The organism is Pseudomonas sp. 1912-s, assembly GCF_029269205.1.
Lineage (GTDB): Bacteria > Pseudomonadota > Gammaproteobacteria > Pseudomonadales > Pseudomonadaceae > Aquipseudomonas.
The window spans coordinates 1-57671 of record NZ_JARIXR010000010.1 but is presented as its reverse complement, the minus strand read 5'-3'; the positions used below and the strand labels follow the sequence as shown (position 1 = coordinate 57671).

General features: G+C 61.7%; 50 protein-coding genes (1 of these 50 running past the window's edge). 21 read left to right on the top strand and 29 right to left on the bottom strand.

Going from position 1 to position 57671, the window contains the following annotated elements; genetic code table 11:
• Both P3C29_RS14935 and P3C29_RS14930 read right to left on the bottom strand, forming a co-directional pair.
• On the bottom strand, positions 1–1091 hold the 5' portion of the coding sequence (locus P3C29_RS14935; protein WP_275964890.1) for an OprD family outer membrane porin. 238 nt of this gene lie to the left of the window's left edge; 1091 of the gene's 1329 nt are visible here — the first part of the coding sequence; the start codon lies at positions 1089–1091; the stop codon falls past the left edge of the window.
• Positions 1092–1252: 161 nt separating this feature from the next.
• On the bottom strand, positions 1253–2143 hold the full coding sequence (locus P3C29_RS14930; RefSeq protein WP_275964814.1) for a LysR family transcriptional regulator: 891 nt from the start codon (positions 2141–2143) through the stop codon (positions 1253–1255).
• Positions 2144–2262: 119 nt separating this feature from the next.
• On the opposite strand from P3C29_RS14930, the gene P3C29_RS14925 reads away from it, so the two are divergent.
• Together P3C29_RS14925 and P3C29_RS14920 are read left to right on the top strand one after the other, a co-directional pair.
• Positions 2263–2994 (top strand): SDR family oxidoreductase, encoded by a 732-nt coding sequence (locus tag P3C29_RS14925; RefSeq protein ID WP_275964813.1) that lies wholly within the window; start codon positions 2263–2265, stop codon positions 2992–2994.
• A 176-nt stretch (positions 2995–3170) separates the two neighbouring features.
• Positions 3171–3419 carry a hypothetical protein gene (locus P3C29_RS14920; RefSeq protein WP_275964812.1) on the top strand — a complete coding sequence of 83 codons (249 nt, stop codon included), beginning with the start codon at positions 3171–3173 and terminating at the stop codon, positions 3417–3419.
• Between the two features lie 3 nt (positions 3420–3422).
• Here the strand turns inward: P3C29_RS14920 and betT are convergent, their stop codons facing one another.
• Together betT and epsC are read right to left on the bottom strand one after the other, a co-directional pair.
• A complete protein-coding gene (betT, locus tag P3C29_RS14915; RefSeq protein WP_275964889.1) occupies positions 3423–5384 on the bottom strand; it encodes a choline transporter BetT in 1962 nt (653 codons plus the stop codon).
• A gap of 426 nt (positions 5385–5810) precedes the next feature.
• Positions 5811–6737, bottom strand: coding sequence for a serine O-acetyltransferase EpsC (gene epsC / locus P3C29_RS14910; RefSeq protein ID WP_201125880.1), 927 nt, complete (start codon positions 6735–6737; stop codon positions 5811–5813).
• 166 nt (positions 6738–6903) lie between these two features.
• Here epsC and P3C29_RS14905 point away from each other — a divergent pair, with 166 nt between their 5' ends.
• The 12 genes from P3C29_RS14905 (at position 6904) to P3C29_RS14850 (ending at position 18698) form a co-directional block, all read left to right on the top strand.
• Positions 6904–7896 (top strand): D-cysteine desulfhydrase, encoded by a 993-nt coding sequence (locus P3C29_RS14905; RefSeq protein WP_169386642.1) that lies wholly within the window; start codon positions 6904–6906, stop codon positions 7894–7896.
• Between the two features lie 160 nt (positions 7897–8056).
• Complete coding sequence (gene tcyJ / locus P3C29_RS14900) at positions 8057–8851, top strand: cystine ABC transporter substrate-binding protein (protein WP_010168911.1); 795 nt, start codon at positions 8057–8059, stop codon at positions 8849–8851.
• Entirely contained in the window at positions 8851–9516 is a 666-nt protein-coding gene (tcyL, locus tag P3C29_RS14895; protein ID WP_010168909.1) for a cystine ABC transporter permease, read from the top strand. The genes tcyJ and tcyL overlap by 1 nt, the downstream gene beginning before the upstream one ends.
• Before the next feature lie 3 nt (positions 9517–9519).
• The gene (gene tcyN, locus P3C29_RS14890; RefSeq protein ID WP_010168907.1) at positions 9520–10266 is read left to right on the top strand and encodes an L-cystine ABC transporter ATP-binding protein TcyN; all 747 of its coding nucleotides are present in this window, start codon (positions 9520–9522) and stop codon (positions 10264–10266) included.
• Between the two features lie 337 nt (positions 10267–10603).
• On the top strand, positions 10604–11389 hold the full coding sequence (locus P3C29_RS14885) for a hypothetical protein (protein ID WP_275964811.1): 786 nt from the start codon (positions 10604–10606) through the stop codon (positions 11387–11389).
• 184 nt (positions 11390–11573) lie between these two features.
• A complete protein-coding gene (locus P3C29_RS14880; protein WP_201125878.1) occupies positions 11574–12815 on the top strand; it encodes an SfnB family sulfur acquisition oxidoreductase in 1242 nt (413 codons plus the stop codon).
• A 25-nt stretch (positions 12816–12840) separates the two neighbouring features.
• Positions 12841–14034 carry an SfnB family sulfur acquisition oxidoreductase gene (locus P3C29_RS14875; protein WP_008435819.1) on the top strand — a complete coding sequence of 398 codons (1194 nt, stop codon included), beginning with the start codon at positions 12841–12843 and terminating at the stop codon, positions 14032–14034.
• On the top strand, positions 14034–15386 hold the full coding sequence (locus P3C29_RS14870; protein WP_275964810.1) for an LLM class flavin-dependent oxidoreductase: 1353 nt from the start codon (positions 14034–14036) through the stop codon (positions 15384–15386). Before P3C29_RS14875 ends, P3C29_RS14870 begins: the two co-directional genes overlap by 1 nt.
• A gap of 81 nt (positions 15387–15467) precedes the next feature.
• Positions 15468–16283 carry a MetQ/NlpA family ABC transporter substrate-binding protein gene (locus P3C29_RS14865; protein ID WP_010168897.1) on the top strand — a complete coding sequence of 272 codons (816 nt, stop codon included), beginning with the start codon at positions 15468–15470 and terminating at the stop codon, positions 16281–16283.
• Positions 16280–17398 carry an ATP-binding cassette domain-containing protein gene (locus P3C29_RS14860; RefSeq protein WP_275964809.1) on the top strand — a complete coding sequence of 373 codons (1119 nt, stop codon included), beginning with the start codon at positions 16280–16282 and terminating at the stop codon, positions 17396–17398. Before P3C29_RS14865 ends, P3C29_RS14860 begins: the two co-directional genes overlap by 4 nt.
• On the top strand, positions 17388–18032 hold the full coding sequence (locus P3C29_RS14855; RefSeq protein WP_003211840.1) for a methionine ABC transporter permease: 645 nt from the start codon (positions 17388–17390) through the stop codon (positions 18030–18032). The genes P3C29_RS14860 and P3C29_RS14855 overlap by 11 nt, the downstream gene beginning before the upstream one ends.
• Before the next feature lie 39 nt (positions 18033–18071).
• Positions 18072–18698 (top strand): class I SAM-dependent methyltransferase, encoded by a 627-nt coding sequence (locus tag P3C29_RS14850; RefSeq protein ID WP_275964808.1) that lies wholly within the window; start codon positions 18072–18074, stop codon positions 18696–18698.
• Positions 18699–18809: 111 nt separating this feature from the next.
• On the opposite strand, the gene P3C29_RS14845 is transcribed toward P3C29_RS14850, so the two are convergent.
• Genes P3C29_RS14845 through P3C29_RS14830 form a run of 4 tightly spaced genes read right to left on the bottom strand, consistent with a single transcriptional unit; the run spans position 18810 to position 26228 of the window.
• On the bottom strand, positions 18810–21005 hold the full coding sequence (locus P3C29_RS14845; RefSeq protein WP_275964807.1) for a glycoside hydrolase: 2196 nt from the start codon (positions 21003–21005) through the stop codon (positions 18810–18812).
• A gap of 2 nt (positions 21006–21007) precedes the next feature.
• Entirely contained in the window at positions 21008–24061 is a 3054-nt protein-coding gene (locus P3C29_RS14840; RefSeq protein ID WP_201125874.1) for an efflux RND transporter permease subunit, read from the bottom strand.
• Positions 24058–25128, bottom strand: a complete 1071-nt coding sequence (locus tag P3C29_RS14835; protein ID WP_010168887.1) for an efflux RND transporter periplasmic adaptor subunit — start codon at positions 25126–25128, stop codon at positions 24058–24060. The genes P3C29_RS14840 and P3C29_RS14835 overlap by 4 nt, the downstream gene beginning before the upstream one ends.
• On the bottom strand, positions 25125–26228 hold the full coding sequence (locus P3C29_RS14830) for an efflux RND transporter periplasmic adaptor subunit (protein ID WP_169386650.1): 1104 nt from the start codon (positions 26226–26228) through the stop codon (positions 25125–25127). The genes P3C29_RS14835 and P3C29_RS14830 overlap by 4 nt, the downstream gene beginning before the upstream one ends.
• A gap of 122 nt (positions 26229–26350) precedes the next feature.
• Here P3C29_RS14830 and P3C29_RS14825 point away from each other — a divergent pair, with 122 nt between their 5' ends.
• The gene (locus P3C29_RS14825) at positions 26351–27511 is read left to right on the top strand and encodes an AAA family ATPase (RefSeq protein WP_275964806.1); all 1161 of its coding nucleotides are present in this window, start codon (positions 26351–26353) and stop codon (positions 27509–27511) included.
• 97 nt (positions 27512–27608) lie between these two features.
• Here the strand turns inward: P3C29_RS14825 and P3C29_RS14820 are convergent, their stop codons facing one another.
• The 10 genes from P3C29_RS14820 to P3C29_RS14775 all read right to left on the bottom strand — a co-directional run bounded on the left by P3C29_RS14820 (position 27609) and on the right by P3C29_RS14775 (position 38503).
• A complete protein-coding gene (locus tag P3C29_RS14820; RefSeq protein WP_201125870.1) occupies positions 27609–28484 on the bottom strand; it encodes a transporter substrate-binding domain-containing protein in 876 nt (291 codons plus the stop codon).
• Positions 28481–29257 (bottom strand): amino acid ABC transporter ATP-binding protein, encoded by a 777-nt coding sequence (locus tag P3C29_RS14815; RefSeq protein ID WP_010168881.1) that lies wholly within the window; start codon positions 29255–29257, stop codon positions 28481–28483. Before P3C29_RS14815 ends, P3C29_RS14820 begins: the two co-directional genes overlap by 4 nt.
• Positions 29254–29913 carry an amino acid ABC transporter permease gene (locus tag P3C29_RS14810; protein WP_010168880.1) on the bottom strand — a complete coding sequence of 220 codons (660 nt, stop codon included), beginning with the start codon at positions 29911–29913 and terminating at the stop codon, positions 29254–29256. The genes P3C29_RS14815 and P3C29_RS14810 overlap by 4 nt, the downstream gene beginning before the upstream one ends.
• The gene (locus tag P3C29_RS14805) at positions 29894–30559 is read right to left on the bottom strand and encodes an amino acid ABC transporter permease (RefSeq protein WP_275964805.1); all 666 of its coding nucleotides are present in this window, start codon (positions 30557–30559) and stop codon (positions 29894–29896) included. Before P3C29_RS14805 ends, P3C29_RS14810 begins: the two co-directional genes overlap by 20 nt.
• A 611-nt stretch (positions 30560–31170) precedes the next feature.
• Complete coding sequence (locus tag P3C29_RS14800; RefSeq protein ID WP_010168878.1) at positions 31171–31953, bottom strand: MetQ/NlpA family ABC transporter substrate-binding protein; 783 nt, start codon at positions 31951–31953, stop codon at positions 31171–31173.
• Positions 31954–32185: 232 nt separating this feature from the next.
• Positions 32186–33106, bottom strand: a complete 921-nt coding sequence (locus tag P3C29_RS14795) for a sigma 54-interacting transcriptional regulator (protein WP_003211821.1) — start codon at positions 33104–33106, stop codon at positions 32186–32188.
• 48 nt (positions 33107–33154) lie between these two features.
• The gene (locus P3C29_RS14790; protein ID WP_010168877.1) at positions 33155–33736 is read right to left on the bottom strand and encodes an alpha/beta hydrolase; all 582 of its coding nucleotides are present in this window, start codon (positions 33734–33736) and stop codon (positions 33155–33157) included.
• Between the two features lie 960 nt (positions 33737–34696).
• Positions 34697–36043, bottom strand: a complete 1347-nt coding sequence (locus P3C29_RS14785; protein ID WP_275964804.1) for an amidohydrolase — start codon at positions 36041–36043, stop codon at positions 34697–34699.
• A gap of 51 nt (positions 36044–36094) precedes the next feature.
• On the bottom strand, positions 36095–38254 hold the full coding sequence (locus P3C29_RS14780; protein WP_010166450.1) for a mechanosensitive ion channel domain-containing protein: 2160 nt from the start codon (positions 38252–38254) through the stop codon (positions 36095–36097).
• Positions 38255–38326: 72 nt separating this feature from the next.
• Positions 38327–38503 (bottom strand): hypothetical protein, encoded by a 177-nt coding sequence (locus tag P3C29_RS14775; RefSeq protein WP_010166452.1) that lies wholly within the window; start codon positions 38501–38503, stop codon positions 38327–38329.
• Between the two features lie 178 nt (positions 38504–38681).
• On the opposite strand from P3C29_RS14775, the gene yegS reads away from it, so the two are divergent.
• On the top strand, positions 38682–39584 hold the full coding sequence (gene yegS / locus P3C29_RS14770; protein ID WP_169385871.1) for a lipid kinase YegS: 903 nt from the start codon (positions 38682–38684) through the stop codon (positions 39582–39584).
• Here yegS and P3C29_RS14765 read toward each other — a convergent pair.
• The 3 genes from P3C29_RS14765 to P3C29_RS14755 all read right to left on the bottom strand — a co-directional run bounded on the left by P3C29_RS14765 (position 39568) and on the right by P3C29_RS14755 (position 41884).
• Positions 39568–40227, bottom strand: a complete 660-nt coding sequence (locus tag P3C29_RS14765) for a response regulator transcription factor (protein ID WP_010166456.1) — start codon at positions 40225–40227, stop codon at positions 39568–39570. The two genes, yegS and P3C29_RS14765, sit on opposite strands and share 17 nt — an antisense overlap.
• Positions 40224–41117, bottom strand: coding sequence for a sensor histidine kinase (locus tag P3C29_RS14760; protein ID WP_029615739.1), 894 nt, complete (start codon positions 41115–41117; stop codon positions 40224–40226). Before P3C29_RS14760 ends, P3C29_RS14765 begins: the two co-directional genes overlap by 4 nt.
• A 320-nt stretch (positions 41118–41437) precedes the next feature.
• Positions 41438–41884, bottom strand: coding sequence for a hypothetical protein (locus P3C29_RS14755; protein WP_201126220.1), 447 nt, complete (start codon positions 41882–41884; stop codon positions 41438–41440).
• A gap of 551 nt (positions 41885–42435) precedes the next feature.
• On the opposite strand from P3C29_RS14755, the gene P3C29_RS14750 reads away from it, so the two are divergent.
• Complete coding sequence (locus tag P3C29_RS14750; RefSeq protein WP_008430676.1) at positions 42436–43371, top strand: chemotaxis protein CheV; 936 nt, start codon at positions 42436–42438, stop codon at positions 43369–43371.
• Between the two features lie 39 nt (positions 43372–43410).
• Positions 43411–44217: an MOSC domain-containing protein gene (locus P3C29_RS14745; RefSeq protein ID WP_201124944.1), complete on the top strand. Its 807-nt coding sequence runs from the start codon at positions 43411–43413 to the stop codon at positions 44215–44217.
• A gap of 65 nt (positions 44218–44282) precedes the next feature.
• On the opposite strand, the gene P3C29_RS14740 is transcribed toward P3C29_RS14745, so the two are convergent.
• The 8 genes from P3C29_RS14740 to P3C29_RS14705 form a co-directional block, all read right to left on the bottom strand.
• Positions 44283–44567, bottom strand: a complete 285-nt coding sequence (locus tag P3C29_RS14740) for a pyrimidine/purine nucleoside phosphorylase (RefSeq protein WP_003183665.1) — start codon at positions 44565–44567, stop codon at positions 44283–44285.
• Positions 44568–44614: 47 nt separating this feature from the next.
• Entirely contained in the window at positions 44615–45157 is a 543-nt protein-coding gene (locus P3C29_RS14735) for an exonuclease domain-containing protein (RefSeq protein WP_169385869.1), read from the bottom strand.
• A 71-nt stretch (positions 45158–45228) separates the two neighbouring features.
• Entirely contained in the window at positions 45229–47157 is a 1929-nt protein-coding gene (locus P3C29_RS14730) for an acetyl/propionyl/methylcrotonyl-CoA carboxylase subunit alpha (RefSeq protein ID WP_275964803.1), read from the bottom strand.
• 854 nt (positions 47158–48011) lie between these two features.
• On the bottom strand, positions 48012–48785 hold the full coding sequence (locus P3C29_RS14725) for an enoyl-CoA hydratase-related protein (protein ID WP_275964802.1): 774 nt from the start codon (positions 48783–48785) through the stop codon (positions 48012–48014).
• Positions 48782–49939: a citronellyl-CoA dehydrogenase gene (gene atuD, locus P3C29_RS14720; RefSeq protein WP_169385866.1), complete on the bottom strand. Its 1158-nt coding sequence runs from the start codon at positions 49937–49939 to the stop codon at positions 48782–48784. The genes P3C29_RS14725 and atuD overlap by 4 nt, the downstream gene beginning before the upstream one ends.
• 21 nt (positions 49940–49960) lie before the next feature.
• Positions 49961–51577: a geranyl-CoA carboxylase subunit beta gene (gene atuC / locus P3C29_RS14715; RefSeq protein ID WP_275964801.1), complete on the bottom strand. Its 1617-nt coding sequence runs from the start codon at positions 51575–51577 to the stop codon at positions 49961–49963.
• Positions 51578–51580: 3 nt separating this feature from the next.
• Entirely contained in the window at positions 51581–52453 is an 873-nt protein-coding gene (locus tag P3C29_RS14710) for an SDR family oxidoreductase (protein ID WP_201124941.1), read from the bottom strand.
• Positions 52454–52465: 12 nt separating this feature from the next.
• The gene (locus P3C29_RS14705) at positions 52466–54244 is read right to left on the bottom strand and encodes an acyclic terpene utilization AtuA family protein (RefSeq protein WP_275964800.1); all 1779 of its coding nucleotides are present in this window, start codon (positions 54242–54244) and stop codon (positions 52466–52468) included.
• 153 nt (positions 54245–54397) lie between these two features.
• Here P3C29_RS14705 and P3C29_RS14700 point away from each other — a divergent pair, with 153 nt between their 5' ends.
• From P3C29_RS14700 to P3C29_RS14690, 3 genes are all read left to right on the top strand, one after another.
• Entirely contained in the window at positions 54398–55021 is a 624-nt protein-coding gene (locus tag P3C29_RS14700; protein ID WP_010166492.1) for a TetR/AcrR family transcriptional regulator, read from the top strand.
• A 99-nt stretch (positions 55022–55120) separates the two neighbouring features.
• Positions 55121–55909, top strand: a complete 789-nt coding sequence (locus tag P3C29_RS14695; RefSeq protein ID WP_275964799.1) for a transporter substrate-binding domain-containing protein — start codon at positions 55121–55123, stop codon at positions 55907–55909.
• Positions 55910–55975: 66 nt separating this feature from the next.
• Positions 55976–56989, top strand: coding sequence for a GNAT family N-acetyltransferase (locus tag P3C29_RS14690; RefSeq protein WP_275964798.1), 1014 nt, complete (start codon positions 55976–55978; stop codon positions 56987–56989).
• Positions 56990–57671 lie beyond the last annotated feature (682 nt).

The following is a 57671-nucleotide window of genomic DNA, read 5'->3' as shown; positions in this document are numbered from 1 at the left end:
AGCTTGCCGAAGTCATATTTGTACTGGGCCAACCAAGTGCGCTCGCCGGCGTGCTGGAACTTGTTCAGTTGCATGTTGGTGAGTGCCGGGGTGTCGGCACCCGAACCCGGGCCCTGGTTGCTGGCACCGCTGTTCAGGCCGGAATCCAGGTACGGGAAGTCGCTGTCGCCGCTGTTTTTCTGAATGCCCAGGCCGACGGTATGGCCGTCCAGGCTGTAGCTTTCCAGCAGGCTGACGGTGGACTGGTTGATGCGGCCCTTGGAGGTGCCGTCACCGTATAGGCCGGCAGCGGAATAGTCTTTGTCGCCGGCGGCGTTTTCACCCACACCCAGGCTGCGGTACAGGCGCACGTCGGTGTCGATCGCGCCGACAGGCAAGGCGTCATGGCGCTTGGCACCGAGGAAGAACTGTTGGTAGTAATCCTCAAGGTTCGAGTACCACAGGCTGACGGTGGTGTCCGGCAAGCCTTTGTAGTCCGCACCGCCGTAGAGGAAGCGATCACTCTCTTTGGTGCCGCCGGCGGTGATCATGCCCTGGTCGCCGGTTTCGTTGCGGATCTTGGTCTTGAGGATGTCACCGGCGGTAAAGGTGAAGTCGGTCAAGTCTTTGGAAACCAACTGCACGCCGGTGTTGGTCTGCTGGTACAGGCGGCCGTCGGTGTTGGCCAGGACCGGGTTGTTGCCGTAGAGCGTACCGACGCGCAATTCATCCTGGGCAAAACGCATCTTGAAGGTCGGACTGAGCACGCCGAACTGGTCGGCGGACTTGCCGTCATCCAGCGGGAACATACTGCCGGGGTAGCGGCCCTGGTGATCCTTGTCGTTGAGGTCGCCACCGGAATCCAGTTTCAAACCGTAGAACGCCTGCAGGTCCAGACCAAAACCTACGGTGCCTTCGGTGTAGCCCGACTTGAAGTTGAATTCAAAACCCTGGCCCCAGTCACGGATGCTGTGGGCCTTGTTATTGCTGTTCACCACATCGCGCCCCTGCTGATTGAGGTAGCGGTTCAGCAGGGTCACGTCGGCGTGGCTGTCATCGATAAAATCGGCGTGGGCGGACAGCATAAAGCTCGCCATGGCGGCACCCACCATGGGGCTTAATAACGTCTTCATTGGTACCGGTCTCCGTCACTGTTCTGAAATGAAAGCGTCAAACGCTTCACACAATTAGGCGATGGCCATGTGACAGTTCGGAGTCAGAACACCCTTTACCCGGATGAAATTAAATTTAAGAAACCCAGTAAGTACGCGGGTTAGCGGGCAGTGGCGAAGATTTCGGCGAGCCAATCGACGAACACTCGCACCCTCGGCGACATGTGTCGGTTCTGCGGGTAAAGCACCGACACCGGCATCAAGGGCGGCGGTGTATCGGTGAGGATTTCCTGCATCACGCCCTGGGAAATCAGCTCGGCCATGCGGTAGTGCGGGCACTGGATAATGCCCAGTCCGGCCACCGCGCTGGCGGAATAAATCTCTGCGCCGAACACCGACAGCGCCCCCTCGATCGTGACTTCCTGCACTTGGCCGTCGACCATGAATTCGAACGGAAACAGCTTGGCGGTGGTGCGCGAAACGTAGTTCACCGCCCGGTGCTCACCCAGGTCGGCGAGGCTTTTCGGCTCGCCGTATTTGCGCAGGTACGCCGGGCTCGCGCAGGTCACCTGGCGCAGCGTCGCGACACGCCTGCCGATCAACGCCGAATCCCCCAGGGTGCCTGCGCGCAGCACGCAATCCACGCCTTCGGCGATCAAGTCGACGAAGCGGTCCGCCTCGCTGATGGACAGTTCGATTTCCGGGTAGCGCGCCATGAATTGCGGGAGTGCCGGGATAACGAAGTACTTGGCCAGGGTGCCATGCAAATCCACGCGCAGGCGGCCCTTGGGCGCCACCGAACGGAACGCCAGTTCCGCCTCTTCCAGCTCGGCCAGCAGCTGCACACAACGCAGGTAATAGGCCTCGCCATCCAGCGTGGGGCGTACGCGGCGGGTACTGCGCTCCAGCAACCGCGTGCCCAACCACGCTTCGAACTGGTTGAGGGTGTGGGTCAGGGTCGCGCGCGGCAGGTTCAGGTCATCCGCAGCGAGCGTGAAGCTGCTGCGCTCGTAGATTCGTACGAACACCTTCATCGCTTTGACCTGGTCCACGTTGCGTCTCCATTGTTGGCGATTTTTGAACAGTCAAGGCAACTCTGGCGCATTTATCGGCTTGGGTAAACATGTGAATCTGCTTCCACACCCAGCCACTCCCCCAAGGAAATCTGATCATGACCACTCAAGTTGCTATCGTTACCGGCGCCTCCCGCGGCATCGGCGCCGTGATTGCCAAACAACTGGCCGCCGAAGGTTATGCCGTCGCGATCAACTACGCCAACAGCGCCACTGAAGCGTCGAAACTGGTGGTGGAGTTGCGCCAGGCCGGGCACCAAGCCATAGCGATCCAGGGCGACGTGGCCAGCGCCGCCGACGTCAAGCGCCTGTTCGACGAGACCGAAGCCCAACTCGGCAAGGTCGATGTGCTGATCAACAACGCCGGGATTCTCAAGGTACTGCCGCTGGCCCAGCACAGCGATGAGCTCTACAACCAGAACTTCGATATCCACACCCGCGGCACCTTCAATGCCCTGCGTGAAGCGGCGACCCGACTGAACGACGGCGGGCGCATCGTCAATTTTTCCAGCAGCACCGTCGGCCTCAACTTCCCCGGCTACGCGGTGTACATCGCCAGCAAGGCAGCCGTGGAATCCCTGACCCAAGTGTTCGCCAAGGAAATGCGCGGCCGTCGCATCACCGTCAACGCCGTGGCCCCCGGCCCGGTGGCTACCGAGCTGTTCCTGCATGGCAAAAGCGAAGAGCAGATCCAGGGCCTGGCCAAGATGGCGCCACTGGAACGCCTTGGCCAACCCGAAGATATCGCCCGCGTCGTGTCGTTCCTGGTGAGCCCGGCCGGTGCCTGGGTAAACGGGCAAATCCTGCGGGCCAATGGCGGCCTGGTCTGAAACCACACAACCACTCACTCTACGACGCACTAATATTGTGGCGAGGGAGCTTGCTCCCGCTGGAGTGCGTAGCGCTCCCAAGATTTTGGGGCCGCTTCGCAGCCCAACGGGAGCAAGCTCCCTCGCCACAGATTTGGTGTTCACTGTGAATCAGCGGGTATCAGGAGACTTCAGCCATGCACACCGCACTCGTCATCACCTCTGGCCTGATCCTGCTCGCACTGATGCTGTTTATCGGCCAAAAACTTGGCGTCAGCCGGCACATTCTGGCCTACAGCTTTGTCGGGGTCTGGCTGGTGGTGGCGGTGGTAAACGGCGCGGTAGGCGTAGTCACTGCCGGCCAGCCCCTGGTCTCGGAGCTGGTGATCGGCAGTGTGGTGTTTGGTGCGCCGTTGGTGGCACTGGCCCTGTTTATCAGGGCCTGAGCCTCAGCGAACCAGGTGCAGGAACTGCATGTGCCGTTCGTACTGGTCGAGGATGTCGTTGATGATCTGCTCCTTGGTGTAGCCCACCAGGTCGTAGTCCTGGCTACCCTCACTCAAGTGGACTTCCGCGCGGTAGTAGCGACGGTTGTTGAGTTGCTTGGAACCCATGCCGCCCCGTGCGAATGACGGTGTGAAATAGCCGCGCATCTGCACCTGGTACACGAACGGATGCTGTTCACCATGACCGATTTCCAGGCTGACGCTGTCGTTGGACGGGTCGGGCTGGGTGACCACACTCAGGCCCTTCTCGACAAACACCGCCGTCACTTCTTCGATCGCCGGACGCACCGTGGTCTCAAGGAAGCGATACACCTCATCCCGTGACGGGAAATGCACCGCCTGGCTCAAGCGCTGGCGCCAACCGCCCGTGCCTTTACGCGAGCCCGACACCGGTGCAAGGGAATGCATCTGCGCGATCTGCTTCTGCGACTCAAGGTAGAACGCCTTGTGCAGCCCCCACATCATCAGCAGCAAAATCATCGAGAACGGCAGCGAGGTCAGTACCACGGCCGACTTGAGCGAGTCGATACTGCCGGCAAACAGCAGCGCACTGGTGACCAACGCCGTCATCGCGCCCCAGAACACCCGCAGCCACTTCGGCCCGTCTTCATCGGCGTTGCCGCCTTTGGCCGACAAGGTCGAGAGCACCACGGTGCCGGAGTCGGCCGAGGTGACGAAGAACACGAAGCTGATAAACACCGTGACCGCGATGACCGTCTTGCTCCACGGGTAGGTTTCCAGCAGCAGGTACAGGCTCATCGATGGATCATCAATGGCCGACTGCCCCAGCGCCGTGAGGCCGTGGTTGAGCACCTGGTCGATGGCACTGTTGCCGAAGATCGACATCCACGCCAGGGTGAAACCCAACGGGATCAACAGCACGCCGAAGACGAATTCGCGGATGGTACGACCGCGGGAAATACGCGCGATAAACAGGCCCACGAACGGTGACCATGCGATCCACCAGGCCCAATAGAACACGGTCCAGCCGCCCAGCCAGTCGCTGGGTTTGTCGTAGGCGTAAAGGTCGAAACTCTTGGTCGGCAACGCGCCCAGGTAGTCGCCGATGTTTTGGATCAGGGTGTTCAGCAAGTGCTGGGTGGGCCCGGCGAACAACACGAACAGCAGCAGCGCACAGGCCAGCAGCATGTTGATGTCGGACATCACCCGCACACCCTTGTCGACGCCGGAGACGGCCACCAGGATCGCTGCGCCCATCATCAAGGTGATGAGGCCGACCTGGATCCACTGGGTGTGGGCCACGCCGAACAGGTAGTCGAGCCCGGAGTTGAGGTGCAACACACCGAAGCCCATGTCGGCGCCGAGGCCGAACACCGTGGCGATGATGCCGAAGCCGTCCACCGCGTAGCCGATGGGGCCGTTGATACGCTTGCCGATCAGCGGGTACAGCGCCGAGCGCAACGCCAGCGGCAGATTGTGCCGGTAGGCGAAATACGCCAGGGCCATGCCGACGAAGGCGAACACGCCCCAGCCATGCAGGCCCCAATGCAGAAACAGGATCTGCATGGCCTGGCGCGCAGCGTCGCCGTTCAAGGCTTCGCCCTGGGGCGGTTGCACCAGGTGCGTCAATGGCTCGGAAACGCAGAAGAAAAACAGCGTGATGCTGATGCCGGCGGCGAACAGCATGCCGGCCCAGGACAGGTAACTGAATTCGGGCTCGTCGTGGTCGGCACCGAGTTTGATCTTGCCGTAGCCCGATAACGCGGTGACCACCACGAAGACCAGATACAGGGTCATCGCCAGCATGTAGTACCAGCCGACCGTATTGGCCGCCCAGTTTTGTGCCGCCAGCAGCCAGGCGCCGGCTTGTTCGGGAATCGCGATGACGGTCAGGCCGAACAGCAGGATGAAGCTCGCGGCGAAGTAAAACACCGGCGGGTTCATGCGGACCAGACCGCTGGAAGGTGTGGACGATGCACTCATGTAGGGTGCACCTCAAGGGTGTGGGATGTGGCTGTGAAAAACAGACTCAGCAAAGGTAAGCCTCCTGTTGTGAGCGGGCAGCGAACCACCGATTTAACTTGAACGAACAGTCAAGTTAAACATGGATAGGGGTTTGAGGACTAATCGCAGGGCCGAGTGGTAGGTGTTTCCTACACTAGCTCAAGGAAAGGTATGACGTGTAGGGATGACAAAACGTTCAGCGATTGCTGAGTGAAATACTGGCCGAGACTGGAATGCGATCCATTGTGGGAGCTGGCTTGCCTGCGATTGCGGTGGGTCAGCCATACATCTGTTGCTGATACACCGCTATCGCAGGCAAGCCAGCTCCCACATTTGATCTGTGTGATCGTTAGAGAGAGTAGTGTTTTACTTCTGCGTCCCGTCATCATGCTGCAGGTTCGCCTGGGTCAGGTTCGCCCCCGCCGGCACGCTGCGCGTCAGCCACACGTTGCCGCCAATGGTCGACCCCTTGCCAATCGTGATCCGCCCCAGGATCGTCGCCCCGGCGTAGATCACCACATCATCCTCAACAATCGGGTGCCGCGGATGGCCCTTCTGCAACTGCCCGTCTTCATCCGCCGGGAATCGCTTGGCGCCCAGGGTCACGGCCTGGTAGATCCGCACCCGCTCGCCGATGATCGCGGTCTCGCCAATCACCACACCCGTCCCGTGGTCGATAAAGAAGCTCGGGCCGATCTGCGCGCCGGGGTGAATATCAATCCCGGTCGCCGAATGCGCGATTTCCGCACTGATGCGCGCCAGCAACGGCAAGCCCGCACGGTACAGGTGGTGAGCCAGCCGATGGTGAATCACCGCCAGGATGCCCGGGTAGCACAACAGCACTTCATCCACGCTGCGGGCCGCCGGGTCGCCGTGGTAGGCGGCGAGTACGTCGGTATCCAGCAGGCTGCGCAAGGAAGGCAACGCCAAGGCGAAATCCTGGATCAAGTGGATCGCATGGGCGTCCACCTCGCTGTCATCCTGGCCACCTTGTCGCGCGGCGTAACGCAACTCCAGCCGCGCCTGGGCGAGCAACGCATTCAGCGCCACATCCAGGGTGTGGCCGACGTAGAAGTCTTCACTCTCTTCACGCAAATCCACCGGCCCCAGACGCATGGGGAACAGCGCACCGCACAACGCCTCGAGAATCTGCGCCACGGCTTCCCGTGAAGGCAGCTCGCGCCCGCCCTGCTCGCCGCTGACCCGGCCGTTGCGGGTGCGCCACTGGTCCCGGGCGCTGCGCAGCTGGCTGACGATGGTCTGTAATTGCCAATGACTGGAACGCTCACTCACGGTCTTCACTCCTGACGAAATGCCCATCACTTTACGGCAAGGCACCTGAGCGCCCTTAAGAACCAATAGTGCAATGCTAATAACCCATCGACATAAGCGATTGACGGTTGCCCACGCAAAAGTGCCTGCCTATAGTCGGTGCATCTCTGACCACCCGTGCGTAGCCATGATCAAACAACAGCTCGACCGCTTTAACCGTCTGGAACTGCTGGGCGGCGCCACCGCCCTGGAAAAACTCGAGCGGCTGTCGGCCTGGCTGGGGCGTGATATCTACGTCAAACGCGACGACACCACGCCGCTGGCCCTGGGCGGCAACAAGCTGCGCAAACTCGAATACCTTGCCGCCGATGCGATTGCCCAAGGCGCCGACACCCTGGTGACCGCCGGCGCGATCCAGTCCAACCACGTACGCCAAACCGCCGCACTGGCGGCCAAGCTGGGTCTGGGTTGCGTCGCCCTGCTGGAAAACCCCACGGGCACCGAAGACCCCAACTACCTGGCCAACGGCAACCGCCTGTTGCTGGAACTGTTCGACGCCAAGGTCGAGTTGGTGGAAAACCTGGACGACGTCGACGCCCAACTCAACGCCCTCGCCGACCGCCTGCGCAGCAACGGCAAGAAGCCGTACCTCGTGCCCATCGGCGGCTCCAACGCCCTCGGCGCCCTGGGTTATGTACGCGCCGGGCTGGAACTGGCCGGGCAGATCGAAGACAGCGGTATCAAGTTCTCCACCGTGGTGCTGGCTTCCGGCAGCGCCGGCACCCACAGCGGCCTGGCATTGGCGCTGAGCGAAGTACTGCCGGACCTGCAAGTGATTGGCGTCACCGTGTCCCGTACCGACGAAGCCCAGCGCCCCAAGGTGCAAGGCCTGGCCGAGCGTACGGCCGAATTGCTCGGCGTGCCGGTACCGGACGCGTTCAAGGTGATCCTGTGGGATGAGTACTTCGCCCCCCGTTATGGCGAGCCGAGTGCCGGCACGCTGGCGGCGATCAAGCTGGTGGCCAGTCAGGAAGGCCTGCTGCTGGACCCGGTCTACACTGGCAAGGCCATGGCCGGCTTGCTGGATGGCATTGGTCGCCAGCGCTTTGAAGAGGGGCCGATCATCTTCCTGCATACCGGCGGTGCACCGGCGTTGTTTGCGTATGATTCAAGCTTTTGATATTCCATAAAAGAATATCAATCTGATTTTATATTATTTTCAAGTCTTAAAAACCGGCTTTATAGTCGCGCCGTAGGCGAAGACGCGCATCTCGCTTTAAGGCAGGATACGACTACCGCGTCACCTGCATCGCTCAACATAAAAAACACAGGGGCTCTTCATGACTATTTCTGTATTCCGTCGCACGTTACTGGTTGGCACGTTGGGGCTGGCGCTAGGCGCCGGGTGGCTCGGTCAGGCAGTGGCCGGCGAGCAGTTGGATAACATCAAGAAAGCCGGCGAAATCAAGATTGGCCTGGAAGGCACCTACCCGCCGTTCAGCTTCGTCGATGAAAGCGGCAAGCTCAGCGGTTTCGAGGTCGAGCTGTCTGAAGCCCTGGCCAAGAAGCTGGGCGTCAAGGTCAAGCTGCAAGCCACTCCGTGGGATGGCATTCTCGCCGCCCTGGAATCCAAGCGCCTGGACGCGGTCGTCAACCAGGTGACCATCTCCGACGCGCGCAAGGCAAAGTATGATTTCTCCACGCCGTACACCGTCTCCGGTATTCAGGCGCTGACCCTGGCGAAGAACGTCGACACCATCAAGACCGCCGACGACCTGGCCGGCAAGAAAATCGGTGTGGGCCTGGGCACCAACTACGAACAATGGCTCAAGGAAAACCAACCGAAAGCCATCGTCAAAACCTACAACGATGACCCAACCAAGTTCCAGGACCTGCGCATCGGCCGTGTCGACGCCATCCTGATCGACCGCCTGGCCGCGCTGGAATACGCCAAGAAAGCCAAGGACACCGCCGCTGCAGGCGCTGCCTTCTCCCGCCAGGAAGCCGGCATTGCCCTGCGCAAAGGCGAGCCGGAACTGCTGGCTGCGGTGAACAAGGCCCTCGACGAACTGCGTGCCGACGGTACCTTGAAGAAGCTGTCCGAGAAGTACTTCAACGCTGACGTTACTCAATAATGGAAGCAGGTTTCCAACTCGCGCTGGACTCCGCGCCCTTTCTGCTCAAGGGCGCGTATTTCACGGTAATTCTTAGCCTTGGCGGGATGTTTTTCGGCTTGCTGCTGGGCTTTGGCCTGGCCTTGATGCGCCTGTCGCGCTTCAAGTTGTTGAGCTGGATCGCCCGGGTCTATGTGTCGTTCTTTCGCGGCACGCCCTTGCTGGTACAGCTGTTTCTGATCTACTACGGCTTGCCGCAAGTGGGCATCGAGCTGGATCCGATCCCGGCGGCCATGATCGGCTTCTCGCTGAACATGGCCGCTTATGCCTGTGAAATCCTGCGTGCCGCCATCGGTTCCATCGAGCGCGGCCAGTGGGAAGCTGCGGCCAGTATCGGCATGACCCGTGCGCAGACCCTGCGCCGGGCCATCCTGCCACAGGCCATGCGCACGGCCTTGCCGCCGTTGGGCAACAGCTTTATTTCCCTGGTCAAGGACACCGCCCTGGCCGCCACCATCCAGGTGCCGGAGCTGTTCCGCCAGGCGCAACTGGTCTCGGCCCGTACCTTCGAAATTTTCACCATGTATCTGTCCGCCGCCTTGATCTACTGGATTCTTGCCAGCGTTCTGGCGCACGTGCAAAACCGCCTGGAAGCACGAGTCAACCGGCATGACCTGGAGTCTTGAAGCATGATCGTGGTTGAAAAACTGACCAAACAATTCAAGGGTCAGGTGGTGCTTAACGGGATCGACCTTGAGGTCAAGGAAGGCGAAGTCGTCGCCATCATCGGCCCCAGCGGTTCCGGCAAGACCACCTTGCTGCGCTGCCTGAATTTCCTCGAAGAACCCACCAGTGGCCGGATCAAGGTCGGTGACATCGAGATCGACAGCAGCCGCCCGCTCAACCAGCAGCAAAACCTGGTGCGGCGCCTGCGCCAGCACGTGGGTTTTGTGTTCCAGAACTTCAACCTGTTCCCCCACCGCACCGCCCTCGAGAACGTCATCGAAGGCCCGATCGTGGTCAAGAAGATGCCCCGGGCCGCCGCAGATGCCCTCGGCCGCAAGCTATTGGCCAGGGTTGGCCTGGCGGGCAAGGAAGACGCCTACCCACGGCGCCTGTCCGGCGGGCAGCAGCAACGGGTAGCGATTGCCCGGGCATTGGCGATGGAACCCGAGGTGATCCTGTTCGATGAACCGACCTCGGCCCTGGACCCGGAGCTGGTAGGCGAAGTGCTGGCGACCATTCGTAGCCTCGCTGAAGAAAACCGCACCATGGTCATCGTGACCCACGAGATGAGTTTTGCGCGGGACGTGGCCAACCGGGTGATCTTCTTCGACAAGGGGGTAATCGTTGAACAGGGCGAAGCCAAGGCACTGTTCGCCAACCCGAAAGAAGAACGTACCCGGCAATTTCTCAGCAAGTTCATCAACAACTAACGTGCGCCCATCACTTGTAAGAAACTTCGCTTTATAGAGTTGCCGAAAGGCAACTCGCCTCTTTAGTGTTTTTTGGGAAAAGCCCTTTATTCACTGGGTAAAAGTCACCTCGAAACACGCACTTGCAGCGCCCCGCCAGTCAGACCCTTCTGAATAATCCATAACCCCCTGTTTGCCCCGCCCAGCCTCTTGACGCCAACTAACCGAGCCTCTTATCTAACGCCCAGAGGATTGGATCCATTCTGGTTTTTCATTAAATCGTTCCTTTCGGACTACGTCGCCCGCCCGCGCTTAATGTCCGGAACGATTGCTGCTGGCTGCATCAAGGAGATTATTTATGACGCGTATTTCCCCCCCCGCGCTGCTCACTGCCCCGACCTTGCCTGAGGCCCATCGAGAGGGTATCAATGCCCTCGCCGCCACCCACCTGCAGGTCGATATCGCGCCTTACGATGGCATGGACGAGGGCGACCTGATCGAGTTGTTCTGGAACAACTGCTTTGCGGCTTCCCGACGCATCACTGCCGGCAAAATCGGCATGCCCACCCGCCTGCGGGTGCCGGAAAGCTTTGTGCTGGATGGCGAGGCACGGATTCATTACCGGGTCATGCAAGTCGGCCACGGCCCGGCGCGTTCGGCGATCACCCGGGTGCAGGTCAAGACTGATTATCCCGGCGGTCACCCTTCTGCATTGAGTAACGACGAAAACCAGAACCTGGCCGCCGTCGGCCTGCCCGAGACCATTCGCCGCCACGGCGTCAACAGCAGCCAGATCCGTCGTGGCGTACCGTTGACCATCGAGCCGTACCTGAACATGGCGACCGATGACGAAATCACCCTGCGCTGGGGTGACGTGCGCCTGGACCTGCCGAAGATCCAGGCCGGCGATGTGGGCAAGGCGGTGCAGGTGTGGGTGCCGTCGGCGATCATCATCGAGGCCGGAGATGACCATCGCCTCGAAGTGACCTACTGCATTCTCGACCGGGTCGGCAACAATTCGCGCTGGGCGCCAACCCGCACCCTGCGCATCGCTGCGCTCGTTCCCCAGGCCCCGACCAGCCCCGCCAAGGCCCCGCTGGTCTACCAACCCCGCCGCCCCGGCTCGCCTTGTGAACCCGGGTGACAGACCTTCTATGCATATTCCTAAAAGTTAGTTTATTAAAAAATTTAACACGCTTAGGGTATATGCACCGGACCACCGGACATTCCTGATTTTTTTATCTTTTCAACGGATGTGAGGTAGGTATGGTCAAAATTACCCCGGTGCGTAACGCCAGGGCATTGCGTGCAGCCAAGGAGCGGCGCTGATGTCTAACTTGGCACAAACACCCCCCCAGAGTGATCTGGACGTCGCCCCGCTGTTGTTGCCCGCCAAGGTGCTGCGCAACGACGCCGAGGCCCTGAGCGCAGCTCATGAGCTGGCACAGGCTGCACGCCTGCAAGCGGCCAGGCGCGATCAGCAACGCAAACTGCCCTGGGCTGAAATCGAGCATTTCACCCGCAGCGGCCTGGGCAGCATTTCCATTCCCCGTGAGTACGGCGGCCCGCAAGTGTCCTTCGTGACCCTGGCCGAGGTGTTCGCGATCATCAGCGCGGCCGACCCGGCGCTGGGGCAAATCCCGCAGAACCATTTCGGCATCCTGCACGTGCTGCAAGGGGCGGCCAGCGAGCGCCAGAAAAAGCAGCTGTTCCAGAGCGTGCTGGACGGCTGGCGCATCGGCAACGGCGGCCCGGAACGCGGTACTAAAAACACCCTGGACCTCAAGTCACGCATCACCGTCGAAGGTGACGGCTACGTCGTCAGTGGCCAGAAGTTCTACTCCACCGGTGCGCTGTTCGCCCACTGGGTGGCGGTCAAGGCGTTGAACGATGACGGCAAAGTCGTCATGGCGTTCGTGCGGCGTGGCACCGAAGGCCTGCGCATCGTTGATGACTGGTCGGGCTTTGGCCAACGCACCACCGCCAGCGGCACGGTGCTGCTGGATCAGGTGGCGGTGGACGCCGAACTGGTGGTGGAGACCTGGCGCCTCGGCGAATCGCCGGGTATCCAGGGCGCGGTGTCGCAATTGATCCAGGCGGCCATCGACGCCGGCATTGCCCGTGGCGCGATCGACGACACCATCAGCTTTGTACGCGAACGCTCGCGGCCCTGGATCGACGCCAAGGTCGAACGGGCCAGCGATGACCTGTATGTGATCGCCGATATCGGCAAGCTGAAAATCGAACTGCACGCGGCCGAAGCGCTGTTGCGCAAGGCGGGCCAGGTGCTGGACCAAGTCAGTGCCGCGCCGATCACCGCGCAGTCCGCGGCTCGTGCCTCGATTGCCGTGGCCGAAGCCAAGGTGCTGACCACCGAGATTTCATTGCTCGCGAGCGAGAAATTATTCGAACTGGCCGGCAGCCGCGCGACCCTCGCCGAATTCAACCTCGACCGCCACTGGCGCAACGCCCGGGTGCACACCCTGCACGACCCGGTGCGCTGGAAGTATCACGCGGTGGGCGCTTACCACCTCAACGGCACTTTACCTGCCCGACATTCCTGGATTTAACCGACCAGACCTCTGGAGAATACGCATGACCCTTTCTCATCACGTCGCGGTTATTACCAGCGATGAACAAGCCCTTATTGTCGCCAGTGACCTGGCCGAAGACTTCCGCCGCGACAGCGCCTTGCGTGACCGTGAACGCCGCCTGCCCTTGCCTGAACTGGACGTGTTTTCGCGCTCCGGCCTGTGGGGCATCAGCGTACCCAAGGAGTTCGGTGGTGCCGGCGTTTCCAACGTCACCCTGGCCAAGGTCACGGCACTGATTGCCCAGGCGGATGCGTCCCTGGGGCAGATCCCGCAGAACCACTTTTATGCCCTCGAAGTGCTGCGCGTTAACGGCAGCCCGGCGCAGCAAAAACGCCTGTACGCCGAAGTGCTCGCCGGCCAACGCTTCGGCAATGCCCTGGCAGAACTGGGCACCAAGACCGCCCACGACCGCATCACCAAGATCACCCGCGACGGTGACGGTTTCCGTATCACCGGCCGCAAGTTCTACTCGACCGGCGCGATCTACGCCCAACGTATTCCCACTTCCGTGGTGGACGAAAACGGTGTGCAGCAACTGGCCTTTGTCACCCGTGACAGCGAGGGCCTGAGCGTGATCGACGACTGGAGCGGCTTCGGCCAGCGCACCACCGGCAGCGGTTCGGTGGTGTTCGATAACGTGTGGGTTGCGGCCCAGGACGTCATCCCGTTCCAGAGCGCCTTCGAACGCCCGACCACCGTCGGCCCGCTGGCGCAGATCCTTCACGCCGCCATCGACACCGGCATCGCCCGCGCCGCCTATGAAGATGCCCTGCACTTCGTGCGCACCAAAACCCGGCCATGGATCGACGCCACCAGCGACAAGGCAACGGAAGACCCACTGACCCTGAAAAGCTTCGGCCACCTGAGCATCCGCCTGCACGCCACCGAGGCATTGCTGGAACGCTCCGGTGAGTTCCTCGACCGCGCCCAGGCCGACAGCAATGCCGACACCGTCGCCGCCGCATCCATCGCGGTCGCCGAAGTGCGCGCCCTGAGTACGGAGATTTCCCTGGCCGCCGGCAGCACCCTGTTCGAACTCGCCGGCAGCCAGGCAACCCTCGCCGAACACGGCCTGGACCGCCACTGGCGCAACGCCCGGGTGCACACCCTGCACGACCCGGTGCGCTGGAAATACTTTGCTGTGGGCAACTACTACCTCAACGATGAAAACCCGCCACTGCGGGGGACTATCTGATGGCGAAGAAAAAGATCCTGCTCAATGCCTTCAACATGAACTGCATCGGGCATATCAACCACGGCCTGTGGACCCATCCACGGGACAACTCGACCCAGTACAAAACCATCGAGTACTGGACCGAACTGGCGCAGTTGCTGGAACGCGGGCTGTTTGACGGCCTGTTCATCGCCGACATCGTCGGGGTGTATGACGTCTACCAGAATTCGGTGGACGTGCCGCTCAAAGAGTCGATCCAGCTGCCGGTCAACGACCCGTTGCTGCTGGTCTCGGCCATGGCCGCCGTCACCAAAAACCTCGGCTTCGGCCTCACCGCCAACCTCACCTACGAACCGCCGTATCTGTTCGCCCGGCGCATGTCCACGCTCGATCACCTGAGCCGTGGCCGGGTGGGCTGGAACATCGTCACCGGCTACCTCGACAGCGCCGCCAAGGCCATGGGCCTCACCGAGCAGGTCGAGCATGACCGGCGCTACGACCAGGCCGACGAATACCTGGAAGTGCTCTACAAACTCTGGGAAGGCAGTTGGGAAAACGACGCGGTGATCAACGACCCGCACGCGCGGGTGTATGCCCAGCCAGAGAAGGTGCACAAGGTCGAGCACAAGGGCGAGTTCTATCAGGTGGAGGGTTATCACCTGTGCGAGCCGTCGCCGCAGCGTACGCCGGTGCTGTTCCAGGCGGGCAGTTCGGACCGTGGCTTGCTGTTCGCCGGGCGCCATGCCGAGTGCGTATTCATCAGCGGGCAGAACAAGGCGTCGACCAAAATCCAGGTGGGCAAGGTGCGCGCCAGTGCCGTGGAAGCCGGGCGCAACCCGGAGGACATCAAGGTGTTCATGGGGCTCAACGTGATCGTCGGCGCCACCGAAGAAGCGGCGTGGGCCAAGCACGCCGAGTACCTGAGCCATGCCAGCGCGGAAGCCGGCGTGGCGCATTTCTCGGCCTCCACCGCGATTGATTTTTCCCAATACGAACTGGATGAGCCGATCCAGTACGTGAAGAGCAACGCCATCCAGTCGGCGACCAAGAACCTGCAAAACAACGACTGGACCCGACGCAAATTGCTTGAGCAACACGCCCTCGGCGGCCGCTACATCACCCTGGTGGGTTCGCCTGCGCAGGTGGCTGACGAGCTGGAATCATGGATCAGCGAAACCGGCCTGGATGGCTTCAACCTGACGCGCATCGTCACCCCGGAAAGCTACGTCGACTTCATCGAACTGGTGGTGCCGGAACTGCAGCGCCGGGGCTCGTACAAGACCGCGTATGAGACCGGGACGTTGCGGGAAAAAGTCTTCCACAGCTCAGCGCACTTACCTGAACAACACACCGGTTCCACCTACCGACACTGAACCAAAATGTGGGAGCTGGCTTGCCTGCTCCCACAGTTGACCGAGTTGCTCACACAAATACCTTATGACTGGAAATCCACTATGAAAAAAACATTGCTCAGCCATCCAGTCAAAGCACTGGCTCTCGCCCTCGGATTGTTCAGCTCGGCGGTATTTGCCGCTGACGCTCCCTTGAAAGTCGGCACCACCGCCGCGTTCGCCATTCCCCTGGAGGCCGCCGTCGAAGAGGCCGGCAAACAGGGTTTGAAAGTCGAACTGGTGGAGTTCACCGACTGGATCGCACCCAATGTCAGCCTGGCGGCCGGCGATATCGACGTGAACTACTTCCAGCACATCCCGTTTTTGGAAAACGCCAAGGCCGCTGCGGGCTTTGACCTGGTGCCGTACGCGCCGGGCATCATCAACAACGTCGGGCTGTATTCGAAGAAGTACAAGAGCATCAACGACCTGCCCCAGGGCGCCAGCGTGGCGATTGCCAACGACCCGATCAACAGCGGTCGCGGCTTGCAACTGCTGGCCAAGGCCGGCTTGATCACGCTCAAGCCAGGCGTGGGCTACAAGGCCACTGAAGAAGACATCGTCACCAACCCGAAGAAGATCAAGATCCTGCAAGTCGAAGCCGTGCAACTGGTGCGCGCTTATGACGACGCCGACCTGGTGCAGGGCTACCCGGCGTATATCCGCCTGTCCAAGACCTTCGATGCCGAGTCGGCGCTGCTGTTCGACGGCCTCGACCACCCGGAATACGTGATCCAGTTCGTGATCCAGCCCAAGAGCAAAACCGACCCGCGTGTGATCAAGTTCGTCGACATCTACCAGCACTCGCCGGTGGTGCGCGCCGCGTTGGATAAATCCCTTGGCAAGCTCTACCAAGTGGGCTGGGAAGATAAAAAATGACCGCCGCCCACTCTCAACTGCGCGACCTGGACCTGCCACCCAGGGACGCCGAGCAGACAGAACTGCACCCGGATCTGAACAGCGCGCACGTGCGCTTTATCAACCTGGGCAAGACCTATGACGGCCAATCCGTGCCCGCCCTGCAAGGCATCGACCTGGCGATCCAGCGCGGCGAAGTCTTCGGCATCATCGGCCGCAGCGGCGCCGGCAAGTCGTCGCTGATCCGCACCATCAACCGCCTGGAACAACCGAGCAGCGGCCGGGTATTGATTGACCAGGTGGACATCGGTGACTTCGACGAAGACCGCCTGGTCGCGTTGCGCCGGCGCATCGGCATGATCTTCCAGCACTTCAACCTGATGTCGGCCAAGACCGTGTGGCAGAACGTCGAACTGCCGCTGAAAGTCGCGGGCGTACCCAAGGAACAGCGCGAGCAAAAGGTGCGCGAGCTGTTGGAGCTGGTGGGTTTGCAAGACAAGCACAAGGCCTACCCGGCGCAGCTGTCCGGCGGGCAGAAACAGCGGGTGGGCATCGCCCGCTCACTGGTGCATGACCCACAGATTCTGTTGTGCGATGAAGCCACTTCGGCGCTCGACCCTGAGACCACGCAATCCATCCTCGGCCTGCTGCGGGAGATCAACAAACGCCTGGGCCTGACCATTGTGCTGATCACCCACGAAATGGCCGTTATTCGCGAAATCTGCGACCGCGTGGTGGTGCTGGAACACGGCCATGTGGTCGAGCAAGGTCCGGTGTGGGAAGTGTTCGGCAACCCGCAGCATGAGGTCAGCAAAACCCTGCTGGCGCCGCTGCAACATGGCCTGCCTGAAGAGTTGCAAAGCCGCCTGCAGGCCAATCCGACCTCAAAGGACGCCGCCGTGGTGCTGCGCTTGCAACTGACTGGCAGTGCCGAAGACGAACCCGATCTTGCTGCGTTGTTCAGCGCCCTCGGCGGGCGCGTGCGCTTGCTGCAAGGCGGTGTGGAACGCATCCAGGGCCACGCCTTGGGGCAATTGCTGCTGGCGGTGAGCGGCTCGTCCCTGACCGCCGAAGACCTGCGCACCCGCGCCGGGCGCTGGGCACAACAGGTGGAGGTGCTGGGTTATGTGGTTTGATCGTTTATTGCAGGGCGCCATCGACACCCTGTTGATGGTGGGTGTGTCGTCGTTGATCGCGTTGCTGGTGGGAATTCCCCTGGCGGTGTTCCTGGTGACCAGCGACAAGGGCGGCATCTATCAGGCGCCCGCGTTGAATCGGGTGCTGGGGGCGTTCGTTAACCTGTTCCGCTCGATTCCGTTTCTGATTCTGATGGTGGCGCTGATTCCGTTCACCCGGCTGATCGTCGGCACCACCTATGGCGTGTGGGCGGCGGTAGTGCCGCTGACCATTGCAGCCACGCCGTTCTTTGCGCGGATCGCCGAGGTCAGCCTGCGGGAAGTCGATCACGGCCTGATCGAGGCGGCGCAAGCCATGGGTTGCCGGCGCTGGCATATCGTCTGGCACGTGCTGTTGCCCGAGGCGCTGCCGGGGATTGTCGGCGGGTTCACGATCACCCTGGTGACCATGATCAACTCCTCGGCCATGGCCGGGGCGATTGGTGCCGGTGGGCTGGGGGATATTGCCTATCGCTATGGGTATCAGCGCTTTGATACCCAGATCATGCTCACCGTGATCGTGCTGCTGGTGATCCTGGTGGCGGTGATTCAATTGGGCGGCGATCGGTTGGCCAGGGTTCTGAACAAGAGGTGAGGTATAGTCGGGCAATCTCAGCGCCCGGTATGACCCGCCATGAAACTCGCCCCCGACGACCTCCACCAGATCACCTCCACCACCCTCGGCCACTACAACAAGGTGGCCGAGGATTTTCGTGAAGGCACCCGCGATCATGACGTGAGCCAGAACATCGATGCGTTGCTGCGGCATATCCAGGGCGACGCGCCGTTTACCGTGCTGGATTTCGGCTGCGGCCCGGGCCGGGATTTGCAGACGTTTACCCGCATGGGCCATATCGCGGTGGGGCTTGATGGCTCGGAGCGCTTTGCGCAAATGGCCCGGGAAGACAGCGGCTGTGAAGTGCTGCAGCAGGACTTTCTGAAGCTGGATTTGCCCGCCGGCCGTTTTGACGGGATCTTCGCCAATGCGGTGCTGTTTCATATTCCCAAGCAGGAACTGCCGCGGGTGCTCGGGCAGTTGCATGGGGCGTTGAAGGTCGGTGGCGTGTTGTTCAGTTCGAACCCTCGGGGTGAAAACCAGGAAGGTTGGAACGGGCCGCGGTATGGCTCGTACCACGACTTGCAGGCGTGGCAGGAACTGCTGACGGCGGCGGGGTTTGTGGAGCTGGAGCATTACTACCGGCCAGCGGGGTTGCCTCGGGAACAGCAGCCGTGGCTGGCGAGTGTGTGGAAGAAAGTTTAGAGCTGCATTGCCTGAACTGGCCTCATCGCGGGCAAGCCCGGCTCCCACATTTGATCGGTGCAAGCGCTGGCAACGCGGTCAAATGTGGGAGCTGGCTTGCCTGCGATGGATTCACAAGCCCCCCTGATCCACCTGATACACCACCGCCTGCGCACCCGGCACAAACGCCGTAATACGCCCCTCAGCAAAATTCGCCACCAACCGCGTCCCATCCGCAAACGTGGTCTGCTGCACCTGCCTGTCTGCCGTCAACCAGCGGAAATCCGTCATGGCCTGAGTCGCCAACCGTTCATGCAGCGGACGGAAAAATTCGTCCTGGCGCTGAATCACCGGCAAGCGCTGCTTCATCGTCGCCGCACTCAGGTGATACAGCGGCGGCACGTTGTAGAGCAGTTGCGTCAGCTCGTTCTCGGCCCGCACGTTGCTCAGTTTCAGGCTGTCGAACAGCCAATGGTGCGTGGTGATCACCGAGCCATGGAACACCGATTGGTACAGCGGCAGGCGCATCGTCGGGTCAAAGTAGACCGTGCGAAACGGCGCCTTCAACGGCACCGGCTTGAAGAACACCGCCGGCTGTTCCGGCGGGTACCAGGCGCCCACGTAATAGGGCGACTGCTTATCCTGGGTCATCTCCTTGTCTCCCCAGCCCAGCACCGGCGTTTGCATGCCGTGGGCAAACAGGATGCCTTGGGCGGTAATCGCGTTGCCGTCCTCGGACCCTGCCGGCAGCTTGAGCACGGTGCTGATCCAGCGGGACGCGTCGATATTGCCTTCGGCATTCTGTGCCTGGGTCATGCTCGCGCCGGTGCGATAGCTGTCGAACAGCATGCTGGTGGCGTAGGCGTCGAGGAACCAGGCGTTGAACCCGGACCTGGCTTGCACCGCCTTGATCCGCGCCTCCAGCAATGGCCGCACGCAACGCGGGTCGGTGTAGTGGCCGGACTTCTGGAAGCCGGTCTTGAACTCGCCGCCCTTCAATACGATCGCGCATTCGCGCCAGGCCTTGCTGCCCAGGTGCGCGGTGGTCCAGTCAGGGTTTTCGGTGGCGGACAAGGCGGTTTCGTAAGAGTCGTAGGGCGCCATCAGGTAACCGGCGTCGACCCCGGTCTTGACCGCTTCAGGGTGCCAGAGCCCGCCTTCCCAGCCTTCGCCCTGGGTCACCAGCAGGCGTTTGAGACCCGCGCCTTTCAGCGCGTGGGTGACCGACAAGGTGTTGCCCCAGGTCTCGGGCGTAGCGCTCAAGGCCCCGGCAAAGGCCACCGCCAATTCGCGGCGCAGTGCGCCATAACCCTCAGCGAGTTGGGTCATGTCCGGCTCGGTGGAGGGCTGCCAATTCTGCCGGGCTTTCTGGTTGATGGCCGCGTTCAAGCCCCGCAAGAGCACGGTCTGCTCATACGGCTGCTTGACCTGTCGAACCTGCGCCGATTCTTTATCGAGCAAACCATTCAATTCAGCCGCCAGCCCTTTGCCGCTGCGCAGCAGCTTGAGCAGTTGCGGCCAGTCGCGCACATCACCCGGGCCCAGCAGGTCATTGCCCCACAGGTAGATATGGCTGGCGCCCAGCAGTTTTTCTGCTTCCGGGGTTTGCCGCAGTTTGTCTGCCAACGGCTCATAACGTCCCTGCTCCACCAGCCACTGGCGATAACGCTTGGCGCCGGCCAGCAGGTCGCTCTCGCCGAGGTGCAGCAGCAGCGTCATCGGCGTCGCGGGATGCAGCGTTGTGAACTCATGGGAGGCCGATAACGCGAGTCCCTTACCGTCGGCCTGCCAGTGCAAGCGGTTGTTGTAGGGATTGGTCATCAGCCAGTTGAGGGTGAACGCACCGTGGTCCACACCCCACAATGGCAGGCTGAGGTCTTGGGTGGTGTTGACGTCGCCCTGCTCCAGCAGGAATTTTTGCCACACGGCATTGCCCGCCGGCACGTAGTGCCCTTCGGCCAGGGGCCAGATCAGGCCGTTGCCCATGGCACTGGCGGGTTGCCGCAGGATCGGCAGCTCACCGGCATCACGGGCAGTAATCGTCAGCGCGAGATCACGTTGATCGAGGGTGGCGCTCAAGCGGTAGGCGCCGTTGTCCCAGTGCCAACTGGCCTGTTTGGGACTCTCCGTCAGTTGGCTGACCGTGTGCGCGTCGACACCGCTGGAGGCTTGCACTGCGTCGCGGTCGACCGGTGTGACCCGAACCGCCAAGGTGGCCGGGTCGAGTTCGACGCGCCACAGGTGGTTTTCCAGCACGGTCGTGGCGACGGCAAGGGGCGATAACATCAGGCTGCCCAGCAGCAGCCCGTGGCGCAGCCAGTAAATCATGCTCAAGCCTGTTCTTTCTTCGGCTCGCGAATCTTGTACCAGGCCACATACAGCGCCGGCAAAAACAGCAGCGTGAGCAAGGTGGCGATAATAATCCCGCCGATCATCGCGTAAGCCATTGGCCCCCAGAACACTTCCCGGGCGATGGGGATCATGCCCAGGCTGGCCGCCGCTGCGGTCAGCAGGATTGGCCGGCGCCGGTGCTCGGTGGCTTCCACCACCGCGTCCCACGGCGTGTAGCCGTCGCGTTCGTAGGCGTCGATCTGCGTCACCAGGATCACCGAGTTACGGATGATGATACCGATCAACGCAAGGATCCCGAGGATCGCCACAAAGCCCATGGGCGTGCCCGTGGGAATCAGCGCCAGCACCACGCCAATCAACCCCAGCGGCGCAACGCTGGCCACCAGGAACATCTTCTGCACGCTGTGCAGCTGGATCATCAGGAAGGTCGCCATCAAGAACAGCATCAGCGGCACCACCTTGGCAATCGGGCCCTGGGCCTTGCCGCTTTCTTCCACGGTGCCACCGGTAGCGACCTTGTAACCCACCGGCAACGCAGCGCTGAACGTGTCGATTTCCGGCTTGAGCTGTTTCACCAGGTCGGTCGGCTGCATGTCGTCGCGCACCGCCGCCTTGATCGTAATGGTCGGCTTGCGGTCGCGACGCCACACCAGCGGCTGCTCAAGTTCATAGCGCACGGTGGCGAACGCCAGCAGCGGAATCGAGGTGCCGTTGGGCGTGACGATCTGCAGGTTCTGCAAGGTCTCCGGTGTACCGCGCTCGGCGTCTTCGGCGCGGCCGACCACGTTGATCAGGTAGATATCGTCGTGCACCTGGGTCACCGACGCACCGCTGACCACGCTGTTCATCAACTGCGCCACGTCTTCCGACGACAGCCCCAGTTGCCGCGCCTTGTCCTGGGCGATGTCCACCCGCAGGACTTTGCCCGGCTCGTTCCAGTCGTAGATGATCTCGCCCATGTGGGTATTTTTATCGAGCATGGTCGCCAGTTCGATCGCATGTTTGCGCACCTGGTCGATGTCCTTGCCAGACACCCGGTACTGAATCGGACGCCCCACCGGCGGGCCCATTTCCAGCGGCTGCACAAAGCTGCCCACGCCGACAAAATCTTCCCGCAGGCGTTTTTGCAGGCGGGCAATCAGCGCGCCGCGTTCTTCCAGGCCCTTGCTCACAATCACCAACTGCGCGTAGTACGGGTTCTCCAGTTGCTGGTCCAGGGGCAGGTAGAAACGGATCGCGCCCTGGCCGATGTAGGTGCTCCAGCGGGCGATGTCCGGGTCGTCCTTGATGATGGCTTCAAGGCGGTCGACGGCCTTGCGGGTTTCATTGATCGAAGCGTTTTGCGGCAGGTTGAGGTCGACGAGAATTTCCGGACGGTCCGAGGACGGGAAAAACTGGTTCTGCACGAACTGCATGGAAAACACCGACGCCACAAACAACAGCACGGTGATGCCGATGGCCCACCAGCGATTGCGCATGGCCCACAGCATGCCGCCATTGAACGCCCGGCCCACCCGGCCCGGCTCGGCGTTATGGGGTTTTACCTTGCTACTGAGGATATGCACGCCCAGCACCGGCGCGAACAACACCGCGACCACCCACGACACCAGCATCGCCACGGCAATCACCGCGAACAAAGTGAAGGTGTACTCGCCCGCCGAACTGGCGTTGAGGCCGATCGGCACAAACCCGGCGACGGTCACCAGGGTGCCGGTCAACATCGGGAACGCGGTGGAGGTGTAGGCGAAGGTTGCCGCCTGCTCCTTGGTCTCACCTTTTTCCAGGCGCGTGATCATCATCTCCACGGTGATCATCGCATCGTCCACCAACAGGCCGAGGGCGATGATCAAGGCGCCCAGCGACACCCGCTGCATGGTGATGCCGCTGTATTCCATGAACACAAACACCAGTGCCAGCACCAGCGGAATCGAACAGGCCACCACCAACCCGGCACGCACGCCGAGGCTGATAAAGCTCACCACCAGCACGATGATCACCGCTTCAAACAGCGCGCTGGTGAAGCCGCCGACGGCCTCTTCCACCACTTCTGCCTGGTCGGAAACCTTGTGCACGCCCACCCCCACCGGCAGGTCGGCCGTCAGGTCATCCATACGCTGGTGCAGGGCCTTGCCGAAGTCCTGGATGTTGCCGCCCTTCTGCATGGCGATGGCCAAACCGATGGCGGGCTTGCCGTTGAAGCGGAACATCGGCGTCGACGGGTCGACGTAGCCACGGGTGATTTCCGCCACGTCGGCCAGGCGATAGAACCGGTCATTGAGCCGCAGGTTGACGTTGGCCAGGTCCTTCTCCGAAGCGAACTGCCCGGAGGTGCGCACCGAAATCCGCTCGGGCCCGGCCTCGATCACCCCGGCCGGGGTCACCGCGTTCTGCGATTGCAGGCTCTGCACCACCTGGCGCTGGTCAATCCCCAGGGCCGCGAGTTTGCGGGTGGAGAAATTCAGGTAAATCACTTCGTCCTGCTGGCCGATCATCTCGACCTTGCCCAGCCCCGGCACCGAGCGAATTTCGGCGCGCACCTGCTCCACGTAATCGCGCAGTTGGCGCATCGACAGGCCATCGGCGGTAAACGCGTACACCGAGCCGAATACATCACCGAACTCGTCGTTGAACGCCGGCCCCTGCAAGCCCTGGGGGAAACTGCCGCGAATGTCGTCGATCTTCTTGCGGACCTGGTACCAGATCTCCGGGATGTCCTTGGCGCTAGTGGTGTCCCGCAGGAACACAAACACCGTGGATTCCCCGGGCCGGGTGTAGCTTTTCACGTAGTCGAGGGAGTCCAGCTCTTCGAGTTTTTTCTCGATGCGATCAGTGACCTGCTTGAGGGTTTCTTCCTGGGTCGCGCCCGGCCAGCGGGTCTGGATCACCATGGTCTTGATGGTGAACGACGGGTCTTCCTCACGGCCCAGGTTCATGTACGAGAACACGCCCATCAGCAGCGCGACGAACATCAGGTACCACACGAAGGACTGATGCTTGAGGGCCCAGTCGGATAAGTTGAAGCTCCCTTTCATCGCGGGCTGTCCTCGTCGATTTTGACTTTTTGCCCGGGCTTCAGGCTGTTCACGCCGGCACTCACCACGCGTTCGCCGGGTTTGACGCCGGCGTTGAGCAAGGCGCTGTCGGCGTCACGGCTGACGATGGTGACGTCACGGGGCTGCACGGTCTGACTTTGGGTGTCGATCACCCAGATGCGGGTCTTGCCGTCAGCCTCCTGCACGGCGCTGAGGGGCAGTTCGATGCGCGGGGCGATGGCGGAGCTGAGGGTTACGCTGATGGCGGTGCCAAGGCGAAATGCGGGCGGCGTTTCGGCCAGGGTCAGGCGCGCACGACGGGTGCGAGTGGCGCTTTGGGCCTGGGGTTCGATCTCGCGTACGGTGGCGGTGGTGCTGACGCTCGGGTCCATCTGCCCGGCCACCAGGAACACCACGTCCGGCGGCAGCCGCTCGGCAAGGCCGGCGGGCAGGTCGATCACCGCTTCCTTGATGTCCGGGCGCGCCAGGGTCACCACTTGCTGCCCGGCGCTGACCACCTGGCCGGCCTCGGCATTCCAGGCGGTGACGATGCCCGCGTGGTCGGTGCGCAGTTCGGCGTAGTTGAGCTGGTCCTTGGCCTGGTTGACCGAGGCCCTGGCCTGGTCAAGGGAAGCCTGGGTGGTTTTCAGGTCAGTCTGGGCGATGTCCAGTTGGGCCTGGGCGCCGACGCCACGATTGAACAATTCCTGCTGGCGACGTGCGTTGGCCTGGGCGTTGATCCACTGCGCCTGGACGCGGGCCAGGTCGCCCTGGGCAGCACGAAGCTGGTTCTGCTGATCGGTGGGGTCGAGCACGGCCAGCAACGCGCCCTGCTCCACCTCAGCGCCTACGTCGACCGCGCGCCGGGCGATGCGGCCGGGCACACGGAAACCGAGATTGCTCTCGTAGCGGGCCTGGATCGTACCGGCAAAGCGGCCGAGGTTTTCCTGGTCTTCGGATTTCACTTCAATCGACAACACCGGGCGCACCGGTTCCGGCGCCGGTTCTTCCTTGGAGCACGCCACCAACAGCAGGCTGGCGGCGAGTAATACCGTCAGCCGCTTCATGGCTGCACTCCCTGGGCCTGGGCCTGATCCGGCGGCTGGGCGATTTCCACGATCATGCCGGGATGCAGCAATTGCCCGCCGGCCACCACGACTTTTTCGCCGCCCTTGAGGCCGTCGCTGATGATCACCTTGCCGGTGAGGTAGCGCGCGACCGTGACCTTGTGCAACTGCGCCTTGCCGTCGTCGTCAATCAGCCAGACCGCCGGCGCGCTGATGTCTTTGGTCAGGGCGGCCCATGGCAACTCGATGCTGGCCTTGGCCGGCCCGTTGGCGGTGGCGCTGACCACCGAGCCCAACTGCATGCCCTTGGGCAGCGCGTCGAGGGCGATTTTGACTTGCACGGTGCCGGTATTCGCAGCCACCGCCGGGGTGACTTCGCGGACCTTGCCCACGGCAGTAATCTGCGGGTTTTCCAGCAGGCTGACGGTAATCGGTTTGTCCGGTGGCGGCTCCACCAGCAACGATTCATAGACGTTGAACACCGCGTCGCGCTCGCCGTCCCGGGCCAGGCTGAAAATCGGCACGGTGGCTTGCACCACCTGGCCCACCTCGGCCTGGCGCGCGGTGATGATGCCCGGCGCGTCGGCGATCAGCGAGGTGTAGCCCAACTGCTCGCGGGCGTTGGCCAACTGCGCCTGGGCGGCGGTCAGTGCGCTCTGGCTGCTGCGTAGCGCGGCCTGGGCGGAGTCGTATTCGCTGCGACTGGTGTAGCCCTTGGGCAGGAGTTTTTCCTGGCGCACAAACGCGGCGGCAGTCTGTTTGACCCGCGCCTGCTCGGCGACCACCTGGGCCTGGGCGGAGTCGACGTTGGTCTGCAAGTCTTTCGGGTCGAGCTTGGCCAGCACTTGTTTGGCGCTGACCCGGTCACCGACATCCACCATGCGCTGGATGATCTTGCCGCCGACGCGGAACGACAGATCGGTCTGCACTCGCGCCTGGATATCGCCGGTCAAGGTGACGGCGGCGGCAAAGTCGGTGGACTTCACGGTCTGCACAAACACCCGGGAATGTTCCTTGGGTTCGGCTTTTTCCTGGCCGCAACCGCTCAACAGCGCCAGCAGGCCAAGGCCGAAGATAAATGTCGAGGTGGGACCGCCCATGCAGGCTCCTTTTGCGTGATGCCGCCGTGCCAGTGTCTATGCGACTGTGAGCTTAGAACAGGGTTCCTTATCTGCATGGAGAATCCCATACTCCGGGGGTTCCCACGCCGATAATTTTTCTCATGCTCAAGACCCTAGCGGTGGCCAATTACCGCTCGATCAACAAATTGGTGGTGCCGCTGGATCGGTTGAACCTGATCACCGGCCCCAATGGCAGCGGCAAGTCCAACCTGTACCGCGCCCTGCGGCTGCTGGCGGAGACAGCCCAGRGCGGGGTGATCAACGCACTGGCCCGCGAGGGCGGGCTGGACTCGACCTTCTGGGCCGGCCCGGAAAACATCAGCCGGCGCATGCTCAACGGCGAAGTCGCGGTAGAGCCGAACGTGCGCCAGGGCGCCAAGCGCCTGCGCCTGGGGTTTGCCGCCGAGGACTTCAGCTACGCGATCTCCCTGGGCTTGCCTGAGCCAAGCCAGTCGTATTTCTCCCTGGACCCTGAGATCAAGAAGGAATGCATCTGGGCCGGCCACGTGTACCGCCCGGCGAGCCTGCTGGTGCAGCGTTCCGGCCCGATGGTGCGCGCCCGGGATGGCCGCGCCTGGGATGTACTGGCCCAGCACACGCCGAATTACCACAGCCTGTTCGATCAGGTCGGCAGCCTGCGGGGTTCGCCGGAGGTGCTGCTGTTACGCGAAAGCATTCGCGGGTGGCGCTTTTATGACCACTTTCGCAGCGACATCGACGCCCCGGTGCGCCAGCCACAACTGGGCACGCGTACGCCGGTGCTGCATCACGACGGTCGGGACTTGGCGGCGGCGTTGCAGACCATCCGCGAGATCGGCGACCCCGAGGCTTTGCAGCGGGCGATCAGCGATGCGTTTCCCGGGGCGCGGTTGAATATCGAGCCGTTGCAGGGCGGTCGTTTTGCCATCGAGTTTTATCAGGAAGGGTTGCTGCGGCCCTTGTCGGCGGCGGAGTTGTCGGACGGGACCTTGCGTTATTTGTTGCTGGTGGCGGCGCTGCTGACACCGAGGCCACCGACGATGATGGTGCTGAACGAGCCGGAAACCAGTTTGCACCCGGACCTGTTGCCGGCGCTGGCGCGGTTGATCATCCAGGTTTCGCAGCAGTGTCAGGTGTGGGTGGTGTCCCATGCCAGCCGCTTGATTGCGGCGTTGCAGCAGGATGAAGGCTGTAATTCGATTGTGCTGGAGAAGGTGATGGGGCAGACGCAGGTGGTGGGGCAGCGGGTGCTGGATGAGCCGGCGTGGCATTGGCCCAGCTAGGCGGTGCCTGACAGAGCCAATCGCCGGCAAGCCGGCTCCTACAGTTGATCGTATTCCTCTGTAGGAGCCGGCTTGCCGGCGATCGCGGTCTACCTGATCAGCCCTGCCACTTCCCGCCTTCAACAATCACGCTTTCCGGCTTGGTGTCATCGCTCAGTTCCTTGCGAACATACTGGTCATACAGCTTGAGCAAATATTTCTCCTCGCCCAGCTTGGCCAGTTCGGCATTCACCCAATCGCGCAGTTCGATGTTGCCCTTCTTCACCGCCGGCGCAATCGGCGCTTCATCGCCCAGCTTCTGCTCCAGCACACGGTAGCCCGGGTTCTGCTTGGCCCAGCTGAACAGCACCAGGTTGTCCTGCGCGTACGCATCACCACGGCCTGCCGACAACGCTTGCAGCGACTCGGAGTTTTTCTCGAACTTCAGCAGTTTCCAGTCCGGGTGGTTCTTGGTCAGCCAGATATCAGCGGTAGTGCCGGTGGTGACGATCGTGGTGCGGGTCGCCAGGTCGTCCAGGCTTTTCACCGGGCTGCCGTTGGCCACCAGCGCCTGCACCGCCACTTTCAGGTTTGGGTTGGTGAAGTCCACCGCTTCCTTGCGCTCAGGGGTCACGGTCATGTTGGCAAGGATCAGGTCAACCTTGTCGCTTTGCAGGAACGGAATGCGGCTCGCCGGTTCCACGGCGACGAATTCGACCTTGTTCTCGTCGCCCAGCAGGTCCTTGGCGAAGCGGCGGCCAATGTCGGTATCGAAGCCGACGTAGCGGCCGGACTCATCCACAAAACCAAACGGTGGTTTGTCGGTGAATACGCCGACGATCAGCTTGTCCCGCGCCTTGATCTTGTCGATGTAGCTCGCCGCCGCCGGTGCCGGGGTGGCCGCAGCAGCCGTCTTGGCGGGCTCTTCGGATTTATTGCAGCCGGCCAGCAGAGCGAGGCCGAACAGGGGGAATAACAACTTGGCAGTTTTCATAACAGCTCCAGTTCCTTGGTTCTTTTGGGCAGTGTTGAAACGAAGGAGAACTTCTCCAGGAACTGCTGCGCGCGTGCGGTTTGCGGGTTCGTAAAGAATGCCTCGGGGGTGTTTTGTTCGAGGATGCGGCCGGCCTCCATAAACACCACGCGGTCGGCGACCGCGCGGGCGAAGGCCATTTCATGGGTGACGATCAGCAGGGTCATGCCATCCCGGGCCAGGCCCTGGATCACTTCCAGCACTTCCTTGACCATTTCCGGGTCGAGGGCGGCGGTGACTTCATCAAACAGCATCACCTGCGGGTTCATGCACAACGAACGCACGATGGCGATGCGTTGTTGCTGGCCGCCCGAGAGCTGGCGCGGGTAGGCGTCGCGTTTATCCGCCAGGCCCACCCGTTCCAGCAGTTTTTCAGCCTGGGCGCGGGCTTCGCGGGGGTCGCGTTTTTGCACTTTCAGCGGGCCGAGCAAGATGTTGTCGAGCACGCTCATATGCGGGAACAGGTGGTAACTCTGGAACACCATGCCCACGTCCTGGCGCACCTGACGCCAGTCGGTGGCCTTGTCCAGCAGCTCCTTGCCGGCAAACCGCAGGCTGCCGCTGTGGGCCACTTCCAGGCCGTTGAGACACCGCAGCAGCGTGCTTTTGCCGCAACCGCTGGGGCCGAGGATCACCACCACTTCGCCGCTTTCGACGCTCAGGTCGATGCCCTTGAGCACCTGCTGCTCGCCGAAGTATTTGTTGAAACCCTGGAACTCGATCAATGCGCTCATGCTTGGGCCCAGCGCCGTTCCAGCACCTTGGAGGCGGCCGACAACGGGTAGCAGATAAAGAAGAAAAACAGGAACAGCGCGCCGTAGATCAACACCGACTCGTAGGTGCGCTCGATGATTTGCTGGCCGACCTTGATCACGTCCACCACGCCGATCAGCACCGCGAGGGAGCTGGTCTTGATGATGCGGGTATAGACGTTGATGGTCGGCGGGGTCATGCGTTTCAGGGCCTGGGGCAGCAACACGTAGCCGTACAGCTGCGGGTCTGACAGGCCAATCGACAGACCGGCTTCGCGCTGGCCGCGGGGCAACGAATGCAAGGCACCGCGCACCACTTCGCCGACTTCACTGGCGCCCCACAGCGACAAGACCAGCACCGCGCACCAGAAGCTCGGGATGCTCAGGCCAAAGAAAATCGGCAAGCCGAAGAACAGCAAATACAGCCACACCAGCACCGGGATCGCGCGAAACAGCTCCAGGTAAACCCGCAGCACCAGGTTGATCGCTTTCGAATTCAGGGTGCGCAGCACGCCATACAACACGCCGCCGACCGTACTGAAGGCGATGCTCAAGAATGAGATCGACAGGGTTTGCGCAGCGCCCTTGCCCAGTTGAGGCAACGACACCCAGAGTAGTTCAAGACCCGAACTGGCCATGCTGGAGCCTCCTTTCAAGGCGGCTGAGCAGCAGCGACAGCGGCAGGAATAACAGCACGCAGATCAGTGTGAGCACCGCGAGCATTTCGTAGGTTTTGTAGTAGAGGGCGATATAGCTTTTGGTGGTGTAGAGAATCTCCGGCACCGCCACGGCCGAAACGATGGTGGTTTCCTTGAGCAAGAAAATGAAGTTCGCAAACAGCGCCGGCAGGCTGAGGATCCCGGCCTGGGGAAGGATCACATGGCGCAGCAGTTGCCAGTGGGACAGGCCGATGGACTTACCCGACTCGATCTGTGCCAGCGGTACCGCCTCCACACCCGCGCGCAGCACTTCGGTCAGGTAAGCGCCGCCCAGAAAAGTCATGGTGATGATCGCCGCCCAGAACCCGGAGATATTCAGCCCCAGGGCCGGCAACGCGAAGTAGACGAAAAACAGTTGGATCAGCAGCGGTGTGTTGCGCGCCAGCTCGACGTACAGCGCCACCAAGCGCCACACGTAAGGGGTGCGAAATACCAGCAGCGCGGCGTTGATCAAGGCCACCAGCATGGAGGTGCCAATGGCGATCACGCCGACTTGCAAGGTCACGCCCACGGCCTTGAGAAACGCCGGCAGCGTGCTGAGGATAAATGCGTAATCGAAGGTCATCTGAAATCCCTGACGCCGCAGGGGTAATGCGGCGTTGGTGCGGTCCGGTTCAGCGTGGGTAACGCTGAGTAGCGCCGACTTTAAAGGTATAAAAAGTAAAATTTAAATACCGAAATAGCATATTGATATCACCCAAATAGATAACCTGCGGATTCGCGGTGCAGGCGGATGACAGCTACTGTTCCCGTGGAAGTAGGAAGGGTCTTTTTATCGGCGCTGCACTTCAGGGATAGGCAGCGCCTGGCCAGACTGACGGCCCATCAACAGGCGAGGGAATGAGCGATGACCGAGGCAAAACCGATTGACCCGCAGGAACTGGTGAAGTGGCTGGTGGCGTTGCGCAGGGCCATTAACAGCCGGAATGTCTGACCTGACGCAGTACCAAATGTGGGAGCTGGCTTGCTGTGGTGAGGGGGCTTGCTGTGGTGAGCGGGCTTGCCCCGCGCTGGGCTGCGAAGCAGCCCCATCAATCTGCGGTGAACCCGACGGGGGACAAGCCCCTCACCACAGCAAGCCAGCTCCCACAGTTTTGACCGCATTCCAACCATAAAAAACGCCGACGCTATAAAAGCCGTCGGCGTTTAAACCTTGAAGGAGGTTTTGGGGCTCGATCAGAACGCCGGCACAACAGCGCCGTTGTATTTCTTCTCGATGAAGGCTTTCACTTCAGGGCTGGTCAGGGCTTTGGCCAGCTTCTGGATCGCATCGCTGTCCTTGTTGTCCGGGCGGGCAACCAGGAAGTTCACGTACGGCGACTTGGCGTCTTCGATGATCAGCGCGTCCTTGGCCGGGTTCAGGCCGGCTTCCAGGGCGTAGTTGGTGTTGATCAGGTCCAGGTCAACCTGGTCCAGAACGCGTGGCAGCAAGGCCGATTCCAGCTCTTTGAATTTCAGGTTTTTCGGGTTGCTGGCGATGTCTTTCGGCGTGGCCAGGGCGTTGGTCGGGTCTTTCAGGGTGATCACGCCAGCCTTTTGCAGCAGCAGCAGGGCACGGCCGGAGTTGCTGCCTTCGTTCGGGATGGCCACGGTGGCGCCATCTTTGAGCTCAGAGATGTTTTTGATCTTTTTCGAGTAACCGCCGAAAGGTTCGACGTGCACACCGATCACGGTGACCAGGTTGGTGCCTTTACCCTTGTTGAAGTTTTCCAGGTACGGCAGGGTCTGGAAGTAGTTGGCGTCCAGACGCTTCTCGGCCACCTGTACGTTCGGCTGTACGTAGTCGGTGAAGACTTTGATTTCCAGGTCCACGCCTTCTTTGGCCAGGGTCGGTTTGACCAGCTCAAGGATCTCGGCGTGGGGGATCGGGGTAGCGGCAACCACCAGTTTCTCGTTGGCCTGGGCGAAGCTTGCAGTCAGGGCAGCCGCCAGTGCGGTAAACAACAGAACCTTTTTCATGCAGTGTCCTTATCGAAAATCCGGGTCGTCTGTGACGGCCGCTTTTTTAGTGGATGCCAGCGAAGTGCTATCGCGGCGTGGAGCGGACAATACCGAGGTTTTTTATTCCAGAACAATACTTTTTATTCACTTTGATATTCCATTTTGTTCATGTAGGAGCCCGGCTTGCCGGCGATGGCGGTCTTGAGCCTTGCGATACTCCTGAGGACGCCATCGCCGGCAAGCCGGGCTCCTACAAAACAGCGTGTTCTTTCAGATAGCTTTTCAGGGCTTCAACCTCGGCGGCGCTGGCGTGGCCAAGAATTCGCCGCACCTGCTCCACAGGCGAACCCGCCACGGGCAGGTTCAAATGCTCAGGCAGAATCTCGTCGCCACTGCTGACCAGCAGGGCAAAGTGAATCACGTTCTCCAACTCCCGGGTGTTGCCGGGCCAGCTGTGATGCTCCAGCACGCGCTGGGCTTCGTCGCTGATCAGCGGCACCGGCAGGTCGAGACGCTGGCTGTAGATGCCGAGGAAATACTCTGCCAGTGACAGGATGTCGCCCACCCGCTCGCGCAGTGCCGGCAACTCCAACTGGCCTTCGCTGAGGTAATGGAACAAGCGCTCGTGGAACTTGCCGGCCGCCACGGCCTGGGCGAGGTCGATGCTGGTGGCCGCCACCAGGCGCACATCCACCGGGCTTGGCTGATGGGCACCGACGCGGGTGACTTCGTGGTTTTCCAGCGCCGCCAGCAACTTGACCTGGATCGGCAACGGCAAGTCGCCGATTTCATCCAGGTACAAGGTGCCGCCGTTGGCCGAGCCAAACCAACCGGCCCGGCTGCTGGCCGCGCCGCTGTGGCTGCCGGCGGCATAGCCGAACAATTCGGCGTCGGCGTACGTCGGGCTGATGGCGCCGCAATTGACCGAGACAAACAAACCGGTGCGGTCGCTGCCACGGTGGATGTGGCGCGCGAGTAATTCCTTGCCGCTGCCGGTTTCACCGCGGATCAGCACCGGCAAGGCACGGGGGGCGAGGTTTTCGAGGTCTTCACGCAATTGACGCGAACGCGGGTCGACAAACACCAGCGCCTTGGCCCGGATGCTCAGGGGGCTTTTTTCGGCGTCGGGGAAGGTCAGCAGTGGCTGACCGAAGGTTTCATGCAGGCTCATGGCAGACTCCCGCCCCATCCACGAAGGGGAAGGGGCGTTTAAAAAATTTTATGCACGGCGCCGGGAGTGATGTTCCAGGCGATTTTGCAGGCGATAGAGGTAGGCGAAGCCCTGTTCCCAGCGTTGATGGCCGGACTTCACATTGATGTGCCCGGCGCCCGCGAGAATCCCCGCTTCGGCGCCCCAGTTACGCGCCAGTTCAAGGGCGCGGGTGGCGCTGACGGCGCTGTCGTTGTCGGAGCTGACGACCTGGCTGGGAAACGGCAACAGGTCACTGGGGATTGGCGCAAAGTTACGCAGGGCGGGTGCGCAGGCGGGACGTTCGACATCGGCCGGGGCCACCAGCAGGGCGCCGCGTACCTGACGCAGAAACTGCACCGGTGCGGTGGCCGCCCAATGGGCAACGGTGATGCAGCCCAGGCTGTGGGCAATCAGAATCACCGGGGTGCTGTCGGCGGCAATGGCTTCGGCCAGTGCTGCCACCCAGTCTTCGCGACGCGGGGTGAGCCAGTCGGCCTGCTCCACGCGTGCGCTGTTGGGCAGGCTGTTCTGCCAATGACTTTGCCAATGATCTTCTGGCGATCCTTGCCAGCCCGGCACGATCAGATAACGAATCGACTCGCTGTGCATGGGTGTGCCCTCCTGCAGCGTTTAACGTTGTGGGTCAGTATAGGCACGAGGTATATATTCGTTAAGGAATAAGAAGCTATTTATTAATAACCAAAATGTTGGATTGAGGGTGGTGTGGGGGTTTAGGGGTTGAGGGTACATATCCGTTATTCAGGTAACGGCGGCTTATGGTTTCGCTCTTACAGCGACTCACTTTGGAAAAGCCCCAAAGTAAGCAAAAGGCTCTGCCCCGCCTGTCGGCACCTCGCTAAAGCTCGGTGTTCCCTCACTCCGGCATTGCTCCGCGGGCCGCCGCGACGGGGCGTCCCTGCCCCGTCGCGGCTAAACCGGCGTCCTGCCGGTTTACCCGCTCCTCAATCCCTGCGTTCGGCCTCGGGCTTATTGGGGCAGTCAGAGCCAGATCAAAATCTACAGCACAGCGGCCTACAGGCCGGCTTGAGTGGTAGAAGCCAGAGCAAAAGCCAAAGCGAAAACCAAATCTGAAACTGATGCAGCTCTGCTTTTGTGTGGGAGCTGGCTTGCCTGCGATGCAGACACCTCGGTTTTTCAGGTACACCCAGTTGATGCCATCGCAGGCAAGCCAGCTCCCACATTTGACCGTGCCCGCTGTAGATTTTGATCTTGATGTTGCCTTTGCTTCACACCACTCAAGCCGGCCTGTAGGCCGCTGTGTTCTTGATCTGCTTTTGATCTTGATCTTAGGCGCCCCGTTAAACCACGCTGGCCGAACGCAGGTAGTACGGAGCGGGTAAACCGGCAGGACGCCGGTTTAGCCGCGACGGGGCAGGGACGCCCCGTCGCGGCGGCCCGCGGAGTAGTACCGGAGAGAGGGCACACCGAGCATTAGCGAGGTGCCGAGTGGTGGGGCAAGAGCGTTTTGCTTACTTTTGCGCTGTTCAAAAGTGAGCCGCTGTAAGAGCGGAACCAATAGTGGCCATAACCTAGATAACGGATATGCCCTCAATCCCCCGCATTGGCATACAAATAATCAGTCGCCAACGAAGCCAACGTCCGAACCCCAACCACCAACGCCGACTCATCCACAAAGAACCCCGGATTATGATTCGGCGCCGCCTTGCTCATGTCCTGATCCCTAGGCGTCACCCCCAGAAACACAAACAACCCCGGCGCTTCCTTGGCGTAAAACGAAAAGTCCTCAGCCCCTCCCACCAACGGGGCATTCACTACGTCGCCATTCGCCGCCCAACGCAAACTCGGCAGCATCTTCTCGGTCAGCGCCGGGTTGTTGATGGTCGGATCGTACTTCTCAATGATCGTAACCTCAGCCTTGGCCCCACCACTCTCGGCGATTTTCTCGACGGTCTGGCGCACATCCGCATGCAGCTTCTGGCGAATGCCATAGTCGTAGGACCGAATGGTCCCACTCATATCCACCGACTCGGGAATGATGTTGTACCGCGTGCCACCGTTGATGGTGCCGATACTGACCACCGCCGGGAACGAAGAAATATCGGTTCGCCGGCTGACCACCGTCTGCAGCCCCACAATCGTCTGCGCGCCCACGGTAATCGGGTCGATCCCATCCCACGGCCGCCCGGCATGGGTCTGTTTGCCGAGGATCTTGATCCGCAGGTCATCCGAGCTGGCCAGGGTCGGCCCCGGCCGATAGGCGATCTGCCCCGCAGGCACCCCGGCCCACACGTGAAGGCCAAACACCGCATCCGGCTTGGGCGATTTCATCACGCCTTCCTGCACCATCATTTTCGCGCCCCAGGTGTTCTTGCCGTCGGGGATAAAGTCGCTCGGGCCTTCTTCAGCCGGCTGGAAATAAAACACCACGGTGCCCGGCAGGCGATCACGCATGCCAGTGAGGATTTTCGCCGTGCTCAGCAGGATGGCAGTGTGGGCGTCGTGGCCGCAGGCGTGCATCACGTCGACTTCTTTATCGAGGTACACACCCTTGGCCTTCGAGGCGAAAGGCAGGCCGGAAACCTCCTTGACCGGCAGCGCATCCATGTCGGCGCGCAAGGCAACGGTCGGGCCTGGCAGGGCGCCTTTGAGGACGGCGACTACGCCCGTGCGGGCAACGCCTGTCTTGACCTCCAGCCCCATTTCCCGCAGTTGCGTGGCCACCAGCTCCGCGGTGCGATGTTCGGTGTTGCCCAGTTCAGGATGGGCGTGGATGTCGCGCCGGGTTTCCAGCAAGGCCGGTTCCAGCACTTTCGCCTGGGCGGCGATGGTTTCACGGGCACTGTCCTGGCCGCTGCTGGCGGCGATGACCGCGCTGCTGGCGACACCGCACAGCAGGCCGAATACCCATTGGTGTGTAAGACCGGTCAAACGCATAAGGACTCTCCATGATTATTGTTGTTGATCCTGACGTCGTCCGGGCAGCGTTTATTCTTTCTCCTGCACGCCTCCCGCCGCCGTCACCACTTGCACGCTCAAGCGTGGGGTGGCCAGGTCCAGCCCGGCCTCATCCAGGTGACGCTTGAGCGACAGGTTGAATGCCCGCGAAACCTCCCACTGCTTGATCGGCGCGGTCTTGAAGCGGGCGCGAAGAATCGCACTGCCGGACTCGAAACTTTCTACACCCTGAATCTCCAGCGGCGACCAGATGTTGCGCCGCTGCAGCGGGTCGTTGCGCATCTTCTGCCCGACGTCGCGCATCAGCTTGATGGCGTCGTCGATTTCCATGTTGTACGGAATCGCCACCCGGAAGATCGCGTAGCCGAACTCCCGGGAGTAGTTCTTGATGCTTTTGATTTCACTGAACGGAATCGTGTGCACGATGCCGTCGATGTCCCGCAGGCGCACCGTACGGATGGTCAAGCCTTCCACGGTGCCCAGGTGGCCGCCGACGTCCACGTAGTCATCAATCGCCAGGGAGTCTTCGATAATGATGAACAGGCCGGTGATCAAATCCGCCACCAGCGACTGCGCGCCAAAACCGATGGCCAAACCGATCACACCGGCACCCGCCAGCAGTGGTGTGACGTTCATGCCCATGTTCGCCAGGGCGACGATGGCGGCGATGATGAAGATGGTCACGAACAGCACGTTGCGAATCAACGGCATCATCGTCTGTGCCCGCGCATTGGCCAGGCCTTTGCGCGAGCGGGTGAGGGCGTGGTGGATGGCCGTGTCGCTGAGGATCCAGATCAGCCACGCGAACAGCAAGGTGCCCGCGAGGCCGAACAGCTTGACGCTGATTTCATGGCCGTCGCCTTCGGTAAAGCGGATCAGCGACAGGCCCCAGACCCGCAGGCCCAGTTCGATAAACACCAGCCACACCACCAGGTGAGCGAGGGTGTAGACGAAGCTTTTCAGGCGATCGGAGTACAGCGCATGGCGCTTGTGCCCACGTTGTGGCTTGAGGGAATGGCGGCGCACCAGCCCGTTGATCACCATGCACAGCACCAGCAACACCGTGCACAACAACGACTGGCGCAAGGCGGTGCTGGTGTCGCCGGCGGAGACGAAGGTGGCGAACAGCGAGATGCCCACCAGCAGCAATGCCGGCAGATACCAGAAGCTGCCGACGATCTCGATGGTGTCGCTCAGGGCGCGGCGGGTCAGGCGGCGGGACAGCGGCTGGTTGCGGATCAGGTGCGCGATGGGCCGGCGGAAACGCAGGATGAACACGCCGGTGGACAGCGCTGCCATGACATTGGCGATGGTCGCGGCGACATGGGACAAATGCTGGCCCAGGCTTTCGGCCAGGCGCGGGTCGCTGACGGCTTCGCCAAAGGCGGCAAAGCTGCCGATCAGCCATAGCGGGCGGAAGGCCTGGTGCCGCAGGATGTACAGGGCGCGGTGGCGGTGCGGACCGTCCAGCACGGAAAACGCGACCACGCAGATCGCCGAGAAACAGGTGCCCACCACCAGCGCGTAGGCCAGCACCATCGCCAGGGACTTGCCGAGGGACGAGGGCAGTGCGTAGCTCATGTAGACGGTGATCACCAGCGCGATCAGCCACGGGCCGAGCTTGCGCAGGGCAAAGCGCAGCAGGTCCCAGGTCTTGGGGTGTTGGGGCAGTTCTTCGGTCAGGCCGAAGCGCTCGCGCACCCGGTGGCTGAGCCAGATCAGCACGGCAGCCAGCAGGCTCCAGAGCATCAGGATCATGGCAAACGCAAAGATGATCGGCAGCCATTCGCTGGCCGGCAGCATCAGTGCGGTAAGTTCGTCCTTGGCCAGGTCGAACTCGCTGGACCAGCGATTGATCGGGCTGTCGGCACCGGAGAACTGTTGTTCCAGGCTGGACAGGGTGCCACCGATCAAGCCGAGCACGCCGAGTTCGGCGGCGGGCTGGGCCTTTTGTGTGGTTTCCCGGAGCTTTTTCAGGTCAGTCAGCAGCTTGGTGCGCTGCTGGTCGTTTTCCAGGGTCTTGATCACCTCGTCCAGGGACTGGCCCAGCGGGACGTCGGCTTGCGGCTGGGTTTTGTTGGTGCTGCCCAACAGCCCCGGCAGGCTCACGGCGTGGGCAGGCGCCATGGGCAGCAGGGTCAGCAGGCAGATAAACAGGCAGCAAGGCAGGGCAAACAGACGGGCAAGCACGAGGCGGTCAACCTTAAAAACGACGAATTGACCGAGTGTACGAGGCCGTCATGTGCAATGCGAGTGAGATTGTCATTCAGCGAGTTTGGCGAGGATCTTGTACACCACGGTGCCGAGGATCAGCAGCATGCCGATCCACATGCCGAACACGCCAATGGCTTTGTCGCGAAAGTTGAAGCCGATGGCCAGGAGGATCATGCCGGTCAGGATGGGGATGAGCATGGAGTGGAAGGCGGACATGGTGATCATGGGGCGACGGCCTTGTCGGATGGGGGATGGGTATAAGTCTAGGTCGATTTTGCGAAGTGCACGTTGATCAGTGTCAGAAACGCTACAAATCCCGGTTAATTTCTACACCCGATGGCTTTTTTTCGATTGGCCACGGTCAACATCCCTCAGGAACCCTTAAACCCAGGAGCATTCATCCATGAGCACACCCAAGGCACTGTTGATTCTGCACGGCAAGCAAGCCCTCAACGAGCAGGTGCGGGCGGCGGTGCAGGGCAAGCGCGAGCAGGGTTGGGAACTGGCCGTGCGGGTGACGTGGGAAGGCGGTGATGCCCAGCGCTTTGTCGAGCAGGCCCTGGCCGATGGCTACACGCGGCTGATTGCCGGCGGCGGAGATGGCACCCTGCGGGATGTGGCCGAGGCCATGGCCCGGGCCAAAACCGAGGCCAGCCTGGTGCTGATGCCCCTCGGTACCGCCAACGATTTTGCCCGCGCCGCCGGCGTGCCGCTGGAGCCTGAACAGGCCCTGGACCTGCTGGATGTGCCGGCCCGGGCTATCGACCTGGGCGAGGTGGGCGGGCAGATCTTCCTGAATATGGCCACTGGCGGGTTTGGCAGCCAGGTCACCGCCAACACCTCCGAAGACCTGAAAAAAGTCCTCGGTGGCGCCGCGTACCTGTTTACCGGGCTGTCACGTTTCAGCGAGTTGCGCGCGGCCTACGGTGAATTGCAGGGGCCTGACTTTCATTGGCGTGGCGAGTTGCTGGCATTGGGCATCGGTAACGGGCGCCAGGCCGGTGGCGGCCATGTGTTGTGCCCCGATGCGCTGGCCGATGATGGTTTGCTGGACATCAGCATATTGCCGGCGCCCCAGGAAGTGGTCGGCACCCTGCGCAACCTGATGACGGACGGCTGGGGCCTGGACAACATGTTTGTGCGGGCGCGGTTGCCGTGGGTCGAGATCAAAGTGGCCGAAGGGTTGGCGATCAACCTGGATGGCGAACCACTGCAGGGCGACGACCTGCATTTCTCGGCCTTGCCCCAGGCGTTGCGGGTGCACTTGCCGGAGGATTCGCCGTTGCTGACTAATCGTCCAGGCTGATGATCTGCTCGCGCACGGCGAACAACACCAGGCCCGCCACATCGAAAATCTGCAGGCGCTTCATGATCTGCGAACGGTGGGCTTCCACGGTCTTGATGCTCAAGCCCAGGCCATTGGCGATTTCCCGGGTGGATTTGCCGCGCACGATCAAGCGCAGGATTTCCAGCTGGCGTGCCGTCAGGTTGTGGCTGTGGGGTGGCGGGTTGGGCTGGGCCTGATTGCGCACCAGCGCCTGGTTGATCACCGTATGGGCAATGGCCGGGCTCAAGTAGCGTTCGTTGTTGCGCAAGGCCAGGAGCGCGTGTTCCAGCTCATTGGCCGTGGTGTCCTTGAGCAGGTAGCCATGGGCGCCGGACTCCAGGGCGCACATGATCAGTTCCGGGTCGGTGTGCATCGACAGGATCAACACTTTGCTCTTTGGGTAGGCGCGCTTGAGCTCCTTCAGCGCGTCGAGGCCGCCGGTGTGTTTCATCGACAGGTCAAGCAGCACGATGTCGGGTTGCAGCGCGTCGAATCGCTCCAGCAGCTGCGCGCCATCGCTGGCTTCGCCGACCACTGCGTAGCCGGGAATATCCATGACCAGCGCACGCACGCCGGCCCTGATCAGGGAGTGGTCATCCACCAGGAGTAAGTTGCACGTCACTCTAGAACCTTATGGGGGTTGGCCCGTTCGAGGGCGCGGGGCGCCCAGGGGAAAAGCGCTTCGATCCTTGTCCCAAAGCCTGGCTGGCTATTGACGGACAATGTGCCGCCCAGTTGATCAATCCGCTCGGACATCCCGGCCATGCCCCGCTGGCCTTCCTGGGCGGGGTTGATGGCGGGCGAAAAGCCCTGGCCGTCATCGCTGATAAACAGCGACAGGCCTTCAGGCAGGCGTTGCAGGCGCACCAGCAGGTTACGTGCCTGGGCATGGCGCAGCATGTTGGTGACGGCTTCCTGGGTAATCCGAAAGGCGGCGACGGCCATCTCTTCCGGGATGCCGGTCAGCCGTTGATGGCATTCCAGGCTCCAGCTGACCCGGGTGTTTTCCAGGGTCTTGAGCAGGTGCGCCCGCAGGCTCGCCTCCAGCCCCAGGCTCGCCAGCTGCCGGGGGTTGAGGATGGCCGACACGTCCTGCACCTTGGCCAGGGTTTCGTTCAAGGTGTTGCACAGCACGGCGCAATGGCCCTGCAAGTCTTCCGGCAAACGACGCTTGAGCCATTCACTTTGCAGCTTGGCGGCGGTCAACAGCTGGCCGATATCGTCGTGCAGTTCGCGGCTCAGGCGATGACGCTCGTTTTCCTGCACCTGCAGCAGGCGGTCGGCCAGTTCCTGGGGCTGGAACTTGATGGACTTGCGTGAGCGCCACTGTTGCAGGCCTACCACCAACAGGGTGGCCAGGTTCACCCACAGCAGGGCCAAAGGGAGATCGGCCGAGTGTGCATAAGCCCACAGGCTGAGCAGGCACGAGCACAGGCATAGCGCGAGGGTCATCCAGCGTGCATTGCTTCGGGACACGGACCTTGCGATGAGTGACTTCAGGCTGGCGTACATAGGAGGCGCATTTCACGTTTATATGCATCATGAAGTTGAGTCACTTCGAGCGGGGCATGGTACCACCACTATTACCGTTGGTCGCCTTTCGCCGAGCGGGATGAGGGTTATTAATCACGGCAGCGCCCCGGGAGGTAGTCCCGGAGTTCAAATAGGCGGGGAGTTGTATCATTGAAGTTGTTTTGTATCGGTATTGTCGTTAGTGGCTTATTGATATTTTTCTGCTAACGACGACGTCATGCAGGGTTAGTTGCTGCTGTCGTTTTTGGATATGTCGGCCATTGAATACGACGTTTTTTGCGGTTAAATGCGAAGGATATTCAAATCGCGTAAGGCATGCTGCGTTGTTGCTTATAACCAAAGTCGCTTTGCGGGATGTGCTGCACCACAGTGGCAATCAACACGGTTTGTTCCGTTTCATCCAGGCCCAGTTTGCCGGTTTTGGCGTCGATCAACTCCAGTTGCCAGGCGAGCAAGGTCAGGCAAGCATTCAGCGCGTCCAGTGCCTCGTCGTGTAGTTGCAACGGGCTGGCGGCATTGGCGATCAGGTACTGCACATGCCGGGAAAATTCGCCGATGGCCCGCAGCGCAAGGGCGTCGGACTTTTCCGCGAGCTTGATCAGGCTGCTTTTCATGCAGTCGATGGCGTCGCTGTCGTTACGGATCAAGTGCAGGTGGCTCAAGCATTCCTGGGACTTGGCCAGCAGCATTTCAGCCTCAAGGAGGAACTCGGGAAGTGCAAGTTGCCACTCTTTGCCGTCGTTCATCATGCAAGTCTCCACAACATACGGTCGGATAATGAGATGTCGCACCGGGTGAATGGCTTAAAAGTACTGCTGAAATATGACGAAGATCTGTAGGTTGGTTCCGACTTTTCAGTAGGGCATTTATTTGAATGACGCCCGCGCTCGTCCGAACCCCCCATCATCTTCAGGGCCATTCGCATAACTTCTTCGGTTGCCAAGACATAAGTCTGTGGACGACCCGTGGGCCGAGGGCTTGCGATAGCAAACAAAAGCCTGACTCCATTCATGCAATGAGAATGGCGTCACATTAATGGCTATTAGATATCGCGAATATCAGGTTGGTCCTGATTGTGGATAGGGGAATCCCTTACATGGGGGAACCTCGCGCTGACTTTGTGGTCACGCGGCGGTGGTGAAGGGCCTTGCGTTGAAGCTGGCTCAGTAAAGCATGATATCAGTGTGACATCAATGGATTTGCATGGCATTTTAATAGGGGTCAAGGTCCGGCATTTACGGCCGATAACCTCCTTCAGTGACCAGCACTATCCATCCGCTCAACCCAGGAGTCTTTAATGGCCGGCATTCTCGACACGGTAGATCAACGCACACAATTGGTGGGTGAGAATCGCCTGGAGATCCTTATGTTTCGCCTGGCCGGGCGGCAGCTGTTCGCGATCAACGTGTTCAAGGTGCAGGAAGTGCTGCAACTGCCCAAGTTGACCCTCATGCCCCAGCGTCATCCGTTTGTCTGTGGCGTGGTCAACCTGCGTGGCCAGACGCTGCCGGTGATCGACCTGTCCCAGGCCATTGGCATGCGCCCGCTGATTCCGGGGCCCAACAGCACCATTATCGTCACCGAATACAACCGCTCGGTGCAGGCCTTCCTGGTCGGTGGCGTAGACCGCATCGTCAACATGAACTGGGAGGCGATCCTGCCACCACCGGCCAGTGCCGGGCGCCAGCATTACCTGACGGCCATCAGCAAGGTCGATGACCAGTTGGTGGAAATCATCGACGTGGAAAAAGTCCTCGCCGAAATCGTGCCCTACAACGCCAAGGTCTCCCGCGAGAAACTCGAAGACCCGGTGCTGGAGCGTGCCCGTGGCCGCGAAGTGCTGCTGGTGGATGACTCTAACGTGGCCCTCTCGCAACTGCGTGACACCCTCGGCCAACTGGGGGTGAAAATGCACATTGCCAGCGACGGCCTCAAGGCCCTGAACATGCTCAAGGCCTGGGCCGACAGTGGCCAGGTGATGACCGACAAACTGTTGATGATCTTCACCGACGCCGAAATGCCCGAGATGGACGGCTACCGCCTGACCACCGAGATTCGCAACGACCCACGCCTGCGCAGCCTGTACGTGGTATTGCACACCTCGTTGTCCGGCAGCTTCAACGATTCGATGGTGAAGAAGGTCGGTTGCGACAACTTCCTCTCCAAGTTCCAGCCTGACAAGTTGGTGGACGTGGTTCGTCAGCGTCTGATGCTGGACGAAGTCCCGGCTTGAGCTTAGGGTGACGGCTTTGTCCCTCAGGAATGCAGGCCCATGCTTCGTCTCAGCGCGTTGTACCGATACCCCTTGAAGTCTGGCAAGGGTGAAACCTTGCAGCAGATCGGCCTTGATGCACTCGGGCTTGACGGGGATCGACGCTGGATGTTGGTGGACGAAGCCAGCGGGCGTTTCCTGACCCAGCGGGCGGTGGCAAAAATGAGCCAGTTGTCGGCGCTGTGGAACAGCGTCGGTGGCCTGACGTTGAGCGCCGAAGGGCTGCCCGCCCTCGACGTGCCACTGCCCGGCAGCGATGCCGAGTTGCGCGGTGTGACCATCTGGCGCGACACCTTGCGCGTGCCGGATGCCGGTGATGCAGCAGGTGCCTGGCTCAGCGAATTCATCGGCAAACCCACACGCCTGGTGCAAGTGCCGCTGGCGCGTGCGCGCACTACCGAGGCCGGTTACGGCAAGGATGATGACAAGGTCGCGTTTGCCGATGGCTTTCCGTTGCTGCTGATTGGCCAGGCGTCCCTGGATGACCTGTCCCGGCGGGTCGGCCGGCCCATGGAGATGCTGCGCTTTCGTCCCAACCTGGTGATCGAGGGCAGCGAAGCCTTTGCCGAAGATGGCTGGAAACGCGTGCGAATCGGCGATGTGGAGTTTCGGGTGGTCAAGTCCTGCTCACGCTGCATCCTGACCACCATTGACCCGGCGAGCGGCGAGCGCAGTGCCGACCGCGAACCCTTGGCCACGCTCAAGACCTACCGCGAACAAGAGGGTGATGTGATGTTCGGGCAGAACCTGGTCAACGATGGCGTGGGTCGCCTGGAAGTCGGCATGCCGGTGACGATCCTCGAGTAACCGCCCGTGCAATAAAAAATGCCCGTCTCTCGCGAGACGGGCATTTTTTTTCGGCTATCGAACGTTTAGCCGCGGTATTCGCACAGGTAGGCGGTGTCGACGGCGACTTTCAGCTGGAACTTGCTGTTGGCGGGCACGTTGAACTGGCTGCCGGCGGCGAAGGTTTCCCAGTCGGTGCTGTCTGGCAGCTTGACGGTCAGTGCGCCTGACACCACGTGCATGATTTCACGCTGGGCGGTACCGAACTCGTATTCACCCGGGGCCATGACGCCGATGGTCGCCGGACCTTCTGCAGTGCCGAAAGCGATCGACTTGACGGTGCCGTCGAAGTACTCGTTGACTTTAAACATGGGCGAATCCTCGGAAAAGGGTCAAGAAAGGTCGGCCAGTATGCCTTCTACACGGGCAAAATCAACGGCAGCAGCCGTGCGGTATTGCGCGCATCTTCCAGCGCGCGGTGCTGTTGGCCGTGGAACTGCATACCCGCCAGTTGCAGCGCGCCGTTGAGCCCCAGCGGCTTGTCCAGGCGCCGGGCCTTGGCGAAGCGCTGCTTGAGGTTCACGTGAGGCGTCTGGCCCAGCACGCTGCTCAAGCCATGGCGCTGCCACTCCAGTTCCAGTTGCTGGCGGTCATAGTCGCCCCAGCTCGCCCAGCCTTCCAGGCGTGCCTGGTGTTGGCCGAGCCAGCGTTCGAACAACGGCCACACGTCATTCAATGGCGCGGCAGCATCGATATTCGCCTGGGTGATGTGGGTCAACTGGCGGCAGAACGGCGTCAGCAACGGCCTGCGCAACGGCCGCACGAAACGCTGGAAATGGTCCAGCTCACGGCCCTGGCGGTTGACCAGGCTCACCCCGATTTCGATGATTTCCATCTCGGTCACGGGCCAGCCGCCTTCATCCGTTGTGGCTTCAAGATCAATAATCAGCCAATGAGGCATCGCAGGTTCCCGTACTCTTCCCGTCCTGATGGGGATAGAGCGTAGCCAAGCCTGCTAGTTCCGCCCAGGGGTTACTCGATCTCCAGCAAAATCTGACGGTTCCTCACCTGATCTCCCGCAACCGCCTGGATCCGCTTGACCACGCCACTCATGCCGGCCTTGAGTGGGTGCTCCATTTTCATCGCCTCCAGCACCAGCAACAGCTGGCCCTTGCTGACCGAATCACCTTCGCTGACCCGAACTTCGACAATTGCCCCATCCATCGGCGCCTTGACCGTGCCGTTGCCGGCCTCGGCCTGGCGGGTGGCAACGGCCTGGGTGCGGTTATCGATGCGCACGCCAGGCAGCCAGAGCCGGGTGCCTTGCAAGTGGTACGCGGTGCGACGGCGAATGCCGTTGAGAACGGCGGTGGCCCAGCGTCCGTCGGTGGTGAGGTCGCGTACGTCGATGGCGTGCCGGTCAAGCTCGACGTGCAGGCAGTTGTCTGCCAGCACACTGAGGCGGACTGTCCGGGACTCATCCTGTTCGACCAACTGCCAGGTCCACGGCACGCTGGCGTTGTTGCGCCAGCCGGAGAGCGGCGTGGCATGAGCGCTGGCGCTGTGGTGATAAAACAGGGCGGCGGCCAGCGCCAGTTCATCGTCGGTCGCTCTGGTGCGAGCGATTTCGCTGAAGTGTTCGGCAATAAAGCCGGTGCTGAAGTCTGCAGCGATAAATTGCGGGTGCTTGAGCAGGCTGGCCAGCAGGCGCTGGTTGGTGGAAACGCCGAGCAGCACGCAGTCTTCCACCGCCCGTACCAACTTGCGCCGAGCCTCTTCGCGGGTAGCGCCGTGGGCGATGATCTTGCCCAGCATCGGGTCATAGAACGGCGTGATGCGCTGGCCTTCGAGCACGCCATGATCGACGCGCACATCGGCTGCCGGTTCCCAGCGCAGCACGTCGCCGGTTTGCGGCAGGAAGCCCTGGGCCGGGTCTTCGGCGTAGAGGCGCACTTCCATGGCGTGGCCGCTGAGGGTGACTTGTTCCTGGCGCAAGGGCAGGGGCTGGCCGGCGGCGATGTGCAGTTGCCAGGCGACGAGGTCGAGGCCGGTGATCAGTTCGGTGACCGGGTGTTCGACCTGCAGGCGAGTGTTCATTTCCAGGAAGTAGAAGGTGCCGTTGCGGTCGAGCAGGAATTCGACCGTGCCGGCGCCGACGTAACTGACGGCGCGGGCGGCCTTGAGCGCGGCTTCGCCCATGGCCTGGCGCAGCTCGGGGGTCATGACGGGGCAGGGGGCTTCTTCGATGACTTTTTGATGGCGGCGCTGGATCGAGCAGTCGCGTTCGCCGAGGTAGATCAGGTTGCCATGGGTGTCGCCGAACAGTTGGATTTCGACGTGGCGTGGGTCGATCAGGGCTTGTTCGAGGATCAGTTCGGCGCTGCCGAAGGCGTTTTGCGCTTCGGAGCGGGCGGTGCGCAGGTGTTCCAGCAGGGTGTCGGGGCTGTGCACCAGGCGCATGCCACGGCCGCCGCCGCCGGCGCTGGCTTTGATCATCAGGGGGTAGCCGATGTGGGTGGCGTGTTGTTGCAGGGTAGGGTCGTCCTGGTCGGGGCCCTGGTAGCCTTTGATGCAGGGGACGCCGGCGTTGAGCATGGCGATTTTCGAGAGGCGTTTGCTGCCCATCAATTCGATGGCTTCGGGGCTGGGGCCGATGAAGGTCAGGCCAGCTGTTGCACAGGCTCGGGCGAAGTCGGGGTTTTCGGAGAGGAAGCCGTAGCCGGGGTGGATGGCGTCGGCACCGGTGCGGTGGGCGGCTTCGAGGATGGCGTCGATGTTCAGGTAGGACTGGTTGACCGGGGCGGGGCCGATGTTGACGGCTTCGTCGGCCATCTGGACGTGCAGGCTGTTGGCGTCGGGGTCGCTGTAGACCGCTACTGTGCGGTAGCCCAGGGCTTGGGCGGTGCGCTGGATGCGGCAGGCGATTTCGCCACGGTTGGCGATCAGGATTTTGTTGAACATGAGTGATCCCTTGGGTTGGCGTTTACCGTGTACATATCCATTCCTGCGGTAACGGCTGCTATTGGTTCCGCTCTTACAGCGGGTCACTTTTGAAAAGCGCAAAAGTAACCAAAACGCTCTGCCCCGCCTGTCGGCACCTCGCCTAGGCTCGGCGTTCCCTCACTCCGGCGCTGCTCCGCGGGCCGCCGCGATGGGCCATCCTTGGCCCAGCGCGGCTAAACCGGCGTCCTGCCGGTTTACCCGCTCCGCACCACCTGCGTTCGGCCTCGGGCTGAATGGGGCAGTCAGATCAAAATCAAAAGCAACAGCACAGCGGCCTACAGGCCGGCTTGAGTGGTAGAAGCCAGAGCAAAAGCCAAAGCGAAAACCAAATCTGAAACTGGTGCAGCTCTGCTTTTCTGTGGGAGCTGGCTTGCCTGCGATGGCATCAACAGGGTGTACCTGAAAAACCGAGGTGCCTGCATCGCGGGCAAGCCAGCTCCCACATTTGGACAGTGCTCGCTTTAGATTTTGATTTTGCCTTTGCTTCACACCACTTAAGCCGGCCTGTAGGCCGCTGTGCTGTTGATCTGCTTTTGATCTTGATCTTAGGCGCCCCGTTAAACCACGCTGGCCGAACGCAGGCTTTGGAGCGTGGGTAACCCGGCAGGACGCCGGGTTAGCCGCGCTGGGCCAAGGATGGCCCATCGCGGCGGCCCACGGTCCAAAGCCGGAGCGAGGGCACACCGAGCCTAGGCGAGGTGCCGAGTGGTGGGGCAAGAGCCTTTTGGTTACTTTTGGGCTTTTCAGAAGTGACCCGCTGTAAGAGCGGAACCCATAGCGGCCATCACCCAAATAACGGATATGCCCCCGATTCATCGCGCCCACCCCGGCTTACGCTTCTGCACAAAAGCCTGAGTCCCCTCAATCCCTTCCTCACCACCCACCGCCTCGGCAAACCACTCGGCAGCCTGGTCCAGCAAAGGCCCCAAAGCCTGCTCGCCACTGGCCAACACCAACGCCTTGGTCTGCGCATTAGCCCGGGGAGCACACCGCAAAACCTGCCCCAACACCTCATCCACCCGCTCCGCCAACGCCTGCGAATCGTGCTCCACAAAATGCACCAACCCCAACCGCTGCGCCTCAACCCCATCAAACCGCGCCGCGGTCAAAGCCAGCCGCCGAGCCTGAGTCAACCCAACGCGCTTCACCACAAACGGCGCAATCTGCGCCGGCAGCAGCCCCAGGCTGGTCTCCGGCAACCCGAACTGCGCCTGATGATCCGCAATCGCCACATCACTGACACACACCAGCCCAAACCCACCGCCCAACACCGCCCCTTGCAGCACCACGATCACCACCTGCGGCAGCGCCTCAACCTCCTGCAACAGCGTGCCAAACGCCCGGTTCAACGCCTGCAAGCCACCCGCGGCCCCCGCGCGAGCCATGTCCTTCACATCCCCGCCCGCCGAAAAATGCCCTCCCGCGCCACTGATAACCAGCGCCCGTACGCTCTGGTCCCCAGCCACATCCGCCAGCACCGCGCGCAGTTCCTCGACCATCTCCAAGCTCATGGCATTGCGGCTGTCGGGCCGGTTGAGGGTCACATGCAACACCCCGTTGTGCGGCTCCAGCAGCAACGTGTTCACGACTTTTTCCCCGGCAGGGTGCCCATCAATTTGCAGATGATCCCCAGCATGATCTCGTCCGCCCCCCCGCCAATCGACACCAGCCGCACATCCCGATAGGCCCGGGCCACCGGGTTGTCCCACATGAATCCCATGCCGCCCCAGTATTGCAGGCAACTGTCGCTGACTTCCCGACCCAGGCGCCCGGCCTTGAGCTTGGCCATGGAGGCCAGGCGCGTTACGTCCTGGCCCTTGATGTACTGCTCGGTGGCCTGGTACACCAGCGCCCGCAGGCACTCGATTTCGGTGGACAGTTCGGCCAGGCGGAAGTGGATCACCTGGTTGTCGATCAATGCCTTGCCGAAGGTCTTGCGCTCCTTGCAGTACTCGATCGTGCTGTCGATGCAGTACTCCAGGCCCTTGACCATATTGGCCGCGCCAAACAGCCGCTCTTCCTGGAACTGCAACATCTGCATCATGAACCCCGCGCCTTCATGGCCGATGCGGTTGCGCTGGGGGATGCGCACGTCGTCGAAAAACACCTGGGCGGTTTCCGAGCTGTGCATGCCGAGTTTTTCCAGGGGCGGGCTGACGCTGATGCCGGGGGTGTTCATCGGCACCATGATCAGTGACTTGTTGATGTGCGGCTTGTCGTCCGACGTGTTGGCCAGCAGGCAGATAAAGTCGGCACTCGGCGAGTTGGTGATCCACATCTTGCTGCCGTTGATCACGTAGTCGCTGCCGTCCTTGCGGGCATGGGTTTTCAGCCCGGCCACGTCGGAGCCGGCGCCGGTTTCCGAGACGCCGATGCAGCCTACCTGTTCGCCGCTGATGGCCGGGCGCAGGAATTCGTCGCGCAGTTCATCGGAGCCGAAGCGGGCCAGGGCCGGGGTGCACATGTCGGTTTGCACGCCGATGGACATGGGGATGCCGCCGCAACGGATGCTGCCGAACTCTTCGGCGGCGACGATGGAGTAGCTGTAGTCGAGACCCATGCCGCCGAATTTTTCCGGCTTGGAGATGCCCAGTAATCCGAGGTCACCGGCCTTGCGGAAGATCTCGTGGATCGGGAAGCGCCCGGCCTTTTCCCATTCATCCACGTGCGGGTTGATCTCGCGCTCGACAAAGCCGCGGACGGTGCGGCGCAATTCTTCGTGTTCCTGGGTGAAGATCATTTTTATTGTTCTCCTGAAGGTTTAGAACCGCGCCACACCAAAGCTGTTGGGCTGCAACTGCCGCACTTCGGCCTCATGGCAGATGTCCAGCAGAAGCCCCAGCAAGGTCCGGGTGTCCCGTGGATCAATCAGCCCGTCGTCCCACAGGTTCGCACTGCCGTAGAGCGCGGTGGACTGGCTGTCGAGTTTCTGGGCGGTGACCTGTTCGAGCATGTCGAGCACCTTGGGATCAGGCACCAGGCCGTCTTTCAATTGCTTGGCCTCGGTGACGATCCGCAGCACCTTGCCGGCCTGGGCGCCGCCCATCACGGCGGTACGGCTGTTGGGCCAGGCGAAGATAAAACGCGGGTCGAGGCCTCGGCCGCACATCGCGTAGTTGCCGGCGCCGTAGGAGCCGCCGACGACGATGGTCAGCTTCGGTACCCGGGCATTGGCCACCGCCTGGATCATCTTCGCACCGTGCTTGATCACGCCTTGCTGTTCCGACTCGGTGCCCACCATGAAGCCGGTGGTGTTGTGGAAGAACAGCAGGGGCGTCCGGCTCTGGTCGCACAGCTGGATAAATTGCGCAGCCTTGCTCGCGCCCTTCGGCGTGATCGGCCCGTTGTTGCCGATAAAACCGCAAGCGCGGCCCTGGATATGCAGGTGGCCGCAGACGGTGTGCGGGTCGAACTCGCCCTTGAATTCGAGGAAGTTGGAACCGTCCGCCAGTCGCGCAAGGATTTCCCGCACGTCATAGGGTTTTTTCGGGTCGTCGGGGATCAGTCCCAGCAGCTCTTCAATCGGGTACAGCGGCTCGCTATACGTGCGTTTTTGCACGACCGGCAAACGGTCATCCCACGGCAACAGGCTGACGATCTCGCGCACGATGCGCACACCGTCAGCGTCGTTTTCCGCCAGGTACTCAGCGGTGCCGGCGGTTTGTGCGTGCATTTCGGCGCCGCCCAACGCTTCGTCGGTGGCGACTTCGCCGGTGGCGGCCTTGAGCAGTGGCGGGCCGGCCAGAAACAGTTTGGCTTTACCGCGCACCACCACCACGTAATCCGAAAGCCCTGGCTGATACGCGCCGCCCGCCGTGGCCGAGCCATGCACCACGGTGATCTGCGGCAGGCCCATGGCCGACATCCGCGCCTGGTTGGCGAAGCTGCGGGCGCCTTCGACGAAAATCTCGGCGGCGTAGTTGAGGTTGGCGCCGCCGCTTTCCGCCAGGGTCACGACGGGCAGTTTGTTTTCCATGGCGATCTGTTGCAGGCGCAGGGATTTTTTCAGGCCCGAAGGGGAGATGGTCCCGCCCTTGATCGCGCTGTTATTGGCCACCACCAGCATGCGCACGCCGCTGACGTAGCCGATACCGGCGATCAACCCGCCGCCGGCGGCGCTGCCGTCCTTGTCGTCGTGCAGCTTGTAGCCGGCCAGGCTTGCCAGTTCGAGGAACGGCGCGCCGGGGTCCAGCAGCAAATTGAGGCGTTCCCGCGGCAGCAGTTGCCCGCGCTTGTCGAACTTGGCCTTGGCTTCAGCTGCCTTGGCCAGCAGGTTTTGCTCCAACTGGCGCAGTTGATTAACGCCCGTGAGCATCGCTTCGCGGTTCTGCGCGAATGGCACGCTGTGGGCGTCGAGTTGCGAGTCGATCACCGGCATGGCTTATTTCTCCTCCTTGAGCACATCCGGCACGTACGCCCGGTGGAAACCATTAAAGGACGCGCTCGGCGGTTGCGCCTTGTGCAGCGGCCAGGCGCGGCTGCCGAGGCTGGCGGCGCCGTCGATGCGCAAGGTGCTGCCGCTGACGAACGCGGCGGCGGGGCTGAGCAAAAACACAATCGCCGCGCTGACTTCCGATTCGGTGCCGATGCGCTTGAGCGGCACATGTTCGCGCAAGGTCGGAATCACTGCCTTGAACGCACCTTCGTAAGTGTCCATGCCGCTGGAGGCAATCCAGCCCGGCGCCACGGCGTTGACCCGCACCCCGGCGTAACCCCATTCGAAGGCGGCGGTCTTGGTGAAGTTGTCCATGCCCGAACGCGCCGCGCCGGAGTGGCCCATGCCCGGCATGCCGCCCCACATGTCGGCGAGCATGTTGACGATCGACCCGCCGTGCTTGCTCATGCACTGGTTGAACACTTCCCGAGCCATCAGGAAACCACCCACCAGGTTGGTGCGCAACACGGTTTCAAAGCCCTTCTGGTTGATCGACGCGAGCGGCGAGGGGTACTGGCCGCCGGCGTTATTTACCAGGCCATGAATCGGGCCGTGTTCCTGCAGAACCTGGCTGACCAGCGCCTTGACCGCTTCTTCATCACGGATGTCGCAGGCCTGCCAACTGGCGCGGCCGCCGTCTTCAACAATCTCTGCCGCCACCGTTTGCAGTTTTTCCGGCTTGCGCCCCACCAGAATCACATGGGCGCCAAGGGCCGCCAGTTCGTGGGCGGTGCAGCGGCCAATGCCACTGCCGCCGCCGGTGACGATAATGCTCTGCCCCTGGAACAGGTCGGCTTTGAAGATCGAGTCGAAGGCCACGGCGTGGGTCCTTTAAGTGAGTTGATCGGCGATGTGCTGCGGCACGGCAATCGGTATTTCCAGCAGTTGCTGGGCGAAGGCCTTGCCTTGGGGGTCGATGCGCAGGCTGGCAATCCCGCCGCCACCCAGGGCGTTTTCCAGCAGGAAGTTCAGGCTGTGGCTGCCGGGCAAGTACCAGCGTTCGACGCGGCCGTGAATCGGGTCGAGCACGTGGCTCATCCAGTCGACGATGACTTCGGGCGTCAGCGCTTCGGCGATCCACGGCAGGTACTCGGGGGCGCGGGCGATCACCCCGATGTTGCTGTGGTTGCCCTTGTCGCCGGAGCGGGCCACGGCCAGTTTGATCAGCGGCACGTTGGCGTCGGCGCGACCCTGGGGTTTGGGCGGGTCAATCAATTCGATTGACGTGTTCAACGGTTCGGCGACAGGCAACTCACAGGCATGCCGTTCGCCAAGGAAATCGACCTGCAATGGGCAGACGCTTTTATCGATCAGGAACGAAAACAGCCGAATCAGCGGGTACACCGTGGGCCGCCCGCCGACGATGCCGGTAAGCCCTGGCGCCATGCCGGTGGCTGCCTGGGCAATCTCCCGGGCAAACAGCACCAGCGCCTGTTTGTTGGGGTGACGCACCGCCAGTTTCACCACCACTTCGCGGCAGTCCTGGCGTTGGGCGTGGGGGCCGTAGGTGGCTTCGCTGCCCAGCAGTTCGATGTTGACGTCGGTGTAGGGCGCCCAGCCGCGCTGGCTGAACAGGTCTGATGTCTTGTTGATGATCGCCTGGCTGACCCGCTCGGCCTTGGCCACTGCGTCGATCCCGGCGATCAGGCAACTGGCGGTGCAGCGAAAGCCGTCCGGGTAGGTGGCGCTGACCTTGTATTGGTCGGTCGGTGGCAGGCCTTTGGCGCCGTGCAGGTGCACGCGGTTTTTGCCTTGCTGCTGGAGTTTCACCTGGCTGAAGTCGCAGATCACGTCGGGCAACAAGTAGGCGCGCGGGTCGCCGATTTCATACAACAGTTGCTCGGCGACGCTCAGTTCGCTGATCAGCCCGCCGGTGCCGTCGACTTTACTGACGGTGAACTGGCCGTCGGCACTGACCTCCACAATCGGGAAACCGATGTGTTCGTAGTCCGGCACTTCCCGCCAATCGGTGAAGTTGCCGCCGGTGCACTGGGCGCCACATTCGATGACATGCCCGGCCAATGCCGCCTGGGCCAGGCGGTCGTAATCCTGCCAGGACCAGTCGAACTCATGCACCAGCGCCGCGCTGACCACCGCGCTGTCGACCACGCGGCCAGTGATGACGATATCGGCACCGAGCTTCAGCGCCTGCACGATGCCCGGCGCGCCGAGGTAGGCGTTGGTGGACACGCACATCGCTGGCAGCGGCGCGCCGCTGAACATGTCGGTGATGCCGTGCAACTGCTTGAACTGCGGTTGCAGGTCATCCCCCAGCAGCACGGCGATCTTCAACGGAATTCGGGCCTGGTCGCAGGCCGCCTGCAACGCGGCAGCGCAGGCCTGGGGGTTGATCCCGCCGGCATTGCTGATCACGCGAATGCCCTGGCGCTGGATATCCGCCAGCAGCGGCGTCAGCACGTCGACGAAGTCCGTGGCATAGCCGGCCTGGGGATCCTTCATCCGTGCCCCGGCCAGGATCGACATCGTGACTTCCGCCAGGTAGTCGAACACCAGGTAATCCAGCGCGCCGCCGTGCACCAACTGCGCAGCGGCGGTGCAGGTGTCGCCCCAGAAGGCGCTGGCGCAGCCGATGCGTACCGTCTTGTTCATGGGGCGTCCTTCCTCCGGTTGGATGAGTCGAGACTACCAAGCAAGCGCTTGGTTTGTAAACTCTGGTCACAACTTTGCCCCAAGCGCTTGCTTGGTTGGCTGCCACGGCCTAAATTGCCGGCCAAGACGTAACCAGAAGTTAAGGAGAACAGCATGGATGAGCAAAAAGCCCTGCGGGTGATGCGCACCATGGTCGACGCGGGCCAACTGACCGACCCCGACAGTGCCCGTGGCAAGCTGCTGCAAACCGCGGCGCACCTGTTTCGCAATAAGGGCTTTGAGCGCACCACCGTGCGTGACCTGGCCGGCGCGGTCGGGATTCAGTCCGGCAGTATCTTTCATCACTTCAAGAGCAAGGACGAAATCCTGCGGGCGGTGATGGAGGAAACCATCCACTACAACACCGCCCTGATGCGCGCTTCCCTGGCCGAAGCGAATAACGTGCGTGAACGGGTGCTGGCGCTGATTCGCTGCGAATTGCAGTCGATCATGGGCGGCAGCGGCGAGGCCATGGCGGTGCTGGTGTACGAGTGGCGCTCACTCTCGGCCGAGGGCCAGGCCCAGGTGCTGGCCCTGCGTGATATTTATGAAGACATCTGGTTGCAGGTGCTGGGAGAGGCCAAGGAGGCCGGTTATATCAGGGGCGATGTGTTTATCACCCGGCGCTTTCTGACCGGCGCCTTGTCCTGGACCACCACCTGGTTTCGTGCCCAGGGCAGCATGACCCTGGAGCAACTGGCCGATGAAGCCTTGCTGATGGTGTTGAAAGCTGACTAGCCCGTTCGCGCAAGCTATTAATTGTGTGGCAGAAAGTTGTCTCGATAGACAAAAACGCCTAGCTTAGCGGGATCAAAGTTTTCGACGGTGTGTGCCTTGATGTTTTCGCCTTGGCGACTGGCTGCAGGACTCTCAATATTGGCGCTTGGCGCACTGTGGCTGATGCCGGCTTCGGCCGCCCAATTGGTGAGGATCGGTGCTGCGCATTTTCCGCCGTACACCGTGCGCCCGGAGCAGGGCGCCGACACCGGGTTGCTGCCGCAATTGGTAGAAGCCTTGAACGCGCTGCAAACCGACTACCAGTTTGTGCTGGTGCCCACCTCGATTCCCCGGCGTTTTCGCGATTTCCAGCAAGGTCGGGTCGACATGGCGATCTTCGAAAACCCGAAATGGGGTTGGCAGGATATTCCCCACACCGCGGTCGACATGGGCCTGGAAGACGCCGAAATCTTCGTCGCCCAGCGTGAGCCTGGCCGCGACCAATCCTATTTCACCGACCTGGCCGGCAAGCGCCTGGCGGTGTTCAGCGGTTATCACTACGCGTTCGCCAATTTCAACCCGGACCCCAAGTACCTGGCGGAGCACTTCAACGCCACCTTGACCTATTCCCACGACAGCAACCTGCTGATGGTCGCCCGGGGTCGGGCCGACATCGCCCTGGTGACGCGCTCCTACCTCAGCGATTTCCTGGTGCGCAATGCCGACACGGCGGGGCAATTCCTGGTGTCCCAGCGGATTGACCAGGTGTACCACCACTACGCATTGCTGCGGCCCAAGGCACCGATCACCGGGCCGGCGTTCGCCGGGCTGCTCAAGCAGTTGCGGGACAATGGCCAGTTGTTGAAGATCTTCGAGCCTTACCGCATCGATGTGATGCCGGTGCCCTGATCGTCTAAATTTTTGCCCGTGGCTCACGTCACTTGTTGAACTGTCGACGATTCGTGAGCCCACCCCATGTCCAATCTGAATGACCTGTCTGCCCTGCCGTTGCCGGCGGGGTCTGCCCTGAATGCTGATGAAACTGACACGCGCCTGAGCCTTACCCTTGAAGGGCAGCCGCTGATTCGCCTGCGCCTTGAGCGGGGCGATGAGCTGCAGGTGCACTTGCAGGAGCCCGGCAGTGTGCCGGCTGCCCGTGCGTTGTGGGCGGCCTGTTACTGGTTGTTTGCCAGGGAGCCTGGGCGGCAGCGGCTGGTCTGGCGCCTTGAGCATGTGCCGGAGGATGCCTTGCGCAGTGGGCTGTTGGTGGCGACTGAGGTTGCCGGGCAGTTTTATTGCGAGCGCACGTTGTTTTGGCAATTGCCGCAACCGTGGCTGGGGCAATCCCTCACGGGGACTTATCCGCAGCAGATGATTATCAGCGCTGGTAAGCGTCATCCTGCCCGTGCGCCGAAGCCTCGGGGTGAGGTTTATCGACGGTTCGATGCGCGGTTGGGGGCGTGGATTTCATTGCGCACGGTGGAGATTGATGTTGACCTGGCGCGGTTTAATCGGTGGCAGAACAGCACGCGCGTGGCGAATTTCTGGCAGGAAAGTGGCAGCCTTGAGCAGCATCGGGAGTATCTGGACACGCTGGAAGCTGATCCTCATGCGTTGACGTTGATCGGCTGTTTCGATGATGAGCCGTTTGCGTATTTCGAGGCGTATTGGGCCAAGGAGGATCGGATTGCGCCGTTCTATGACGTGGCGGATTACGATCGCGGGATTCATATGCTGGTGGGGGAAGAGCATCACCGGGGGCCGCACAAGGTAGCGAGTTGGTTGTCGGCGTTGGTGCATTACCTGTTTCTGGATGATCCGCGTACGCAGCGGGTGGTGGCTGAGCCTCGGGCGGATAACGGGAAGATGATTGGGTATATGCAGAATCAGTGTTTCCACTGTGAGAAGGAGTTTGATTTTCCGCATAAGCGGGCGGCGTTGATGATCCTGGGGCGGGAGCGGTTTTTTGAGCGGTGTGGGTTGGTTTGAGTGTGTACATATCCGTTATTTAGGTAACGGCTGAATATGGTTTCGCTCTTACAGCGACTCACTTTGGAAAAGCCCCAAAGTAAGCAAAGGGCTCTGCCCCGCCTGTCGGCACCTCGCCTAGGCTCGGTGTTCCCTCACTCCGGGATTGCTCCGCGGGCCGCCGCGACGGGGCGTCCCTGCCCCGTCGCGGCTAAACCGGCGTCCTGCCGGTTTACCCGCTCCTCAATCCCTGCGTTCGGCCTCGGGCTTATTGGGGCAGTCAGAGCCAGATCAAAATCAAAAGCAAGAGCACAGCGGCCTACAGGCCGGCTTGAGTGGTAGAAGCCAGAGCAAAAGCCAAAGCGAAARMCAAATCTGAAACGGATGCAGCTCTGCTTTTCTGTGGGAGCTGGCTTGCCTGCGATGCAGACACCTCGGTTTTTCAGRTRYACCGAGGTGATGCCATCGCAGGCAAGCCAGCTCCCACATTTGACCGTGCCCGCTGTAGATTTTGATCTTGATGTTGCCTTTGCTTCACACCACTCAAGCCGGCCTGTAGGCCGCTGTGCTGTTGATCTGCTTTTGATCTTGATCTTAGGCGCCCCGTTAAACCACGCTGGCCGAACGCAGGCTTTGGAGCGTGGGTAACCCGGCAGGACGCCGGGTTAGCCGCGCTGGGCCAAGGATGGCAAGGATGGCCCAT

Coding starts and splice junctions, on each gene's coding strand:
- P3C29_RS14790 (WP_010168877.1), bottom strand. CDS start 33,736: ATGCACAGCGAGTCGATTCGTTATCTGATCGTGCCGGGCTGGCAAGGA.
- P3C29_RS14700 (WP_010166492.1), top strand. CDS start 54,398: ATGGATGAGCAAAAAGCCCTGCGGGTGATGCGCACCATGGTCGACGCG.
- P3C29_RS14800 (WP_010168878.1), bottom strand. CDS start 31,953: ATGAAAAAGGTTCTGTTGTTTACCGCACTGGCGGCTGCCCTGACTGCA.
- P3C29_RS14810 (WP_010168880.1), bottom strand. CDS start 29,913: ATGGCCAGTTCGGGTCTTGAACTACTCTGGGTGTCGTTGCCTCAACTG.
- P3C29_RS14690 (WP_275964798.1), top strand. CDS start 55,976: ATGTCCAATCTGAATGACCTGTCTGCCCTGCCGTTGCCGGCGGGGTCT.
- tcyJ (WP_010168911.1), top strand. CDS start 8,057: ATGACTATTTCTGTATTCCGTCGCACGTTACTGGTTGGCACGTTGGGG.
- P3C29_RS14845 (WP_275964807.1), bottom strand. CDS start 21,005: ATGATTTACTGGCTGCGCCACGGGCTGCTGCTGGGCAGCCTGATGTTA.
- P3C29_RS14905 (WP_169386642.1), top strand. CDS start 6,904: ATGATCAAACAACAGCTCGACCGCTTTAACCGTCTGGAACTGCTGGGC.
- P3C29_RS14705 (WP_275964800.1), bottom strand. CDS start 54,244: ATGAACAAGACGGTACGCATCGGCTGCGCCAGCGCCTTCTGGGGCGAC.
- P3C29_RS14755 (WP_201126220.1), bottom strand. CDS start 41,884: ATGAACGACGGCAAAGAGTGGCAACTTGCACTTCCCGAGTTCCTCCTT.
- P3C29_RS14870 (WP_275964810.1), top strand. CDS start 14,034: ATGGCGAAGAAAAAGATCCTGCTCAATGCCTTCAACATGAACTGCATC.
- P3C29_RS14830 (WP_169386650.1), bottom strand. CDS start 26,228: ATGGGCGGTCCCACCTCGACATTTATCTTCGGCCTTGGCCTGCTGGCG.
- P3C29_RS14840 (WP_201125874.1), bottom strand. CDS start 24,061: ATGAAAGGGAGCTTCAACTTATCCGACTGGGCCCTCAAGCATCAGTCC.
- P3C29_RS14820 (WP_201125870.1), bottom strand. CDS start 28,484: ATGAAAACTGCCAAGTTGTTATTCCCCCTGTTCGGCCTCGCTCTGCTG.
- atuC (WP_275964801.1), bottom strand. CDS start 51,577: ATGCCGGTGATCGACTCGCAACTCGACGCCCACAGCGTGCCATTCGCG.
- P3C29_RS14850 (WP_275964808.1), top strand. CDS start 18,072: ATGAAACTCGCCCCCGACGACCTCCACCAGATCACCTCCACCACCCTC.
- P3C29_RS14760 (WP_029615739.1), bottom strand. CDS start 41,117: ATGTACGCCAGCCTGAAGTCACTCATCGCAAGGTCCGTGTCCCGAAGC.
- P3C29_RS14875 (WP_008435819.1), top strand. CDS start 12,841: ATGACCCTTTCTCATCACGTCGCGGTTATTACCAGCGATGAACAAGCC.
- P3C29_RS14885 (WP_275964811.1), top strand. CDS start 10,604: ATGACGCGTATTTCCCCCCCCGCGCTGCTCACTGCCCCGACCTTGCCT.
- P3C29_RS14920 (WP_275964812.1), top strand. CDS start 3,171: ATGCACACCGCACTCGTCATCACCTCTGGCCTGATCCTGCTCGCACTG.
- P3C29_RS14795 (WP_003211821.1), bottom strand. CDS start 33,106: ATGAGCCTGCATGAAACCTTCGGTCAGCCACTGCTGACCTTCCCCGAC.
- P3C29_RS14835 (WP_010168887.1), bottom strand. CDS start 25,128: ATGAAGCGGCTGACGGTATTACTCGCCGCCAGCCTGCTGTTGGTGGCG.
- tcyL (WP_010168909.1), top strand. CDS start 8,851: ATGGAAGCAGGTTTCCAACTCGCGCTGGACTCCGCGCCCTTTCTGCTC.
- P3C29_RS14860 (WP_275964809.1), top strand. CDS start 16,280: ATGACCGCCGCCCACTCTCAACTGCGCGACCTGGACCTGCCACCCAGG.
- P3C29_RS14745 (WP_201124944.1), top strand. CDS start 43,411: ATGCTTCGTCTCAGCGCGTTGTACCGATACCCCTTGAAGTCTGGCAAG.
- yegS (WP_169385871.1), top strand. CDS start 38,682: ATGAGCACACCCAAGGCACTGTTGATTCTGCACGGCAAGCAAGCCCTC.
- tcyN (WP_010168907.1), top strand. CDS start 9,520: ATGATCGTGGTTGAAAAACTGACCAAACAATTCAAGGGTCAGGTGGTG.
- P3C29_RS14730 (WP_275964803.1), bottom strand. CDS start 47,157: ATGTTCAACAAAATCCTGATCGCCAACCGTGGCGAAATCGCCTGCCGC.
- P3C29_RS14880 (WP_201125878.1), top strand. CDS start 11,574: ATGTCTAACTTGGCACAAACACCCCCCCAGAGTGATCTGGACGTCGCC.
- P3C29_RS14735 (WP_169385869.1), bottom strand. CDS start 45,157: ATGCCTCATTGGCTGATTATTGATCTTGAAGCCACAACGGATGAAGGC.
- P3C29_RS14865 (WP_010168897.1), top strand. CDS start 15,468: ATGAAAAAAACATTGCTCAGCCATCCAGTCAAAGCACTGGCTCTCGCC.
- P3C29_RS14925 (WP_275964813.1), top strand. CDS start 2,263: ATGACCACTCAAGTTGCTATCGTTACCGGCGCCTCCCGCGGCATCGGC.
- P3C29_RS14785 (WP_275964804.1), bottom strand. CDS start 36,043: ATGCGTTTGACCGGTCTTACACACCAATGGGTATTCGGCCTGCTGTGC.
- betT (WP_275964889.1), bottom strand. CDS start 5,384: ATGAACCCGCCGGTGTTTTACTTCGCCGCGAGCTTCATCCTGCTGTTC.
- P3C29_RS14805 (WP_275964805.1), bottom strand. CDS start 30,559: ATGACCTTCGATTACGCATTTATCCTCAGCACGCTGCCGGCGTTTCTC.
- P3C29_RS14740 (WP_003183665.1), bottom strand. CDS start 44,567: ATGTTTAAAGTCAACGAGTACTTCGACGGCACCGTCAAGTCGATCGCT.
- P3C29_RS14750 (WP_008430676.1), top strand. CDS start 42,436: ATGGCCGGCATTCTCGACACGGTAGATCAACGCACACAATTGGTGGGT.
- P3C29_RS14775 (WP_010166452.1), bottom strand. CDS start 38,503: ATGATCACCATGTCCGCCTTCCACTCCATGCTCATCCCCATCCTGACC.
- P3C29_RS14695 (WP_275964799.1), top strand. CDS start 55,121: ATGTTTTCGCCTTGGCGACTGGCTGCAGGACTCTCAATATTGGCGCTT.
- P3C29_RS14855 (WP_003211840.1), top strand. CDS start 17,388: ATGTGGTTTGATCGTTTATTGCAGGGCGCCATCGACACCCTGTTGATG.
- P3C29_RS14815 (WP_010168881.1), bottom strand. CDS start 29,257: ATGAGCGCATTGATCGAGTTCCAGGGTTTCAACAAATACTTCGGCGAG.
- atuD (WP_169385866.1), bottom strand. CDS start 49,939: ATGATCTTCACCCAGGAACACGAAGAATTGCGCCGCACCGTCCGCGGC.